The organism is Aquimarina algiphila (genome assembly GCF_947494415.1).
In the GTDB taxonomy this organism is placed as follows: Bacteria; Bacteroidota; Bacteroidia; order Flavobacteriales; family Flavobacteriaceae; genus Aquimarina; species Aquimarina algiphila.
Genome location: NZ_CANLVC010000001.1, coordinates 115343 through 173013 on the forward strand (window position 1 = coordinate 115343; position 57671 = coordinate 173013).

Genomic DNA, 57671 nt, shown 5'->3' on the forward strand with positions numbered 1-57671 from the left:
ACTTGGAATGAGATTGAAAACATAAAATTTGGTCAGGAAAATATTTTTAGAACCAATAGAGACAAAAAAAACCTGGAAGGAGATTATAAAATATCAGAAACCAGTGGAGCCTATTCTGAAATACGTTTTAAAAACGGAAAGATCGATGGTAAATATATCGTCTATGATTTTGAGGGTAGGATAGCATCTTCCTCAACCTATTCTAACGGAAAAATACAAGGGAAAAGCACAACATATTTCCAGAATGGTAACATTGCTTCAGAATATTATTATAAAGATCATCAACCTATTGGCAAATGGTTGGATTATAATAAAAAAGGTGAAATCACTAGCACTCAAAACTATAAAAACGGAAAAAAAGATGGAAAATGGACTCGTATTATTCGCAACCCTGCTGAAAATACAAAATCTACTTTGACAGAGTATTATAAGGATGATCAACCAACAGGACATTGGGAAGAACGCCTTATTGATGGTCCATTAAAATGGGAAAAAGATTACAGTTCTCCTGTAGATTATATGAGAAAAAGTTATTATCCTAATGGAACGTTAGCTGAAGAAAGACAAATCAAAGACAGAAGAAAAAACGGTATCACAAAACAATACACACAAGAAGGTATTCTTCTTAACAAAATTAATTATGATAACGATCATATTGTTGATCAGGAAGTATATTACAAAAATGGTATATTAAGAACTAAAACACATTACAAGTATGGTCGTATTAATGGCCCATACGTAGCCCATACAGAAGAAGGCATTAAAATTATTGAAGGAAATCACAAGGACACTTACAAAGATGGAATTTGGAGAAAATTTGATGAAAAGAAAGGGCGACTTATAAGAGAAACCACCTATAAGAATGATGTAAAAAATGGTCTTTGTAAACATTATAATAAGGCTAAAAATGTAGCTCTTGAAGGAAATTATCTCAACGGCAAAAAAAATGGGATTTGGAAATATTATGACCTTGCCGGAGAACTAGAAAAAGAAATAGAATATGATAAAGGAAAACAATTGTCTGAAAAAAACTATAATTAATTTGATTATCAAAAAATTAATATAAAAATACAAGTAACTTCATTCTAAGATCTTTTACCATTTATAGTGTAACAATGAATACTAATTTTTTACCATATCTCATTATAACAGTAATAATAACTTTAATATGCACCTCTTGTAAAAAAGAGATACAAAAAGAACAACCCATTAAAAAAATAGTTACTGTTGAAACAAACACTACCAAAAAAGATACTCTGTCTGTTATTAAAATTCCAGAAAATGCTGTGCCTATTAGTGTTTCTGAATTTGAAAAAAAGTTTAAAGACCAGTTAAAAGATAGTTTAGGTGTATATATGCCTATTACATCGGGATTAGCATATACAGATAATATATCAAAACATTATATACTATTTACGGAAGATCGAAGTATTATAAAGAATAAGGATACACTAAATAGCAAGATCAAAGCATTTATTATCTCAGAAACTCAGGGCTCATTGATCAATGCCTACGAAATATCAGAAAACACTTATGCTCCTGATATTAATACCGATTTTCGTTTTTTAAAAAAACACTGTTCTTTTACCGATATTGATAAAGATGGAGTAATAGATCCTATTATTATTTCTACTTCTACATATGATGACATCATCACGTCCTCTATTACTATGTGCTACAAAAACAAAGTTGCAAAAATTTTCTGTCGTAAGAATGATAGTGATGAAGAAGATACATCATTCGAAATATCTCCTACTTTTTATTCTTTTCCTAATGAAATACAAAACCATGTGTTACACACAATGGAAGAATTAGAATATGAAGATTTGGCATATTTTGGCAAGTTTAGAGAAATTATTAATCAAAAAGCACATTTTGGTAATAGTGAATCCATTATATCTGTTCATATACCAGAAAACATATATACGACTCAAATACAACAAAAAATCCCTAATACACTACTTATAAAAGAGAACAATACATATACACTTAATACTTTACTCAAAACATACGAATCTGCATTTCCAAAATCGTCAATAGTTTCAATAGATTTTCCTATATATCCTACGTTAGACTTTCATTCTGGAGTTATTTCTAACAACATAACTACAGAAGAGATATACATACCTATACATGAAATAGAATATTTTTACATTTCTGAAAAAAATGAAGTGTTCAGAAAAAAAATAATTTCTGGTGATTGGTTCGACAGTTATCACCTTAAACCCGATGAAGATGTTCCTCTTGATGATAGCAATATTGATTATGACTCATATAATGGAAGATATTTAGTCCAAAGCTGGGATTATCAAAATGGATGGGAAAGCGAGAAAGTATCCTTATTTCCCAAACAAATGAAGGAAGGAAATTATTTAGCATTTTCTAGGCTTAGTTATTTTGATGGTAAAGAAAAGAGAGCAATATATTCCTCCAAAGACTCTATATATTATGCAACTCCAGAGCGTAATCCCTATATGGTCAGTGAAGATATTAAAAGACTTAAAAATAAGTATCAAGAATTATATCCTGCATCGCACGACTTAGATTTAGAAACCGGGATTACATTATTAACCGGATTTGAAAACCCGTCATACGTGGTCACACCTTGGTTCAAAAATAGTTCAGAAGAGAACATTGATCTAAATCATTCTTCATTTACTATATATTATATTAGTAATGATAGTACTATCTATGAAGAGAAAATTGGAGAATATGATGATTTAGGTATCCTTACTCCAGGAGATGAAAATATCCTGGATGATTCTTTTATGATAGAGATTAAAAATGGAGATTGGATTTTTAATCAAGGGGATTTATCCCAAGGTTATTTTCCCGAAGAAATGAAATATGGCGAATATCTCATGTATTCCAAAATAGAAACTGCACAAGGAAAAACATATTATTCAAAGAAAGAGTTTTTACATTACTTATCTCCTTATGGAAACAATAAAAAAGATAATAAAGAAGATAGAAAAGAAACCAAAGAGTTTTATAAAAATTTAACTCTAATCACTCAAAAAGGAGATACTATATCGAATACGCTTAATTGCTATGAAGAAAAAATAAATAATCATACCGTAAACACCTGTGTATATCCAAAATCATACACACTAAAAAACTTGTATAAAGTATATCGAAATTTAAATTTCGAAAGAGAAAACTTATTGCCAGATATACCAGAAAAAGATACTATATATTTCTCAAAGAAATACAACAAAATAAGTTACATACTTCCTAAAACTGAAACAGATTCTATTAAAATTTCTATTGAGACAGAAAAGTATGAACAAGAATATTTTCTATATAAAACTGTAGATTATTCTCAGGTTTCTAAACGTTTTATAGATAAAAACTAAAACTGTACTAAACCTCAACAACCTCTACAATTACATAGAAATAAGGTATTTTATTTCTATTTTTTTCTATATAAATTGTATTGTTTTTATCTTTCTTTTCTGCATTTCCATACATCGTTATTAGAATTGAGAAATTAGGATTTATTGCTTTAATTTTTGAAGGATTAATTTGTCCATATTTTTCAGATTCCCAGCCACAACAATTAAATTTTAGCTTTCCTAATCCATATTTCGAGATCAACACTTGTTCTATTTTTTTAGAATCTTTTCCTGACACTCTATATTTTGAACGCAATATAACTTGTCCCTTTTCTTTACTACATTCTAAAAATTCTAATTCGACCGGTTTTTCTGCATATAAAGATAACAGATCTCCACATAGCAATATAGTACTGTTAGTGCATGAGTAAAACAGAATAATCAATATAAAAGGAAATCTTATCACGGCGAACAGGTTAAAGAAAAGAATGTGATTGCCGTATCATCATAGATATCTCCTTTATACACTTCTATAATTTCAAATTCAATAACCTCATCTACTTCCAGCAAATTATCATAGAGTATTTTTCCCAATGAAAAGGTTTGTACATTAGGAGTATCCTCCAGATATATCTCGGCAATACTCTTGCCATTTCGATACATTTTCAATTTCTTTACTCTATTATTGGCTTTCCAAGTTTTTTCATTTTTTGCATACCCATTAATAAAAGTAACGGCTGCAGATAATCTCCAACGTTCATAATCAGCATATATCTCCACTACTTTAAATCTAATTTTTTCTCCAATTCCAGATCCATCAACTCCTTCTACCCATGCTGTATTTATAGTATTATCAAAATTTGATTGATACATGTTTTTAGCTTCATATGTTATCCCTTTATTCGCCTTTAAAGTACTTGTCGTACTTATTTTACATGTATTAGGGCAAGCGTTTTCAAATTCACCATCATAATCATTGCTCCATGCAGGGTAGTCGGCATATACCTTTGATCTAATCAAGGGTTCTTTTTGAAAAGCATATAACGAGTCAAAAACAAGCATTAAAATAATTATGAAAACTGGAATTGTTTTTGTCATCAGGGTTTACCGATTTTCTTATTCATAAATAATATACTAAACTTATTTAACATGTATAGTAATCTTCTCATTTTCAAGCCATTTTTTGGCCAACAGTGTATTATGAGTAATATTAATCATATAATAAGTTTCACTCATGAATGCAGGAGAATGATCTGTCAATTCTATCATTACTCTATCATCTATATAATTAGAATGAATAAAATAGGTTTTGCCATTATATAAATACAAATATCCTACATGATTATCAAGACCTACAATGTATACACCTTCTTTGAGTCGTTTCAAAGTGTCACTTATGTTGTTGTTTTTGGATACTATTATGTTATTTGCGTTTATAGCTATTGATTTCACTTCTAAACTAGAAGCTTGTTGTGCCATTTTATATCTATTCAAATTAAGTCCCATATGTTTAAGTGTAGTTGACACAAAATAGCCACAAGCAATTGTGCCTTGATTCGGAATATCACTATATCCATTAAAGTCCCACTCTGTGCCGTACCAATGAGGTATAATATCATTGAGTAATGATTTTGTAAAATATAGAGAAACTACATCCAAAAGACTATCTTTTTTACTATTATTAGTCTCTGTTTTATACTCCCGACTTAAACGATTTCTAACGGTTATTATTTGTTCTTTTGTTGCGTTATACCCTGTTTTTGGTTTAAAATTTAATCCGCTTGCTATAGAATCAAAAGTTTTCTGAGGCGTTATTTCTTCTTCTAATCCAAGAACTGTATCGAGTACAACTAATTCTTGGTTTTGTTCACTAAAACTTTTGTTTTCTTGTTGTTTTGAAGAATTAGCACATGAAAAAACAAATGCAAAAAAGAAAGGAATCAGAAAAACGATATTTCTTCCATACTTCTTTTTCATTTTTCAGATACTTTGTTTTTCAAAATTTCATATGTATTATTAGTATACACAAGAAGTTCTTTAAATTTTTTCACTTCTTCTTTTTCTTCGCAATCTTGTTCTCCTAGTTTAAATGTTGTTCTCTCTGTTATGGTATGATCTATTTTAATATCAAAAAACCCATTAGTCGGATGTCTTGACATTATTAATACTTTTTTTGAACTTGTAGATTCCCCTTCACAGATCATGTTCCACTCTCCGCTATATTCATGCGTAATAAAATTGTCCAGTATTTTCTTCAACTTATCCTGAACTGGTAAAAACAAGGAGATTGATTCTTCTGTATATGGATTTGGTTGAGATTGTGTTCGGTGACGCACTCTTACACCAAAAGCAGTTTGATTTTTTGTCACCTGATATAATGGAACATCAATAGATATCTCATCTAAAAACAATGCATCTGACTCCCATCGCTTACTTTCAAAAAATTTATTTTTTATAATCCCTGTGTTGCTATCTACAATAAGAATATAACTATCTAGAGAAAAATAACTTTCATCTTCTTCTAATATATTGATTTTAGGAATAATCAAAATGGTTTGATCTTGATTTGAAGGTATTTTTTGTTCAATTAAAAATTCCGGATAACAGTCTTCATATCGTATTCCTAATTGTTTTAATGCCTCAGCAACTATATCTACTTTGGCTAATACTTCTATTGTCACCACCTCTTTCTTTCTAAAAGAGGAAAAACAACACAAACAAGTCAAAAATATTATAAACTTAATCGTTCTAAAACACTTATAAATCATTATAATATTTTTTATTTTGAATATCAATATACAATTATTGTGTTATTAAAATTCCGTAAGAATCATATTTAGATCCATCATTAAAACTATATACTCTTTCTCTTCCTTTACCATTAATAGAAGCTCCTTTTGATTTTGTATCAATCCAAACTTCTCCCTTTTTATCTATAAATTTATAAGTCCCATCATATTTCACCAATGCTATTCCATTAATAAATTCATGAGCTCTCTCATACTTAAACCCTAATACTTTATTCCCTTTTTTATTTAAATACCCATAATAATCCGGAGTTTCATAATTATTATCTTCATTTCTTACCTGTACGAAACCATCACTAAAGTTTCCAACTTTATCATATATCATTGGGATTACAATTTTTCCTTTTTCATTTATAAAGCCATACTGGTAATTTTCATTTTTAATAGAGATCATCCCTCCTGCCATATCTCCTAATTCCTCTACATCCTTTAACAAAGTACCTTTTCCTTTCTTATCGATATGATAATACTTAAAATTAGACCGTCCAAATAACAGATCTCCTTTTTCTTTTAAGTAAATATATTCCTGTTTAGAAACCTCTTTATTGTCTTTAGAATATAATTTATAATCGCCTTCATCCTTTTTTTGAATACCCACTAATCCATTTTCATAACTTTCTATATCATAGACAAACAAAGTATCCATTCGCTTTTTCTTTATATTCAAATGATAATAATGCTCATCATCTTCATAAAACCTATCATTTATAGGATAATAATCAGATCCTTTTACAGAAAATAGTTCATTGTTTTTCTTATCCATTACCGATATTCCGTTTTCTGTAGGCATATATATCATTTTACCAAATTTTGTATTAGCCGTAGCGGTAAATTGTATTTTTTTCTTTTCGTATTTTTTTGCGAAATATAGTTTTACTTTTTTTACAGTACCATCATAATAAAGTTCTCGATGAAACATCCCATCGTTATCTTTGAAATAATCCAACTTTGAAGCATTCTTTTTAATATAAGATTTTAACTCTTTGGTATCCTTAAACTCTTGATTATCTAGTTTTTCTATTGTTTCCTCTAAGAACTCTATCATTTCAGCAAATACTTCTTTTTCCTCTTTTGGTTCTCTGTCGGTATAACTATATCCTTTTGAGTGCAATACTTTCCCTTCTTCATTTAATCCTTCTATTTTTAGAGGGGCATTAAGAGTATCACTGGCGGTGATATATACATAATTGTCTTTTATTTTTTCTATTAGAATTTCACCTCCGTTATAATTTGCTTTTGGTTGATCAAGGGATACTATTACTTCATCATAAGTTGACAAGTATTTTATAGTATATTCTACATCTATACTATCTATCAATAATGGTTCTCCCCATACAGTATCATATTCAAAACTTACATCATACTTTGAAATACTATCTATATCAATCGTTCCATTATTATAATATATTTTTTGAGGTTTATAATACTCTCTAATAGTTTTTATAGTTGAAACGGGGTTTATAAAATCCTTATCCTTAAATTCAAATTCAATGTGTGATTTATAATCTTTAAATTTTTGCAAAAACTGAGCTTCTTTCACCTGACCTATAACTACTGGAACTATCGTAGTATCATTTTTAAAAACAGGATCAAAACTTTCATCTTCTATAAATTCTATTTCATTTGAGAATGTATTATCAAAAAAGTTTATGAAAGATTTAAGGCCTTTCAAATTCTCTTTCATCCCTTCCTTTACCTCTTCCAAATTTTCACCATCCATTTCTGAAAGATAATCTGATATCACTTCTTGATCTCCATTGCCAGAACTGCTACAACTACATATTAAAAATAGTGCTGCTATCAAAAGTGTATTTTTCATTTCTTATTATTTTAAATCTATTATTTTAATTCAATACCTCTACAAATTCGCTTTTTTTATTAGAGCATCACACATTGTTTTTAAAGTATATAGTAATGCTATTTTGTATCTAAAAATTCTAGGATAGAAAAAACTCTACAACTATAAAAAAAACTATAACACCAATGGGGACACTTATAATCAGTTGCTTTAGCACGCGAGTAATTGTATATGTTTTTAAGTTAAATATTGACAAAATTAATCCCAAACTCAATCCTACTATCGAACCAATTCCTGGTATAAAAAGATATAAAAGGTGCTCCATACTATGTGGATGATCACTACTAAAAACATTGACTAACACGCAGGCTAGTATCAACCCTGCTATGCTATATACAAGAAGTCCAACACCCATCGATTTTATAATGAAATAGAAATTTTTCATTATCTATCAATTTTTTTATGATCCTGATTCATATATAAAACACCTTCTATTTCTCCGTTTTTTATTACGAATATATCTTCACATATTTGTTCAATATCTTCTTCATCAGAAAGGTAAGTCGCATAATGAAAATTCATAAATTTAGACTTAATAGTTTCCTCTGCACCCTGATCACATATCAACATTTTACTACGTCTTGGAATAGAAACCAATATTGAATCAGCATTTAATTCCTTTTGAATATGAATCATAAAATTTTGATCCAGTATTTTTTCACAAGTAAACGTATGTCTCTGAAAACCGATGACTTTATGGTCAAATACTTTTTGTGTGGTGTATTTTAATTCTAACTTCTCAATATTGATCTGCGCGGTATCCATAATCAAGCGAAATTGTTCTTCTGTTTGATCATTAGAATCTAGCATCCAAAGATCATCTTGAGTAGATGTTACATAGCTGATTACCACTTTAGGTTCATCAGAGTTATAATGATCAAGGAATGGAACAATAAAATTATTAGGAATCAACCCTTCATAATCCATTTGGGAAAGAAAAGGATATAATTCGTGATCCACTTCTTTTTGAGTTACGGTTTTTGACTCAGTAGATATAGAATCTCTATTAGATCTTATTTTTTTTTCTTCTTGAGTATTTTTTTTTCCAAAAAGCTTGCTAAAAAAATTCATTAAAGTTGTCTTTCGTTAAATTTAGATCTTAAAAACAATTTAAAATCAATTCCATTGCTCTATTAAATCTCCTTCGAGGTTATAGAAGAAATCGAAAGTTTTACCTATTTCAGATTTGATTTCAATAGTGTATCCCATTTTAGATTTATCACCATCATTAGGAGATGTAACAGATACCGATCCTAAAACCGGAGTCTCAGCCTCTTCTTTTTCTCTTATTTCTCTTATAGAAGTATTTACCAAATTTTCTATCATATCCATGCTTACTTCTTCATTTAAAGTGAACATATAATCTTCTATCCTTCCTTTTTTAAGTTCTAAACTTACCTCTGAGACATTTTTCCAATCATCATCAGTTTTCACCCAGCCTTTCATCTGTAATGATTCAGGTTTATCCGTTACTACGACATTAATAACATGGCCTATGTTTTCATTGTAGACAATTGATAGATCTGTATAATACGAATATAGTCCAAACTTCTCGGTCAAATCTCTCTCTATTTTATTAAAATCTGTAACAGAAATAATGTAATTATCCTGTTTACATGACTGCAATGTAAACATGCATAAGAGAAATATCACGATCATTTTTAATCTCATTTCTTTTCCTATATAAATAAAATCTAATACTCTTGTTGTTATACTACTAATAATAGCATCCAAATACTACTATGCTATTTGGTTTAATATGTCAAAAGTACCAGTTCCTCTTAAGAAACAGAATGATGAATCAATATTCGATAGTGTTTGATTTATATTTGAAAAGTTCTCATTTTAAACTAGAAAAATGGCTGTTATTATCCATTCAATAGCTTTGATACGAATTCATCTTTTTTTCGTGATGAAACAGGTATTTTTTCCCCAGATTTCAAAATGACATATCCATTTTTGTCATATTTATCAACATAATCCAGATTTACCATAAAAGATTGATGTGTTCTGATAAATCTTTCATTTGGTAGTTGACTCTCAAATTCTTTTATAGGTTTAGAAGCCATATAAGATTTACCATCTGATAAGTAAAAAGTAGTATACCCTTTGTCTGATTTACAATAAATAAGTGAATCAAAATTAATAACTTGAAATCCTTCTTGTAACCTAAGAACTAATTTGTTCTTTTGCCTATTGATAAGTTGATTTTTAACAATTTGTAATTGTTCTTTTTGTTGAGATATATCTATATTAATTGCTTTATCTATTGCATTTTCTAACTCTGTAATATCTACAGGTTTTAAGATATAATCTACAGCTCCATTTTTTAATGCTTGCAAAGCATATTGCTCATAGGCAGTAATAAAAATAATTTTAAAAGTCAATGCACTTGTTTGTTCTAAAAAATCAAAAGCATTACCATCTTTTAAATTTATATCCAGGAAGATCAAATCCGGTTTACAAGCCTTTGCAACGGTAACAGCATCTTTGACCGATTCACATTCTCCTAAAATATTAATATCCTTATCCAGGCTTTCAATCATTGATAGTAACCCTTTCCTGATATACAATTCGTCTTCTACAATTAAAGCTTTAGTCATTTTGATCTATTTTATAGGGTAAAGTTAATGTTACTTGTGTTCCTTTTTCATTAAACACACTACGGTTTTGTATAAACACTCCTGAAGGTACTTTAAATTTTTTTGATATAATTTTCAACCTTTCAGATGTTATTTTGGTAGCTAATGATTTTTTATCACTCATTTGTATTTTTTCTCCATTATCTATACCAACACCGTTATCCTTTATTAAACAAACAAGCTTATTTTCTTTAAATGAAATTTCGATAGATATTTCGGGATCTTCAACATTATTTTTAAATCCATGAATGATTGCATTTTCAACAAAAGGTTGAATTAGCATTGGAGGAATTAATAGTCCTATTTCCTGGATATTGTCATCCAATTGAAGCGTATATCTAAAACTATTTTTAGATCCCATATTTTGTAAATCCATATAATTTTGTAGCGCTTCTAATTCTTCTTGTATGTAAACTAATTTCTCTCTAGAACTCTCTAAAATCAAACGCAATAATTTAGAAAATTTTGACAAATAAAGTACTGCTTTTTTCTCCTCATTATTAAGAATCATACCTTGTAAAACAGAAAGTGAATTGAAAATAAAATGAGGAGTCATTTGAGATCTTAAGAGTTTCTGCTCTGTTAATATATTCTCATGGGCTGTTCTAATTCTATTATATGCAAAAATGAATACTATAGAAAGTAAGACAAGAATAATGAATAGTAAAATAACCGCTCCCCATAATTTTTGCTTTTGAGATGTTATTAATTCATCATCAATTACCTTTACTTTTTTCTTCAGAATATGTTCTCTTTTATTAGAGTTTTCTAACGAATATATTTTTTCGTTAATTTTTTCTCTAAATATCTCTTCATTCCAATCGTTAATACGTTCAAGATATTCTAGAGCAGTATCTATTTTTTTCTGTCCTTTATATAATAAAAAGTAATTTTCATTAAGGGTTTTGTGTCCTCTTATTTGACTTTCTAATGTAAAGGAGCGATGAGCAGAATCTAAAAACACCTTAGCTTCTTTCCATTTCTTTTGTTTAATATATGCTAGACCTATATTAGATAATGTTATGTTTATTTCTTTTACATCTTTAGACTCGTACTTATATTTTAATGCGTTTTTAAAATTAACAATGGCTTCATCCCATTTTTTTAATCCCATTAATACTAATCCATAATTGCCTGTAAACACTGGTAATTTTCGATATTCTTTTTTTGTGATTTTATTGTATGTATCATATGCTTTATCATAATCTTTATCATAATAATATAATACTCCGCATTTAAAACATAGCTTTTGAAGTTCTATCGAATCCTGAACTCTAAATACTGTACCTGCCTCATCACATAATCTCACTCCCTCTTTAACCTTACTCATATCAGTAAGGTTCTCTACTCTTAAATTATAAGCAATAACCAAGTTTGCAGTATCCTTTTTTGCTGAAGACTTTTCATACATCTGGATAGCTAATGTATATCCATTAGAGTATTGACCAATTCTAGCATAGGAACGTGCTAATAAATAGTACTCTCTCATCGAAAGCTTACTATCCACTTCTTTTTTTCCTAAAATATTAATTACTTTATCATAATCTCTCTCTTTAAAAAACTGTTCTACATCTTCATAGTTCTTATCTTCAAAAAGATTCTCTACGTTCTTAAGTTCCTGATCTTCTATTGGTTTTTGATTACTATCCTGAGTGTACGTTTTAGAAAAAAAACATATAAAAAGTGTAAATAGTATAACGTTCTTAATATTCTGCATTGAAAATGTATAAGAGAATATAGTTTTAATTATTGTTTCTTAATAAATTCGATAATTCTTTTACAGAAATTGATTTTTTGCCAAATACATTCTCTATTTCTTTATTTGTATATATCAATTCATCCCAAAAGTAATATCCATTCTTATCCTTTGCATATGGCCCTGATCCTTTTGTTGTCCTAAATGTCTTATAATCTACATGGTTTAAAATACCTGCTCTTTCGCCAAATATATAATTTTTGTCCTTGGCATAGTTATCTCCTAATACTTTAAATGAGCTATAATCGGCCTTATTGTAAATATAAAACTTACCACCATATGCCATATCATAATAATGATAAATATGATTCTTGTCTTTATAAAAAGTACTTCCAATATGAGTAAATGTCACGGTATCTATTATTTTATGTAGAGATATTTCTTTCTCTTCAAAAGCAATATGTGTTATATATGACACTGTCACTCCTACCTCAGTCGCATATGGTATTTGAAAACCTATTTCTTTATTCTTATTGGTATATAGGTTATGTTTTAGTTTTCTCCAATCCAATTCTCTGTGAATACTATCTAATCTAGAAACAATAGTCGCAATTTTTTTCTCTCTATTGGTTTCAATATCCTCTTCTAGAACTTCAACTTCTTTTGTTTTACAACTAAAAAAGAAATAAATAAAAGCTGTAAACAATATGATTAGCCTTATAAACAATATACTATCCTTCTTATTTTTTAATTATATATATATTATAAAGTTACGGTATGTTTTTAATTATATAATATCTCAATTTATATTCATACAACCTTAATCTATATTTGAACTTTATCAATTGAAATAAGCGATCTAATATGCTCTTTTTTTTATTCGCCAAGCATATAAAACTATAGTAATCAAAATTATAATTATTTGTATTGGTATAATACTAAACAAACGCTGAGCAAACTTATGTTTCTCTCGATCTTTATCTTCTATTTGTTCTAATATCTGACTCATCCTTTTCTTGATAAAAAGTATATCGTCTGACGCTTTTATTTTTTGTTTTTCTAAATGTAAATATGTGCTATATTTATTATAGGCAACACCAATGTTAGGAGCTGTTATACACCAGGAATATATCTGAGAACAAAATACAACAAGAAGTAAAAAAGGTATTATACTCTCGGTTATTATTACTTTTTTCATCTTACATTTCTTTCGTCTCTGTCATAAGTTGCATTAATTGATCATAATTACCTTCTTTATAATCTTCTGGTTTTAGATGTCCTAAATGTCTCATTTTTTTCGGATAATATGTATTATATGAATATATTCCTTTATCGTCTTTAAAAAAATAATACACATCAATTTCTACAGGATATTGGCCTTCTCCTCCATCGCATCCAGAAATTACATCTACCGTAGACCCAAGAAACAACATACTTTCTCTATCTGCTATATTTTTAATTTCCTTATTCTCAATCAACAATTTATCATCATAAGCATACCCTAACGTAAGATCTTTTATTCTAGAGGTGTGAGAAACTCTTGGAGCTTCCTTTTTAGGAATATTTCCTGAAAGAAAATGAATTGAGGAAATACCAACATATATCCCATTATTTCCTAAAAAATTGTAAGTATTGATAGAAGTGAAATATTTTGAACTACCTTCTAACCAAGGAAGTATCCTAAATTTATTTGCATCATAGTCGTAAACATATTTCTGTATCCCATCAGTATAGATATACTCTGTTTCCATGTGCAGGTTATTGATATCTTTAACTACAGAAATATCTATAGGTTTTTGTTTGTTTATAATATAATACATGTCCTTATATACCTTATTATCATATCGTATTAGTTCTTTAAACTCATTAAGATAAGAAGCTTCTATAGGAACAAAATGTACGTTATGGTTATTAGCAAGATGAACTCCTCCTTTTCTATAAATCCATATCGTACCCTTTTTGGTATCTAATGATATTCCGGATTCTTGTTGTATGATTTCCAGAGTATCAAAAGTGGTTCCTGATTGTTGAGTGTTAAAATCCAATGTCATATTTTCGATTTCATGTACTCCGACACGATAAAAAGTATCTTTATCAAATAAAAAACTATCTCCATGCTGATGTCTATCTGTAATAGGGACGAATTGTGTAGTTTTACCCAAAAGATCTGGAACAACAGAAAATGTGAGTTGTTCTTCATTAAAAAGATATACATATTGACTATTCTTCATGAATAGTCCCTTTCTTGGTAAGTTGGTTATCACTTCCAAATCACCTGGCATCTTGGTAATAACCTTCTCTATAAATTCTGCCGAATAACTTTTAGGCACAATATATTTCCATACATCATTCTTACATATAAAATTAACCCCAATAGTCTCTGAAATAATTTCTAAATCACCAATTTTACTTACACCATATTCTTTAATTTCGTTCTCTTTTTTTTCTGCTATAAAGTACCCTTCAGCAGTGGTAAACAAAAAGAATTCTTCATTTTCTTCTAAAATTTTAAAATTTTCAGCATCTATATTCTTAAGTATTATTTTATCCCTAGACACATAACTTACTCTATTTGGATCCTTTACGGTATGTTGAAATACTAGCTTTCCATTTTCTGAAAATAATTCATAAAAATGAGGGGTATGATAATGATAGCATTCACTTGCCTGGATTACATTTCCTATCAAAAACATATAAATACCAGTGACTATACAGTATATCTTACTTTGTTTCATTATGTTCTAACTCTTAACGATTACTTCATTTTTTCCAAGGTGAAAGTTCTTTATATTCCTTTGATTCTTTTACTTCATTCTCTAGTAATAGTTCTTTTACTTTTTCATTTTTTGAAGCTATTGCATAGTACAGAGCATTTTCTTTATTTGGATTTATATAGTGGATATTAGCTTTACGTTCTATAATGGTCTTAACGCATTCTAAACTATTATCTACGGTCTTATCTTTACTCATAGCCATAGCATCATAGAAAAAATCCTTTACAGAGATTGAGCTTCCTCCTACATTTTGGTTTAAACTATTTATATTATCATAAAGTCTTGCGGCGTGCATTAAAGGGCTTATTTTAGAAGTTAATGATGTTTGATTTATATCAGCACCATTATCCAATAAAAATGTTAGCATTTCTACATCTCCTCGTATTGCAGCATGATGTATTGCTCCATATTCATACTCTTTTGAGATATATTTTACATTAACATGGTAGTCCAAAAACATTTTGGCAATGGTAGTATCCTTAACAAATATAAAAGCCTCATGTAACATTTCCTTAGTCACCCAATCCTGATTGATCCATTTTGATAATAACTCAGAAGTATTTGATTTTCTTGATTCGTTTAAAAATAATTTTCTTTTTTGGTCTAATGAAAATTTATCAAAGAATATTGTAGAAATTTTTGGATGATTTGATCTAATTGCCAAATCCAGAACTGTATTGTCATTAATATCTTTAATCGTATCTGTAGCTTTATTTTTTAGAAGTAACTCTACAATATTATCCTGATTAGACTCTACCGCAAGGTGTAATGGTGTTTTATCATACACCAGACTTTTAGTATTTGGATTCGCTCCTTTTTTTAATAGTTTATCAACAAGTACATAGTCGTTTTTTACAATTGCATAATGCATACTTGCATAACCGTTTAAAGAATCTATAATATCCAAATCTATTTCTTTCTCTAATAAATATTCTATTTCTACTTCATTGTCATTAAGTAATGCTATTAATAAAGGAGTATGGCCGCTAGAATCAACTGCATTAAGCTTATATTCTTCCTCAATCAATTTTTTAGAAATTTTGGATGCCTGATGCTCTAAAGCAATGTGAAGAATATTTCTTCCATTAAAAAATTGCAGCGTATCTCTATCTACATCCATAAGGATTTTTTCAAATTGATTTACATTATCTTTTTTAATAATGTTTTCAATACTTTCTGTTGATGGTTTACCACAAGATATTATCGTTATGATTAGAATAAAAATGCAATTGAAACGTACCATTTTTTAATTTTTAAAGTAAAATATTCAAAAAAAAAAGCCAAAACAATAATGAAAATGACCCAAATGCTTATATTCATATTTCACTAACAACATAATATGAATAAAACTGGTAATTCTTAGGTCATTAATGTTTTGGCTTACTAACTAATACTCCCACAAGTAATACGTTAAAAATATTTCTTTTTTAGAATGGTAGAATACGCTAAGTCATATTTGTAGCGATCGAATTAATATTCGTTTGAAGTTTTATTGGCAGATTGATCATAGGCCAAATGTTATTTAAAACTTAATGATAGCCCCCTGTATATTTTTTGCTTTTTTTGTTAAGGTTAGAACTTTTTCTGTTCGTTCTTCCTTTTCTGTTCCAAAATATTTATACATTTCTATGGATAGGCCTACCGGACCATGAATGGTTTGTTGACGATCTGCAAAAAAGTCAATCATAATTGTATATGTCCCTTTTTCTGCTTTTTTAACTATAATTTCTTCGGGACCATAACCATCTGTAATATCTGTATTATATCTTATATTATCAGACTCATCATTACCATAATAAAAATCTTTTCCTGATGGAGTAATAAGATGTAAATCAATATCGGTATCACTGGATGTCCATGTAAGAACAACTCTTAGATCTCCTGAAATTATATACTTGCTTTTTTTGGTATGTTTTTCTTTCTTTAAAATTGAATGATAATCATTGTACAAAGTGTTCATTACCTCTGTATAATCATAAGGGTCATGATTTCTTTCTATCCAATTACCGTCCAGTGCATTCCTTAATATTTCTGCTGCTTTGTTATATTCTTTTAGTAATCCATAGGTTACTGCCAGATCCCGATGTGCAATAGGTTCATCTGGTCTTACTTCTAATATTTTCTGAAACAAAGGTACTGACTCTTTATATTTTCCTATAGAACGCAATTGATACGCCAAAGTTCTGATGTTTTCATGATTATCTAATTGTATCTCGGCTATATTTGACCAAATCTTAGCCGCCAGATCTGGAGCATCTTGGGCAAAGATACTTCCTGCAGCCATATAAAATCCAGCAGGTTGTTTTTCCTGGGCAGTTAAATTCAGATATTTTATATACCGCTTCTCTGGATCATATTTCTTTATTTTTTGTAACGATTCTGGTATATCTGTCCATACTTTTTTAGAAAGCTCGTGTTTGATATGTTTATTAATGTTTATAGGAATTGTAATTCTTTGGTCTTCTACAAAGTCCTTGGTGTATACAAAAATAATTCCGTCATTTCCTAATGTTCCTGCCAATTGTCTTGATGCTTCTCTTGGTATAATTTCTAGAGAAAATACCTCATCCCAATCTAAATAGTTCAATTCGCCTTTTCCTTCTTCCCATTCTATATTAGCAAAATCATCAACTTCGTAATCCACAAAAACCAATGGATTACTCCCTAAAACAATATGGTTATCTTTTTTCTTGATAAACAATTGTTCTTTATATCCAAAAATTTGGTAATCGTCAATATTGGGTGCGCTAACAAGGAAATCATTACCATCTTTATACGTTGCTTTTTTTTCAGAAAAACCAGCAATAACAACTTCTTCCAACATTGCTTCTGATGAAGGCATTATTATACTATGATCACCTATTACAACTTCTTTCTCTACAGTATCAAAACCAATAAAAGAATAATTTAAGACACTTCCAGGAGGTACTTCTAACGAAAAATTTCCATCAAAATCACTCACTGTTCCTATATTCTGACCTTCAACAAATATATTGACTCCTGGTAAAGGTAGACCATCTTCGACTATTCCTGTAACTAAGTAATTATCTCCTTGTTGTATTACTTTAATAGTAATTGTAGCATCTTCTGCTGTTGATTCTTCAAAATTTTGGTCAATTATGGGATCTAATTGCTTTGGTAAACGTAAGGCATCTATTGAATCTAAATATCTTTCTATTTGATCATATTCATCATCCATACGATCATATTTCTTCTCTAAATCCTTCTCTTTTTTATCAAATGTTTCCTCTAGCGTATCTTCTTGATCAGGATATCTCCAAATAAGTAATTCTGATAATGCATCCATTTGATCTTCAAAAGCTTCTAACTTTTCTAATTGCTTCTTTAATCTTGCTAATTTAAGATTATCAGCATATTGTTTTTGCCACTCTTCGTTAGGAGGTATTATTTCATTAGTAATATAGTCTTCAAAAGTTTCTAATACAATTAAAGAAGTGAATTCTGTTAATAGGTGATACTTTAATCCTAAGGATAGTAATTGTTCCTTGTTTTCTTTAGGATATAGACTTAACTCCTTTACTTTTTCAATAGCTAAGAAACGCTTTAGATCGATTATTTTATGATCAATCTCTAGCGGAGTAACAGAAATATTAAGCTTTTTATATTTATCAAACACAGGAGAAGTTGTGACCAACTCGGTTCCTCTAACCACAGATCTAAAATGTGATCTGTCAATTCGAGTGTTCGATTTTGGATAATATTCTATTAATTGCTTTTCTTTATATCCAGAAAAAACTACTGAATTATTCATCAACACAGACAATGCAGCTGTTATAGATTGAAGTTCTAGATTTAAATATACTCCTCCATTGTCTCTGGCAATCACTTTAAGTTTTGCAGGATTATTCGATGCTTGTGATGTAACTGTATATAGAGGTGATACTGCAGATTTAAACGTAATATCACCAAAATTGGTTAAACCGTCACTACACAAAATATACATGTCTGATTCTGGGATTTCGTCTACACAACCATATTGCGTTGCGGCATCATACACGATATCTTTTAAAAGTCGTTCTAGTTTTCTAGTATTTGCATTCCTTACTTTTATTTCTCTTATAGAAGTCACTTCGGTATTAAACAATACTATGCTTATATCAACAGTAGCAATTCGTTTACAAAGTTCTTTTAAAAATAGTATTTCTTTATCTACCAATCCCTTTCTGGATCGAGAATGATCCCACAATACCGTAATACTTTTTGGTACTATGTTTTCGTTTTCTATACTAGGTACTGGAGTACTGTTATAATAAAAATAATCATTCTCATGTTTTTGATAAAAAGTGAACCTTTTTTGTTTTGGAGTCGCAATAATATGAACCTCTTTTGTAGTTGTAGATGTGATAGAAATAAGCTCTTTATTCTTTTTTGTAGTAAACGACTCTACTCCTGACAACTCTAGATTTTCTGTGAATCCAATGAAATCAATTTGTATATCTTTTTTGGCTATTTTTTCTTTAAAATCTAAAGTTAAATCCACCAATAAATTACCACTATCCCAAGTCAATTTATCTAAAACATCTAATCTGATTGTTCTACTTCCTTTTGCTGGAATTGGGTATATTCTTGTTTTAAAATTATTGCCTTCAGTCTTTTCTACCAAACCTGGATCAATATTACGACTTACAATAGTTTCATAAGCGGCTCGTCCTTTTGCCTTATCCACAGCAACAGCCTCTCTAAGTTCTCCATTAATATCTAAAGCATATCCTACTATAGTTTGATGATCTGATAAAGGAAACTGTAGCTCCCCCGACAATTGCCTTTGTGAATGATTAAAAATTTCTATGGTGTATTGTGTTACTCCAATATCTCCCACAACACTCGTATGTATTTTCATCTCTTTAATAGAAAGGCTATCTGCATCCTTAGAGTCTATCAACGTGGTTTGACCACAGATACAAAAAGGAGTAGTAAATATCAAAAGTATAAGTATTCTCATCTTTCTAAAGTATCGTATTTGTTTCAAAACTAACACCATTAGTCTTAAAAAATGGTTCTTATGTATTCTTTTTAGTTTATTGTTCAATTTTAGGAGGAAACACTATAATATGTGAAGCATAATCTTTGTATTTTCTAAATTTTGTGGAAATAAATAATGGTTTTTCCCATTCTTTTTGATACTCCCAAGAAGGAGCTGCCTCCCAATTACACTCCTTTACTATATCAAATCTAGTAATCCAAGTATGCCAACCTTGCTTACTAAACCCCCAACCAAATTCATTTTGTAATAATAGACTATCAATTTGTTTTTGATCATTTTCTATAACAAACATTTTTTGAATGGGAATATCTGGTTGTTTCCAGACATCATATTTTCGTTTCTTTTTAAAATTATTACTTGCAGAAGAATACTCTTCTGAATCCTTAGATATTACCAAAAAAGCAGTCCAATTAAAATATGTTGTAAGTATGTATGCGATACTCCATCCAGCATGTTCTCTCTCTTTCCATATTTTTTTGTGATACTTTTCTAAAATTTCAAATCTTTCAACTCCTAGTCCAGCCTCTAGTCCTTTGACTGCATATATGGTGCAATGCATACTATCTACTTTTATATCATTCTGTTGAGCTTGCATCTTATATCTTTCAAACTCATTTATAGTATCTCCGACTCTGTATCTATTTTTTGCATTGGTTTGCCAAATCGTACCATAATATTTACTAAATGTCTTTTTCACATTAGTAAAATACTCATTCTCTATTGCAGCAATAGCATTAATTGCTTTTGGAGAGTTAAACCCATTGTATCTATTCGATAGTATACTTGGCTGTGTGTGAAATATCGTATCGTTTTTTTGAGTGGCATCTAATGATATTTCATTTACACTATCTTTTACTTGTATTGTATTATGCTCATTTGTTTGAAACGCCAAGTATATCAAAAAAATGATTATGCTCATTAATATAACAAGAACAACAATTAATAGTCTTTTTTTAAGCATATCATCAGAAAGATTTTAGTTTAAAAAAGAAAGGTGTATACATATTAAACTGTATACACCTTCTCGAAAAACATTTCTCCTATTGTTTGAAAATCAAGTCCTTCTTTTGCTACTACCACCAGGACAAGAAATCATATAGTAATCTAAAATTCAGGTAAAATGTATTAATTCATTTGAGCTAATAACTCATCAATCGTTTTTGCCATAACTACACCTGGCAACTTTACAGGGGAACCAATTTGTGCTAAGAAAGTACCTTTTACTTCTCCTGTTTTATAGGTTGTAAAACCAATTCTATATAGTCCTACTGTTAATGCATTAAGAGGATCACTCACTTTACTTTTGTAACGTAAAAGAGAGTTATAAGATCTTCCGCTAGGTTGTTTAGGCATCTCACCGCTATCATCATTTTTTGCTAATGTGTGCCAGTTTGCATTTGCAGCATTACTAATACCAGCCTTAGTAATGATATCTGATCTTTCTAAAGTAATATATGTATCAAAATAATCTCCTGATCCTGCATTAGCATCATAGGTAGCTCCTTTAATAGGATCTTTAACTTTAACCTTTTTTGCTGGAGACATCATACGTAAACCTAATTCTGGTGCCACTGCAGGAATCCAAACATAGATATAATAAAATTTCTTACCATCTCTTACTTCATCTTCTGTATTTACCGCTGCATGTCCTAAATAAGAAACTACATCTGTATAAGGAACTTTAATAGTTTTTGGTCCTATTTTCTTTTCAATAGAACTCCCGAATTTTTTAATTTTTTGAGCTTCTGCTGTAAAAGTACTACCAATAGCAAATGCTAATAATAAGATTGAAATTTTGATTTTCATTTTTAATGTGTTTATTATTATTTGAAGCTAAAGTAGTAGTAGTTAACGATTATCATAAGTGGTAATCCATAATTGGTTTTTATGAATTCATATTCGATATGATTTAACTTTTATTTGCGAATTTGAACATTGTATTTTCTTTTTATCCATAAACTCAAATTATACATTAGAAAACCTACTATTGCTAAAAATTATTTCAAACATCTTACTCCTCAAATTTTATTAATTCTTTTAACTAAGCAATCTTTCTCTAATTTTCATTAGGCTATCATCGATAATTAATTCTCCGTCAACAAAAACTTTTTGTAAAAGTCCTTTACTTTCTTCCTCTCTAGATACTTCATCTTTATAATTGATTCGTCCATTTTCACTAAATAGCTTAATCAAACCTTTAGCTGATTTCTTTGTGCCGTCATCGGTAATCGGGTCTTTAAAAATTTCTCTCCCTTCACCCTTAACTTCTACATAAGTAGCTTTCATTGCAAATCCAAATGTATCTCTTGTATTATACTGATAAGTAAAACTCCCTATTCCTAAAACCACATTTGTTGATGCAAATCCTTTCTCTTTAAGTCGTTCACAAATTTGTGTTGCTCTTTCAATAGTAATACTGTCTCCATAAATTGCTCCTATTTTAGGATTAAGTACTTTATAACCCTGATCATTTATAGTGCCTCCAAATTCATCCCATAGTAATTCTATAACTCCTTTAGAAACTATTGGACTTTCATCTTCACATCCGCAAATGATGTCTACAGGATCTCCAGAATCTGGTCGGATAACCAGTTTACCCTCTCTCCCTAGAATTTCCTCTTTTAGTTGTGGAAGATATTCTGTAAGTACTTTCCATAAATCCCAGGTGTCTGATACCACTGATAAAATTCCCGTAGGATAGGTTTCTAATAATCTTCGGAAGGTTCCGATTTCATCATCTTTACTACCAGCACACATTACACTATGTTCTGTTGCATTTACACTACCGATGACCAGTTCTTTGGTTACATCTGTATTATAAAAAGTTTCAAAAGCTTTAGCTACCGGAAGAGTGTCACTACCTGAAAAAGCAAGGGCATGTCCCATACCACTCAATATAGAAGATTCTGTACCAGACATTCCTCTCATAGAAAAGTCATGTCCTTGCCAAGTCACAAATTCTAAATTCTCTTGATCTGTTTCTGATGCATATTTATTTAATATTTTTCTATATTGCTTTGCTATGGTTGCTGATGTACAAGGCTGCCAGATAATATTAGATAACAAGGTTTCTAAGTAGTTTGTTAACCAGAAAAACTCTGGTTTTGTGTTTACCAAGGTGAACATAGGTACCCGAATAGGTACTTCTGAACCTTCTGGTAATGCTTTGATTTCTATCGGCAAATATCCTAAATCATGTAAATCCTCTATATGAGATGTATTATAATCTACTCCTAAATAATGATCAACATATTTCTTATACTCTGTTACAACATCCTCTTTGGGTTGATCAAAGAAGTCCTGATTAAATCGTTTAATTAAATACTCCTTAATAAGGTATTGTAGTCCAAAAAACACAACATTATCCACTCCTTCTACTCTGCTTTTTCGAGGCGTCCAGTTAGAATATACTAAAGTAGTACCTTCTGGGTATTGCTCTCTATGACCTAATTTATAACCGTCTGTTAATAGTAATGGATTCATTCTTAATATTATTTTGCGTTAATTATACGCAAATATAACTTTTATCTTAGAATTGAAAAAATTTTTAAAAACATTTCTTCTAAAATATATTTATATTTTATTTGTCCCTTACCTTGCTTAAGTAATTTTTAAACACTTTTTGAAAATTGATAAGGTCTATCTTTTCCTTTTTGACCTTATCTCCTTCTTTATATTCTTCATAATATGAATCAATTTCTTTCTCAAAAAATCGTATACCAGCTACTATATCCCCATGATCTCCAGTTTCTAAATATCCTCTATATTTTTCTGGTTCTTTTGGGTAAGTCTCATCACCTCTCTTAGTTTCTGCTATGATAGCATCTATTAAATCTCTAAAAAAAACATCCATCTCATCAGGCTCAAAAACTTCAGGTTTATCAAAAAAAACATTTGTAATATTTATTAGATCGAAAGAGCTTAAATTATCTTGAAAACCACTAGTACCATAGCCATAAGTGCTATTATTTTTATCATACATAAAAAATATACTGCGTTTTGATAAATGGTTCATTTTTCCTATCACAAAATATTTGGAACCTATATATTCATCATTCATGTGATATTGTATCTCCCAATAGTTATCTTTCTTTAATAAGTTTACCTGAAATTTGTTTCCTTCGACGGCCAATGTAGGAGATCCTATAATTATTGTATCATCATTTAGTATCATAGAAGTGCGCTGATAATAATGCATTGCAAATACATCAATATGCAATTCTGTAATTTTTTTATTTTCGATTTTCTTAGAAAAGATAGTAGAGGACACTTCTTCATACTCATATCCATCTATTATTTTACCATTTTCATAAACCGATTTGATATTCAATCTTGGTTTATATTTATTCTTTAGGTACTCATCATGCTCTTCTTCATTCATCTGATATTCCTCAACCTCTTGCGATTCATCAAATGTATCTGCTCCTAATGCCATTTGGTAAACATCTAAGGAATACTGAAATTTTATAACTCCATTCTCATAATAATCAACTCTGGGAAATTCTATATTCCCCTTTGAGAAATACCCTTGATAAGGCTGACCATCTTTATAATAACTTTTATATACTTTCTGGGGTTTCTCTGTTATTAAAAAGGACCTGTTCTCTACAAAGTCATTCATGTTTTGAGCATTGATCGTATTAGACAAGAAGATGCACCATGCTAAAAGTAAAACTATCCTTACTTCACTTTTAATTCTATATCTCAATGGAAATCTAACAATCGTCATCCTTATTTATTTTAAAGGATAAAAATCGTCACTATTTTTAATAAAAACCACCCTGTTTTCAGTTAAAATAAAAGAGATTTAGTTTCGTCCCCTTTCATCAGGATACAAATATGGTAAGGGTTCACTCTGCCAAAATTCTTTGGTATCAATATCCAAAATGGTTAGTTTCCCCTTAAAAGCAGCTCCTGTATCAATATTCCATACGTTGTGTGCTTTTATTGGTGTGTCTTTATTATAATTTGTTGTAGGTGTGTGGCCTATATATATTTCTTTGTAGTAATTAAACCTTTTTGGCTTAGTTAGTATATCTTCTAAAGTTTTTTCTTCAACTTTATCTGCTAATAATGCTGCTTCCCACAAGGTTCTATCCCAATAATAATTTGACTCATACTCTTCATTACCTGCTCCATGCATTGAAGTAAACCCTGCATGTAAAAACAACCTTTCTTTTTCATCTATATAATAATTATGTAGTGTCTCAAAAAACTTTTTATGCGTATTCTTGGATACATATCCTGATTGGATATAGCTGTTTATGGTTTCTTTACCTCCATGTTCCAACCATATTGGATTAGTTACTCCTTTCTCCAACCATAAACCACACCAGAGGTCATGATTCCCTCTTATAAAAACACAAGTATTAGATATTGACAATTCTATTAGTTTTTCAATAGTTTCTGCCGACTCACTCCATCCATCTACATAATCTCCTAGAAAGATTAAAGTATCATTTGACGTTACTTTAGCGCTTTCTAACACTTGAAGTAATGCCTTATACCCACCATGTATATCGCCTATAACGAGTGTTCTTTTCATGATAATTGATACATTATATCTGTTCTTAAGACATATTTTGTTCCTGATATAATTGGTTTTCCTTCATGCCGTAAAGGATGATGAAATAATAATGCATCACCCTGTTTTGGTTCAATAGTCATCCCTTTTTCAAAATAAGTTTCACCTCCTTCGAAGTTATCATTAAGGTATATCAAAAATGAGAAAAAGCTACATTCTTTTTCATTTCTATTATAACTACCATCTCGATGCATCTTGAACCGCTGTCCAATATCATATTTATAAATTCTAAACATCTCATTGAGACCAATGGCTTTATATTTCCCAAAATCTTCTTCTACAAATGGTTGCACTTGCAACCATATCTTTTGAGCAAGTAATTCATCCTTAAATAGGATACGCTTATTATTACGAATTCCTTTTACCATCACCTGTCTACCATCAATATTTACTTTTGCTTCTTCGAATGAGACTTGTTCTCCTTTTTCAATAAAATGAGAACACATTTCTTTAGAAAGGAAATTTTTGACAAGAAATACTTCTGGATGTAGTTCAATTTTTTTCATCACATTATCATTTAAACTCAATATATTCTGGTGCCACAGTATCTGTTAACCAAACTCCATTATCAGATTGAAAAAACTCAATACCGTTTGTATACATTTCTCCTGATCGAACAGTGAGTATAATGGGCTTTCCTCTCCTTGACCCCACCTTTGTTGCTGTTTCTCGTTCTTCACTTAGATGCACATGATGTCTGCTCATCTTAAGCAGTCCTTTTTCTCGAATGGCATCCATAAATTTTGCTACTGTGCCATGATATAGAAACTCTGGAGGTCGAACGGGTTTGTATTCTAAATCTATTTGAATAGAGTGCCCTTGATTAGCTCGTATCCTCGTTTCACCCTCATTAAAAGCAAACCGTTTCTTATCATTGGTTTCAACGATCTCTTTTAAAAGTTTCATATCCAAACTGGGTTGATGCCTTTTTGCTTTACTTAGCAATTCACTCACGTCTGCCCAACCATTTTCATCCAGGTATAGTTTAATCTTACCTGGATTATGCCTAAGTATAAGACTTAAAAATTTACTTATATGTTTATGATTTGTTTTCATGTTCTTTCATTATTTTTTCCAACTCTTCAAAACCGTTAACTACAGTAAACAAATGATGTTCATATTCTGGAATAACAGTTGACTTCAATACTCCTATAATATCATTCCAAACATCTCCTATAAAAAAGACCTCAGGTCTATGTATAGATTTATCTTTGCGAATAATATCTAGTGTTAGGAATACCTCAGACAAGGTGCCTATTCCTCCTTTTTGTACTATAAATACATTTGTATCCTGTATTAATAATTCTAATCGTTGATATAGTTTTTTGGTAACAATCGTTTCTGATAAGAATTCGTTTCCTTTTTCTGAACCTACTTGTTTACATGTTATACCGATTACTTTTCCTCCTTCTATAGCAACTCCATTAGACACTGCTTCCATCATTCCACCATATCCACCATTCTTTACTACATACCCATTCCTGCTTAGTAAAGAACCTATCAAAATAGTTTCTTTATATTCTTTACTCTCTTTATTTTTTCCTGCTCCACCAAAAAGTGTTGCATATTTTATCTTTTTCATTTTACTAATTGATTAGTGTATAGCTCAAAATTTTCTATGTCAAAACAAACAAAATATACTTCCTTGATTGTCTCCTGAGTGACGAATTGTTGGATAGCATTTATAGCTATCTCAGCGGCAATTTCTTTAGGAAACCTATAAATCCCTGTACTAATATTAGGAAATGCAATAGTTTTAACTCCATTATTCAGTGCTAATTGCATAGCATTGATATAACAATTTGCTAATAATTTTTGTTTTTCTTTTCCTCCTTGATTCCAAACTGGACCTACCGTATGAATTACATAATGAGCAGGTAAGTTTCCTGCTGTTGTTATGACTGCTTCACCTACTTTACATTTTCCTTGTTTGGCAATTACTCTTTTACATTCTTCCAGAATCTGCGGTCCTCCTTTTCTATGAATAGCTCCATCTACTCCACTTCCTCCTAATAAAGAAGTATTGGCAGCGTTTACAATTGCATCAACGTTTATGGTTGTAATATCGGCTTGGATTACTTTTAGTTTCATTGCTATTCAAAATCATACACAAAAACATCTATATTTTTTTGTATTAATGTATCTATAATTATTGGTTCTATTTTATCCCATTTTCCTCCCGCAAGACCGCAACCAATTCTTGGCATGTGAATGCTAGCATTAAGTTTTTGAGCTTCCAAACCCACCTTTTCCAAACACTTTTGAACTGCCTCATAACGAATAGGAACTCCTTTACTTCCCGTCTTCATTCCTTGTTGTGCAATCATATTTGCGACATGTAAATAATCAGAGACTTTTATTATTTGAACTGCTCCTAGTTCAAAATCATTTTTTGCTCTATTTCTATGCCATTCTCTATAGGATTTTTCTGGTTCTGACCATCTTTTAGAGATCGCTAGAACAAAACCTTTTCCCCAACCACCAAGGTTATTACACACATGTACAATAATCTTAATTCCTTTTGCCTGAGGTACAGTAGCATCTCCTTTTATATATTTTATCGTTTTCATTTTAACATTAAATACCCATTCAATTCATCATCTTCAAAAGTCAATGGTTTTTCTTTTGGAGTCATTAAATCTTCTAGATTTTGTGATGTTACCAATTTGTATTGTTCTACCACAAATTCAGAAATATCTTCAATTTCCAAAATATCATCTTTGGCATATGATTTCACAAATTCTTTTCGTAAACCAATTTGAATTGCTCTACGTTCTTGTTTTACTCCATAAGGGTCATGATCAGGATCCCATTGTAATCTTACATTTGAATTCTGTACATTTTTCTGCCATACCTCATATGACGAATACAACGTTGGTTTGAACGAGGAATACACTGCATTTTTTAAATAATTCTCAAAAGCTTGTCTCTTAAGATGTATTGCTAGTACCACTTCTTGCCCTTCTTTTGTTCCCCAGCCATTTCTATACATCATCCATAAAAAATTAGGTTTGATCCAGGTCATTCTTTCAAAACTAAATGCTCCTCCAAAAAATTGATTTTGCACAGCAAAATTTCCTATTTCTGGTCGATATGATTGATATACGACAATTTTTTCATCATCATATTGTGCCATAATATGATATCCTTGTTGAGGCCATTCTTTTTTCTGTTCTTTATATTTTTCTAATTGTAATTTCATTTTATTAATTTTTAAAAAGCTTAGACCCTTAATTCATCTCTCACTTCCATTAAGGCAAAACCTAATAAATTTTGTCCTCTCCATAGGTTAGGATTTTGTGCTTTTTCATTGCTTTGTCCCATTCCTATACCCCATATTCGATCTCTCGGACTTGCTTCTACAAGCACTCTTTTCTTTGTATTTAAAAGGAACTCTAACTGATCCTTATGTTGTGAAAACTTATGAAGGTTTCCTTTCTTTACGATTTCGTATTTATGCTTATTCCAAACTACAGGATCAAAGTTTTTTACTTTTCTTCCTAATTGTTTTGCTTCCATAGGATTTGAAGATTTAATAATCTCTTCTAAAATTATTGAATCATCAAATAATCTTGCTTTTTCAGCCATCATCCAGTGCTCTGCTGTTTTATACCGTATAGTATCGACTGTAAATGCTGAAGACCACCATTGACTAAAACAACTTTTACCAATGCTTCCATCTTTATTAGGTGTATGCCCCCAAAAGAATAAATACTTTATACTTTTCCCTTTATTAAATTGTTCTTGTATATTTTGTAATGTATATCTCATTTTAAACTTTTCTTTTCTTTACTTCATTAATCAATTCTTCTAAACTATTTATTATTGGATTACTTTTATCTTAAAACGGGAATTTGCACCACTCCTTCTTCTTCAATATCCCTAAAAGAATTAGTAGTGAATATAGTTTCAAAACATTGACTCAATTCTTCTATACCTTTACTAAAAATTCCATGGCTAATAATTAGACTTAATGTACCTGCATTTTTTTCTTGTAAAGCTTTTGCTAACCCCAAGAACGTACCTCCACCATCACAAATATCATCTACAATAACACAATGCTTTCCTTTTAAATCTTCCTCATAGACTCTAAATCCCGATAGTTGACCTGTTTTTACATCTCGTTTCTTAGAACATTCTATCACTTCAATTCCACCTAAAAACTCCGAGACCTTATAAATCTTTTTTAAAGCACCCCCGTCTGGAGAAACTAATATTACTTCTTCTTTTATATGCTTTAAACATTGTTTCACAAATTCATAATTCTCAATAACTTTCACATTATCTAATAGTGCAGGAGTCACCTCAGAATGTGGATCAAAAACGGTTACCTGATCATATTGTTGAGCATTAATGATATCGGCATACACTTTTACACTTAATGATTCACCAGAGACCATAACCCTATCTTGTCGTGCAGCTGGAAAATATGGAATACATACATTAATCACTTTTATACCCATTCTACGTAAAGCATCTGTTGCAATCATTAATAATCCCAGATCATTAAAAGAATTTATACGATGTGTTATCGTAACGCTATCTTCAATATTCTGTTCCAAAATCTTTATATGCGGTTCACCCCCATTAAAGACAAAAGCTTCAAATTCTATTGATTTACCATATGGTGTAAATGATGGATCTAAATGCAAATATCTCATAATTGTGTTATTTTTACGCAAATTTAAAATAGAAAAATTAATCCACCAAGTATTTTGCGTAAAAATTACAATAAAAAATAAATTATATATTCAGAAGAGGTTTCGAATATGCGAGAATAACATCTAAAAGTTATTTAATATCAAAGAAGAAGCCTTCATCTTTTAATTTAAAATACTGCTTTTTGTTGAATTTAAAAAGGTTAGCCGGTCTACCTCGCCCTTCAGAAACCTTTTCCTCAAGTTCTTCCAGAATACCAAAGCCCAGTATTTTTTTTCTAAAATTCCTGCGATCAATCTGTTTTTCTAAGATTGTCATGTACAGTTTTTCTAAATCAGAAAACAAAAACTTGTTTTCTAATAGATCAAAACCAATAGGCTCATAAGTTAATTTGTTTTGAAGTCTTTCTTTGGCCTTATCAAATATAATTTGATGATCAAAAGCTAACTCTGGAAGTTCTTGTACATTAAACCAAGCAACATCTTTTGCGTCTGTGTCTGCTTTTATCTTATGATGTTCTGGTTTTACCAAAGCAAAATAGGTAATGCTTACCACTCTATTTCTTGGATCACGACCCAGGTTGCCAAATGAATACAATTGCTCCAAATAGTCTATAGTCACATTAGTCTCTTCTTTCAACTCTCGTTCTACAGCTTGTTCCAGGTTTTCATCTTCTAAGACCAGACCTCCTGGTAACGCCCAAGAATTTTTATAAGGTTCTATATTCCTTTTTATCAACAGGACATTAAGTTTTCTATCTTTATATCCAAAGACTACAGCATCAACAGCGACTTTAATATTTTGGCGTATCATAAACGCTAAATTATGAATTTAACTCAAGTTTTAAGGTAATTTTAAATTCAATTTTCTTTATAAAACCCAAATATAAATGCTACAGTCTTGGCATATATAAAACTTTCTATAGTTGGATCATATACAATTGGTGCATCCAATGTTTTCATCATCTCTATAACTCTATATAATTTGGCTTTTGAAATCCCTAATTGACATGCAAAACCTTCTGGTGAACCTGTAGTTTGCAACCGAACAGATTGATCAATCTGTTTTATCAATTCTATATGTTTAATAATAATATTCATAATGATTTTTCACCAATTAGTGTTATAACCAATATAAATTGTTACCCATAAAAAGACAGAGAGCTGTTTTTATTTTTTAAAATCGGTTTTTTAGGCTTTAACCTGAGTAGAAGTATCGATGAATAAAAAATGCGCCAGCTTATTAAAAGACTGACGCATTTTCTTCACACCTACCTATTCACAGAGAATATATCTTTCAATTGTTTTACCATACCGCCATCTCCAGAAACACTAATTTCACCAATTTTGTCTGCAATTTTCTCTACATACTCCATTTCTTTAAGCTTATAAAGCATCTCATTCTCTTCCATAAGTTTTGCTGTATTCAACAAACTACGGGTTGAAGCGGTTTCTTCACGACGTGTAATAATATTGGCCTGAGCTCGTTTTTGAGCCACCAATACCTGATTCATGATATCCTTCATCTCTCCTGTCAAAATCACATCACGAATACCACAGTTCAGGATTTTTACCCCTAGTTTTGTAGCTTCGGTTTTAGTATCTTCAAATACTGCTTGTGCAATACTTTCTTTACGTTCCAAAAGCTCATCCAAAGTATATGTACCTACATAAGCACGTAACACCAATTGCATAGCGATATACAATTGTTTTTCATAGTCCTTATTATCCAACAAAGCCTTTTCAATATGGATAACCTTATATTGCGTATAGAAGTTGATACGAACTGCTGCTTTATCTTTGGTTAACAATTCCTGACCTGCAATCTCTAGTTGTAATTGACGTAAATCTGCTTTAGCTATCTTGATAGAGATATCATTTCTCCAGAAACGGTATGTACCACTTTCTAAAGTTTTGGTATATACGTCATCTACAATCAATACTGCTTTTTCATAAGCAGCTACTTCAAATGCTCTGATATATTTAGTCAATGCATAATGACTAAACAATGATTTATCAATCTTTTCGGTGATATAGATCTTACTTAAATCTGCCTTAGCAAATTCATAATCGATCAATCCCTTCCAGTAGACATAACGACCGGCAGATAAAGTATTTTTGAAATTACCATTCTCATACATGAGCACGATCTCATTATCTTTTACTTCGATTAGATATAGCATGGCCTCCAACTCTTCATCTTGTAGTAAGAGTTCCAGTGCTACTGGTGCTGCAAAAGGTTTGGTTAAATCATATTGTATTACCTTTTCATTAAATCCTAACCAGTGAATTCCTTTGGTTAGTACACGATGATAATCTCCTTTTTTGAAAACTAAACCTACTTTGCCCGCATTAATTCTTACTCTTTTCATTTTTTTACTTTTTAAAACCTGTCTTTCCGACAGGCAGGTTAAACATTCAATAAACGGCAATTCCTGTAACGTAGACCTTGCCTACTTTAATCAAGAACCACGGGTATAGTTCTTTCTCAATGTATATTTTCTAGGCATGCCCTCTTTTGCTTTAGCAATAAGAGGTCGGGCTATTTGCTATATCTTTTTTTACTTCTTACCCTTTTACAATACTTCGATAAGCTCAGTATAACTGCTCAGGGTACGTAATTAAAAAAAGGATGCCGCTTCTATCCCTCATGCGATTCTTTCTTAAAAAAACAGTGAAGGCAAATCGTCTTTCCTGTGCGGAAATATTAGTTTATCATATTTTCCATAACCAGTTTTGAGCAAAGAGAAAAAAGAGTATATGATCTTAAAAAAAATCATATAGTTCTAAAATCTGAATTCAAAAAAGTAGCTATTTCGAATATTAACAATACCAATATTTCAAAGTACATTAGAGATTGTTGATATAGCAAGAGTGCTACAACAACTGATCTGCCATCACGGTTCTTGTCATATCTTGTCCCGATGAAGATCGGGATCTCAGCCTGACAGGCTGGTGATCAGTTTTTAAAAGATGATCAGCTTATCAAGAATGGATTTTTAGTCCATATCCTACATTATGAGTGTAGTGCTCTAACCAAACTGAGCTACAAAGCCTAAAAAAGTGGCCTTGACAGGAATCGAACCTGTGCAAAAATCTGTTGTTCTATCCGCTAAACTATCTGCTTACACAGAGTGGGATTCGAACCCACGACTACAGAGATGTTTATTTTTGGTAATAAACTAACCTTCAAGTCAAGTTGTATATGAAGTGATGATACAAACAATGCAATACCTCATACAATGGTGCTATACAGAAACACTCAACAAGACTCGCTTGATATCTTCAAGAAGCTCAATAAATTTGTTTTTTAGAACACAATGATTTAAAATTGAACTACTTATTAATTTTGATGAACTTTTATTAATGAATTCTATTGATTCATTTATATCATTTAAGATGTTTTGATAATTATACTGTCTTATTATTCTTTCTATATTTTCTTTCGAAAAATCAAAAGCATCTATACCACAACACTCAGCAACACAAAACGTTTGCAGATGCTGCCAGAATTCTTTGTTATTTTCTAAAAACTCATCTATACCACTTATACTTTTTGATTTTCTTAAACTCATATTATTTTCTTTTATGAAAGCCCTGCTACTTTCCCCATATTGCAGCAGGGCGCTACTTCAAACCCTCAATTATACCCCATTAAACATGAGGGTTTGTTTTTAATTACACCACAAAGATGAAATTATACTACGCAGTCTTTTTGCGTAGATCAAAAATCATTTATAAAAAGTGCGATGTCTGTCATTTTTGCTTTTTATCCCCTTGGTTTCCTGAGGATATAAAGCTTTACTCATCGCATTGATGTAATTCGAAGCCCACTTTGATAACACTCTAGTGATCAAAAGCTTCATAGTGTTCATTTTTCTTTTGGTAATAGTAAAGTGAGTTTCCATAATAATTAAATGAATTGGTTATACATTGCTTTAAAAAATTAGTAAGAATAGCAAGACTCGAACTCGCATCTTTGGGTTCGTAACCCAATGTTCTATCCAATTGAACTATATTCCTTTTTAGATGTGCTCCAGGACTCGAACCTTGTTCCTCCCTTTTACACTGGAGTGCTTTACCTGATAAGCTAGAGACACCATTTTGTACTCTGTAGGGGATCGAACCCATATTTCCTCATAGAAAGTGAGACGTACTAACCAATTATACGAACAGAGCCATTTGTCTAGAGAGCAGGACTAGAATACTGAAACAAGTTCAGTACAAGCTCTACAACCTCCCGCGTCCAAGTCGAGTAAACTACCATTGTTATATCTCTAGTTTTGCAGTACCGACAGGATTCCCTTCGACTGGGCTCAGGGTAAACTTCTCACCCCTGGTTCTCCTTTGCTGTACCGACGGGATTCCCTTCGACTGGGCTCAGGATAAACTTCTCACCCCTGGTTCTGCTTTGCAGTACCGACGGGATTCGAACCCGCGACCTTCCGAGAGACAGTCGGGTGCACTAGCCATTGTGCTACGGTACTAAATAGTGGAAGTAGTAGGACTCGAACCTACAAGCTCTGAAGAGACCAGATTTACAGTCTGGAGAGCCAACCAATTGCTCAATACTTCCATAGTTTTTGAGACAAGGATGAGATTGCTACGCTTTCTCATCAAGTCACAAAGTGGATTTTCACAGCATTCAAATAAGTTTGATGCTATTCCAATCATTGAGACAAGGATGAGATTCGAACTCATAAAAAACAGATTTGCAGTCTGCAGCCTTAACCATTCAGCCACCTTGTCGTTGCGATACTGGCAGGATTCGAATACCGGATCAAGTCCGGCACAGGCCCTACTATTTTATGAATAACAGCTCATCAGCGCTAACCATTAAGCTATAGTATCTTTATTGCGGAGAGTAAAGGATTACTCATCGGTTGCTACTTTATATTTTGGTATTCGTGAATGCGAAGCATTTCTAACCTTCATCACGTTCTAGACGTGAACTCGCTTAGCAGGCGAGCGTAACAAAGCCAGTATTTACTCTACGCTCTATAGCGGAAGGAGTGGGAATCGAACCCACACGAGTCGTTATCTCCTAACAGTTTTCAAGACTGCGGCCACCACCTATTGGCTTGTCCTTCCGTAAAATTGACGTACATTTTTTAAGTCCCAAATCAAGTTTGGGACAGCTACACGTCAATGTGTTTAGTTTTCAATATGTCAATGAACTAATCCTTAGTTCCTTTTTCAAAATTCAGTTGTTTAGAAACATTAGATTCTTTTAGAAATAAGTTTCCGATATTCATCGGAATGAATTCAACTATTTTCTTTTCCGATTCAAAAAAATTAATCTTCAAAAAAAGTTTCATCCAAAAAAAAGACGCCTTGTTCGGGCGTCTTCTTATATATTTTGGTATATGTATATGTTATATTCTTATACACATCCTTTCTATAAAATAGACACCTTTTATGTTCACATCAGAACAATATTCTCTTTGTTTGGTAAAGAGGCGGTTTATCGTATGTTGTGAATTACTCGGAATCATTTTTATATATTTTATATTGTTTTTTTACTTGTCATTCCAGCAAATGCTAAAATCTGTATAATAGATTCTGGTCTACACCAGAGTGACAAATTCTATTATTTCTTGTTTTGATTGCGATGCAAAGATTAAACCTTTATTTTAAATCTGCAAACATTTTTTTATTTATTTATTTGATAATCAGATAGTTATACTAAAAATTAGATATAAGAATCCCTGTCCGTTTTTCAACAGATTTTGGATAGTTGCAGTAACCGTCTGTCTCCCTGATGCTTACTTCCAAATACTAATCTTTATTTGCTAATTAACTTTTATTCATTATTCTTAAAAAAAATTCATAAAAAAAGCGTCCAATTTCTTGGACGCTTGCTATTCTATAGTAGTTTTCTAATTTATATCATTTCAAAAAATGATTAAAATAGTCACATAGCGCCCTGTTGCGAATGGATAATTCATTAATCCATCGATAATCACACTGATTAAACAGTGATTTTGGTGTGGTATGTATTCTATTTTGTTTCATTTTGTTATGCAAATATTTATAATTTATAGCCTAACTTCCAAATTTATTTCCAAAATTGAAACCATTTTTTGCTTTTACTTATCTTTTCAGAAAAATCAGATTGATTTTGATTAGCAGTCTTAATACTATTTTCTGTAAGATTCAAATTCAATAATACTTGGTGATCGGTATTTAAATTATATATATCTAAATATAATTTTGTATAAGATTTTATTTCTAATATTACTGCTTCTTTAGAACGCCAACCATAACCACATGATATATAATCCAGTTCATCTACAAAACGATAAAATTGTAGTAAAGTTCCATATTCATAATCATATCTATTATTTAATCTTTCTATTTCATTTACAGCACTAAGTATCTTTTTTAAATCTTCGCTTTCAATAATTTTCAAACAATAATTTCTAATTAAATAAGTTAAGTACTTTGTATCGTCCCATAAATTACAAATCAATTTTTCTAATTCATTCTTCCAACTTTCATCTCTATAATTAATTGTAATTACTTTAGCAATGAAATCATTAGACTCCATTTTTTCAACATAATACTCCTGATAAATTATACTTTCAAATTCATCAACAGTTATTTGATCTATAAGTACTTTGGATATGTTTAGTTCTAACTTTTTCATTTCTCTATTATCTTTCTCTTTCTTCTCTTCCAAGGGGCATTTTTTTGCCAGTCACCTGCCATGATACACCCATAAGGTAATACTTCATCGATAACTGTACCCAATCCATATTCATCCATCTGGTTTCTTACAGTTTCAGCATTTTTATAAGCACTTGGTAGTTCTGTAACATCAATCTCATTAGAAAAGAAACGAATATCCAAACCTTGTGTTTCTTCCTGAAACACTTCTTCATTAGTTCTTCCTTCTTTACTTCTTCTATGTTGAGTTCTACTCACATTACGTCCTGCTCCATGTGGTGCAAAACCAAGATTTGTCTTGGTAGTTTCACCATTCACAATCAACACAGGCTCTGACATATTTAAAGGAATTAATCTTGGTCCTGTAATATCAGGCATAAATTTAACATCCAGAGGAGTAGCTCCTTTGGCATGATAAAACAATTCTTCATCTCTAAATACGAAGTTATGTTCATTCCAATAACGATCTTGAGCTTTAGCTTGTAAAGCTTTTAATGTGGCATTATGGATTACTTCATGGTTTGTTTTTGTCCATTTTCTAATAATTTGTAGTGCTTCCCAATATATTTGCCCTTCTTCAGTATTAAAAGGTATCCAGGCATTTTGTTTTAAGGTTTCTGGAGATAATTCTTTTCTAAACCGTTCTGCTATTTTCATCCCTTGTGTATACAAATTAGCTCCAGGACCTCTGGATCCATGATGTGTAATCATCATTGTATTTCCTGTCTTTCTTGATTTTCCAATAAACAAGAAATGATTTCCATCTCCTTGCGTACCTAAATGAGACCTTGCGGCCTGAATCATCTTTTCGTTATTTAGCATATAGTTTCCTTCAAAATCTTTTAATAATTCATCCGGAAATCTATACTGAGCGTTTCGATCTCTTCCTCCAGGTCCAAAATGAGTGTTTTGGTGCGCTGCATCTAATACCTTTTTAGGATCAGTTGTACCAAAATCTGTCAACATCACAGAGCAACAAATATCTGCACTATGCATCCCAGGGTGAATAGCATTCTTGGCAACTGCCACCCCTCCTACTGGAATCGTTCCATTAGGTCCTGTAGGACAAGCATCTGGCATTAATGCTCCATTAACCATGGTTGGAGTTTTCATTAGTGTATGCATCGATGCTACAACCGAGTTTACATTGGTTTCTTCTAACTCGTTTTCTGCTTTTATATTGACAGCAAATGGAGCTGGTTGAGCAAGTAAATCTACAATTGGCGGAGATTTAAACTGCTCCAAATAGCTATGCATTGCTTCTCTATCTAATTGATTTGTATTGATATAATCGATGGCTTCTGGAAACCACTTTCCTGATCTAAACCCTAATTCGATTAATGTTTTTCCTGTTATATTTACTTTGTTTTCCATAATTCTTTTATTTGTGAACTCCGCCGACTCCTCGTTCGACGGAGCATTACTAAACCAATGTTTAATAGCTTGTTTAAAATTCTGATACAAATGTTTCACTTAAGTACGCAATAATTTTGCGTAGTAATATTTATTTACCTAAAAAGTTTCAAAAAACTATCTTTTTCTAATGTCTCCAAAGAAAAATCATAGTCAACTTTTGTCTTATCTAAAGTAATTTCTGCTCCTAATAATTTAATAATCTTATCAAAAGATAATGGTTTATTCCATTGCTGATATAATGCTTTAGTAGCTATATTTGATATCTCAGAATTACCAGACACTCTAGTTTGTCCTGCACCAAAATTTAGCAATACAAAGCATTGTCTATCCTTTTTAGGAATCAACATACCTATCACTGTTTGTTTTTGTACAGAATTACATTTTATATCTACAAAAAGGTTATTTGGATTCATCATATAATCATTAGAAATTTTGTCTCCCTGACCTATTATTATTTTATAACCACAATCTGCACTACCAGAATACACATTATTCTGAACTAATGTAGGTACATTTAAACCTTGATTTGCATACAAATACTCAACAGCTCCATTAGGTGCTGAGGTAATATCACCAGAATACATTAAATCGCCAGCTTGTTGATTAAATAAGCCATTCCAACCTATTTTACCTCCAATATTTAAACCTGATAAATCTAAATCATGAGCTCCCCAGGCATTTTCCCAATATACACCAACGGCTAATTTTTTACCATAAAAACGAGTACCTGTTGGAATGTTACCTACATACATTTTTTCTGAAGTTGGCAATGCATACTTTATATTCTCTGGAAGGAATATCTTTTTACCAGACAAATCAAATCGTTTCTGTAGATACTTTAGTATAAACTTATAATTTTCTTTATTTACATCATTTACTTCACTAGGTTTTACCCAAGATTTACCATTTCTTATTCTATATAAGAATGCATCTTGCCCATTTTTTCTATTGTAACAAGCAGATAATGATTTAAATAATGCAAAAGGTGTCGCATTATCCAACCAATGCATATCTTTATTTGTAAGCAACACATTTGTTACGTCATTTAAAGGGTTTGACACTAATGGTTTATGATACTTTTTAGATAATTTACTTATTTTATTTATAGTTTTAGGTGCTTTGCTCTTATACGCTAAAAACAAGGGTTTAAATCGGTTAAATATTTCTGCAAGTTTTTCTAATCCAAAAATATTAAATGCTTGCGCTGGGTTATACGAGCTGTCTTTAATTAGCTCTATAAGCTCATTATTCTTTATTAATAGAGTAGTATTGGTGGATCTATAGATAATGTATCTAAAAAATTCTACTACATTCTCAGGGTAAATATTATAACTTTCTGCTATTTTAATGATTGCCTCTTTATTTTTTAAATTTTCTTTGCCTGTAAACGTATAACCAAGTTCATCTACCAATATTGATATAAGTGTATCTATTGTTTCTTCTTTTAGAGCAATCCCAGATTTCAATAAAGACAAACATTTATCTTGTATTTCCTCTATCGAATACGCTTTTATCACTTTAAAAGATAGCTTAATATCTGGAATATCTAAAATTTCGATAGGGATATAAATTTCTTCTTGAAAGTCACTTCCGTAGGTTGAAATATAATGTCTTATTTGTTCTATAAGTAGTTCGCATCTAGAACTGTCTTTGATTTTAGACCAAGATTTATGAAATGTCTTATTTAAGTCATTTCCATTTAATGTTTCTTTCTCATAATAGGCAATAATTCTATCTTTTGCCCATCTTGCTTTTGGTTCAATTATATAACCTTCTTCGCTAATAAATGGTTTGTTTGAAGTTTTATTAAATATTTTTTTTGCTGGTTCTTTTGCTATTACGGCATTAAATAATTCAAGTGTTTTCATTTTTTTAATAAATTAAATAAGTGAGGAGTATTTGACTTACGGTGTTATATAGGAACTCCTTTTACCTATTTTATAAAAGACGGAGAGTATAATAAACCACATACTCTTGCGAGCACTGGAATCGAACCAGTATATAGGAACTCTTTTTGTCTTTTCTAAAACTGACGGAAAGTAATTTTCATAAAGATCTGATGATATAGGAACTTTCTTTGTCAATTATAATTCTGATACAAATGTTTCAACTAAGTACGCAATGATTTTGCGTAGAAAAAAATAATCATTATTTTTCCATAAATATTTGATTATGGCACAGAACAAGAATGCACTCATACGTTATAAAACCATAGATAAATGCCTGCAAAACAACAATCGGCAATGGACACTTGATGATCTTATAGAAGCATGCTCAGATGTTTTATACGAATATGAAGGTAGGGATGTCAATGTAAGCAAACGTACTGTACAGTTAGATATTCAGATGATGCGTAGTGATAAACTAGGTTATAACGCACCTATAGAAGTTTATGACAAAAAATATTATCGATATGCAGATGAAGAATATTCTATTACAGATATTCCATTAACTGAAAATGATATGAATGTTCTCTCAGAAACTGTTGAGATGTTAAAACAATTCAAAGATTTTTCATTATTTTCTGAACTTGGAGGTATCATCCAACGATTAGAAGACAAGGTTTATACCGAGAAAACACATCAATCCGCTATTATACATCTCGATAAGAATGAAAAACTAAAGGGGTTAGAACATCTTGACACTTTATATCAGGCTATTTTAAAAAAAATTGTATTAAGAATTACGTATCAATCCTTTACTGCAAGAAAGGCTTCTGAATTTGTGTTTCACCCTTTTATTTTAAAAGAATTTAATAATCGTTGGTTTCTAGTAGGTAAACCCAACGCAAAAATGAAACAACCTATTGTTACTTTGGCTCTTGACAGAATGATCAGTATAGATTTTGACACTTACATACCATACACTACAGAAAAATTTGATGGAGATAATTATTATAAAAACACCATTGGTGTTACGGTGCTTAATGATGAGCAGTTACAAGAAGTAATTCTAAAAATAGACCGTAGTAATGCTCCATATGTAATTACAAAGCCATTTCATCATTCTCAGGAAGTCATAGAAAAATTAGACGATGGTAGTATAGTTATAAAGTTGAATGTTCATTTAAACTTTGAATTTGAACGTTTGATTTTAGGGTTTGGTGATACTATAGAAGTAATACAACCCAGGTTACTCAGAAAAAGAATTCGTCAGAAATTAGAGAGGGCACATCGATTGTATGTTGAAGAATAAAACAAATCCCCTTGTTAAAAAACAAAGGGATTACAAACAACACAATATCAAAACTTAGCTTTATTTATTACCAAACAAAGCTCCCAACCCTACTTTGATTTCTTGTTCTTCTACTTGTAAGTTATTCTTTACAGTTGCCTGAATTTCATCATAAAAACCATCACCATCTCCGTAAATAAGTCTTATGATGAGTGATCCAATAAATCCAAAATTATTATTTAAAAGGTTTAGCCACCATTCTAAAGTATCTTCACCAAAATTGATATATGTTTTACCATCAATATCTTGTAATGAAATTACGGTTCTGTGATAGGCATTTTTTATGACAGTAAATGCATCATTTGACTTCCCAGATACAACTTTGCTAATCGCATTATTTGAGGCATTAGAAGACTTATACGTATACTTGTCTCCAAATTCATTTTCAAAAAGTTGATTAAGACTTTTGATGTCTATTTTCTCTTCTGTATAATATACTTTATGTATTCCCATTTTTTAGTTTTATAAGATTAACCCTGATGTACTTTTCACTGTTCCATCTCCATCAAGTTCGAATTCAAATTCGAATTCCTGGGTCCCTATGATTCTTTCTCCGTAAATCGTATTTCCTTTTTCTTTTTTGGTGGCTACTATGGTAAAACTAGATACTATTTTATTATCTGACTCTACAGAAAATCCCCAATCTACCAGTCTATAATTAGTAAACTCCTGAGTTTTTTCTTCAACTAATTTTTGACTGTCTTTAAAGGCTGTTTCAATACGATCAAAACCTATATCTTTTAATGCAACAGTTCCTGATGTTATATCTGAGTCAATTTCTGTGGGTTCTTGTACCTTTCCTAGGAAAACGATATATACTTGCGAAAACACTTTTTCGTTTTCGGGATACATGATTTGAGCCATTTCAAAAGTCCCTGATTTATCGTTTTTAGTCAAAAGGTTTAAACTATGAACTTGTTTATCTTCTCCAAAATTGCTAAAAATAACTTCCTTCAAATCTTCAATCCCATCTGGAGTCATAATCAGGATATCTTTTCCCTGACCAGGAGCACATGAAGAACCTAGAAATATCAGTACTAATATTGTTATACTATATATTACTTTCTTCATATTATTGATCTATCGATAAAACTCCATTCTCATCTACTTCAAAACGAAAATCATAATAATTAGTCACTATATTTCTACCTTCTCTTGTTGTAGCTTCACCCTTCTTAGTGGCTTCTACATAAAAATAAGAAGTTACTTTTTGGTCTTTATTTACTTCAAATTTCCAACTGTAAAGAGTAAAATCTTCATACTCGTCTGATGCGTCTTCTATAAACTTAACTGCCTCTTCAAATTTTACTGAGATTTGATCCAAGTTAAATTCTGAAGCCTTTATCTTTCCGTATTTTCCTTTCTTTTCAATTCTAGCTTTTTTAGGATCGTCTAAGGTTTTTCTAGAATTAGAATAATATTGTTGAAAATCAATATCATCTTGATTAAAATCTACACTAAAACTTTCAAAATCACTAGTGAGATGGTCAACCGCTGTAATGTCTAATGTATATAATTCTGTATCTTCTCCATAAGTTTCTGTTAAAAGCGTTTTTAACTCTGTTAAATCTTCTGGGTTATTGATAGACAACGACTTTAATGGATTACTACAAGCCACTACTAAAAAGCCAAAAATAGCTATTGCACAATATGTAATTTGTTTCATAATTTATTATTTATTTGATTTTGCTTATTAAAATTTATTTTCTCTTACTCTTTTGTTTTGTTATATCATCATTTATAAACTAGAAATAGTTTTTTGCATCTACATTCTGTTTTTGGGTTTCAGAAGCATATTCCCATTCCCTCTTTTTCATTCCTATAGCAGTTGCAATTATATTAGCAGGAAAACTACCTATGGCATTATTATAATTGGTAATAGTACTGCTTACATATCTTCTCCCGGCAGATATCTGTTCTTCGACCTCATTCCAACTCGCCTGCAAATGTGTAAATTGTGTACTTGCTTTTAATTCTGGATAGGCTTCTAATTGCAGCATTAGGCCTTTTACAACTTCAGTTCCCTGTTTATCTTCTGTAGCTGTGGAGGTTGAATTTACATTCCTTAAAGCGGTTACTTTCTCTAAAGTTGTAGACTCGTAATCAATATATTGTTTCACCAAAGTAATTAGATTAGGTAGTAAATCCGATCGTTTGATAAAAAGAGCATCTAGAGAGGAAATAGCATTTTCTATCTGATTTCTTACTCTAATCAACTTATTAAAAATCATGATTAGCATTACAATCAATGCTATTACTACTCCAAGAATTATTAAATTCGTATTCATCATTATGCTACTTTCCATATGTTAGTACTTAATTTCAATTCTTCGATAAAAGAAAGTTGATCATACAACTCTTTATAAAAACCTTCTATAGCATCATTTTTTGTAATGGATTTAAACAATTTTGTTTCAAATTGATTGATTCTGTTATTATTTGCTATCGTTATTCTATCATCTTTAAAAGAAATAAAGTATTGACCTTCTCTATCCTGTGATAATTGTTTTATTCTTAGCATTAACGAAGTACTTAAAATGTAACGCGCTTCAATTTGATCCTTTGCATAAACATCGTAAAGTTTCATAAACTCTGGATCTTCTAGCATTACTTTTTCCCCCAGGTCAAAGTTTAAATGATCTTTTATATCATTTCCTCCTAAGGATTTCCATGATTTTTTAGGAATAAGAAATACGGATTGATTAAAGCTTTTATTAAACTCTGCCATAAAGACCTGTCCTTTAAACACCTGATCCGGAGAACTGTTTTCTTTAGAAAAACTCAAAGTTCGTTCTACCGTTAGGTCACAAAACTGAAATGGAACGCCTTGATGATTTCCAAGAATTTGATCATTCCCTTTTAGGTCATACTGCTTCTCTTGAAACAGGCCTATATCCAAAAATTCTTTTAAGGTAATATGTCCATGTAGAATATATCGAAAGTCTGGATTCATAAACTGAATCATGGGTTCAAAGATCTTTCTTTTAAACTGGTAGTTAGTATCTGCCTCTATTGATTTTCCCTTTCCTCTTATTTTGGTGAAATATATAACCAAATAGTATATGGCAAACACACCTATAAAAGCACCTATAAATACTTCTGTGCTTATTTTTATCGTTTGGGTTGCTTGTAAATATTGAAAACCATACCACCCGGCCATAAATACACCAATGATAACAAAATATAAGATGTAGTTCTTTTTCCCTTTTACTCTTTCTCCTTCTATTTTTTCTATATCTGGCATCAAGGTACTCTTCATAAACTGTTTAAATAATTCAACAGATTTTAAAGGTTCTTTTGATGTTTTTGTTTCAGTTAATTCGTACCAATCTTTACTATCCTTTGCTTTATCACCACTGCTTATTATCTCTTTCAATGCCGGTATAACGTGATAAGGAACTGCAAAATTATATCCCAAAGTATTGGTTTTTATACCTTCTTTATTTACTAAACCAATATTTACAAATTCTACCGGACATAGGTTTAATTTTATTTTTATTAGTGGTATTACTATTTTATACACTGTATTTTGATGTATTCTTTCTGCCATACATCCTTCTTCTAAATGTGCTATAAACTCAGCTATAAGTGCGGGTCTTTTATTAAGTATATATAATTTCCGAATGGGAAATACTAGATATCCAATAAAAACTAATGGAAGTATATATTGATAATAATTACTGTATGAAGTTGTCAAATTAGATATGAAACCTTCTACGGTTTTCACAAAAATTTCTGCAGCAAAAAAATAAATTAAAGATGCAATAATAATAATGGTAAAAAGAATTAAAACATACCCTAATACAGTAAGCTTTTTATCTCTTTGATGTTCTTCTAACAGGTGTTTTCTAAGTTCTAAAACATTCATTATCTATCAATAAAATTATAATTACTTTATTTTTATTTACTATCTATAATGCACATATCGAATGCTAAACTAATCCATAGGTTATGTTTAGAAAACAGCAAATTTATATTCGTTACAAATTTTTTAAAATTCGCTACACGTAAATATTTTTTCGATTTTAGAAGTAATAGTTACTTTATGAAGAAATGTAAAATGAGTAGTAATAAGAGTATTTGAATCAAAACACAGAACACTAGCAATAAGGAGCTACGTTAAGTAATATCGTTTTCTTACAGCAATTTTATATTCTAAAAAGAATAGTTATGATGACAATAACATTCTCAAATAAATTAGTTAGAATATTTTAGAAATAATCTCTTCTCTTTTCCTTGTAGATACAGGAATTTTAGTTTCATTTGCCAAAATTAAATACCCTTTTTTATCATATCTATCAATATAATCACGATTTACTAGATATGATTGATGTGATCTAATAAAAACGTTTTGAGGTAATTGTTTTTCGAATTCTACGATAGAACCAGAGGCCAGAAACTTTCTGCCGTCGCTTAAATAAAATGTAGTGTATCCTTTATCTGATTTGCAATATAACAATTGATCTAAAATCACAAACTGAAGACTTTCTTGAGTGCGTAAAACAATTTTCTTTCCTTCTCCCTTAAGATGATTCTGAACAATATCCATTTGTTTTAGAATGTCTTTAGTATTGATATTACTTACTTTTTCAATAGCTTCTTTAAGTTCATCTATTTCTATAGGTTTTAACAGATAATCTACTGCCCCTATTTTTAATGCCTGAAGTGCATATTCTTCATAAGCAGTAATAAATATTATTTTAAATTCTAGATTTTTAGTTTGTTCCAAAAAATCAAAAGCAGTGCCATCTGCAAGATTAATATCTAAAAAAATCAAATCTGGTTTACAGGCATTTGCCAAAATAACGGCTTCGTTTACAGATTCACATTCTCCTAATACATTTATCTCAGTATCTAATAATTCTAACAAATTAAGCAAGCCTTTTCTAATATATACTTCATCTTCAATGAGTAATGATTTAATCATATACTATTAATTTTATAAGGGACTACCAAAGTAATTAATATTACTGGTTTGTTATATATTTTTTTAAATTTCAGCCATTTGTTGTATTGCACAAATATCTACTAGTTCATTTTTACCTTTTAATTTAAGAGCTCCGATTTCTTTCACAGAAAACTCTTCTTCTATTTGTATATCACTCAGCAATTCAGAAGAAATCAAAAAGAATTCATTGTACGTGTTGCATTGTGACTGAATTCTGGCAGAAATATTAATTACATCTCCGTGATATGCTAATTCTTTTTTAACCGTCCCTACCTCAGAAACCATTATTTGTCCACCATGCAATCCTGCCTTGAACTCTGGAGAAACTCCGTATTTATTTAGATAATATTCCTTTTTTTCATCTAGATTGTTTTTAAAACTAAAAAATATACCGATACATTTTTGTTGGGATATTCCTTTTCTATAAGGCCAACATAATACCGCTTCATCACCAACATATTGATAAATCTCGGCATCATATTTTGGAACTACATCATTAAGGTCATAAAAACAATCCTGTATAAATTGGCTATAGGCATAATGTCCTAAATTTTCTGCTATTGTTGTAGAGTCTTTTAAATCTAAAAACATAAATATACGTTTCTCCTCCTGCGGATTTTTGTATTTTCCTAAGAGCATTTTTAGAAAAACTCCTTTGCCAAATTTTTCAACTGCGATTGTAATAAACGAAAAAACAAAAGAAACCAGAACCAGATATATAATAATGGCCCAAAATGACTTATCATCCCTCCACCATCCTTGTTCTGTATTAAAGTCAACGTTAAAGATTTTAGATGAAATCTTTAACATCATGGTAAAAATAGTAATGGTGATAGTAAAATCAATAAAGCTCTTAACAATAATTCTCAACCCCAAAGTTATTTGTTTTGAAAAGAATTTATCAAAAATAAAATCTACTGTAGCATATATTAATCCCAGAAACATTCCTAATATAACAAAAGCAAATAAAGCTTCTTTAAATCTAAAATCTGGATTCGTCTGTATCCCTACTTCTTCATCTATCCCAAAAAATCTAAATATTACATAACATCCCAGGGCAATCCCCCAAAAAAAGATAGATTGCCATAAAAGTGTACTATATTGTTTAAGGTTTCGATTCATCTTCTATAATTTGGCACTAAAATACTCCAACAATTTTTTAGTTTATATTTTCTGTCAATTTACCATTTTTGGTTCTAACCATAGATATCCAATACAGATTAAAAAAATCAAAAAGAATCCTAAAGGGTTTACTAATCTAAAAGCTTTATTTTCTTCTTTACTCTCCTTTGAGGAAACAGCAGAATACTTGTTATTTTCTACTATTTTTTCATAATGAGTCTGCGATCTCCAATGAGAAGTATGAGTAACAAAGTATGGAAAGACTTCTGTTGTATCTTGTTGTATCAACAGAGTGTCCCATCCTAAGGTTTTTGGATATGTAGTAGCACTCCATAGGTTAGATATATCAATATCTTCACGCATTGAAATTTTATATCCATTTATCGTATTAACCATAGGTTTGGCTATAGATGTTCTTAACTTGAATTTAAAAGGTTGATTAATATATGCTATATTTCCTCTTGACCTCCATTCTGCTGAAGGAATTTCCTTATTACTTATACTACTAATCAATTTTGACCATAATTCCTGATAAACCTTAGTCCGGCCATTCAATACTAATTCATACGTGTTTTCTAATACTGTAGTTCCTATTCTTCCTTTCCCCATTGGTTTATATGCAGATAGTACTTGATTGTTGGTATTTTTATGAATTGGATGTAATAAAAATTCATCTTTAAAAAAGAAAGGGGATTTAGAAATTTTTATTTTTGATTGATCTTTAAGATTAGTCTCTACGTTTTTTTGGGTAACAAAATCAAATGAGCCAAAGTTTCTCGAAAATCTAAAAAAGTCCTGATCAGACTGTATAAAAAGGCCTAAACCATTTTCTCTGATCGAATTTCTTAAAACTGTTCTGGATGTTTTTCCTAATTTCTTAAATGAATTTGCATCGATAATAACCAAATCAAAAGGCTGTAGATTTTTTTCTGAGAAAGTACCTATAGGTAGTCTTTCCATATTAAAATATTCATATTTGTATCTTCCTTTGGTAATTTGACTTCTAACTAATACCTGATGCCCCATTTCTGCCAAATAATTTTTTAAGTATTTGGTTTCAAAAGTTGGAAATCCATTCACTATTAATATTTTTAAGGGAATCGGATCTTCTACAAGAAGGGGAATTGGATTTTTAGAATGAATTTTACCTGTAGTATCCTTTTCTATCAGAGAGAAAACAAATTTCCCTGGTAGATTGAGTTTTGTAGATAATCTAAATATTTGTTGCTCATCATCCCCTAATGAAACTGAATCTAAATATACTCCTCCCGGACCTTCTAATACTAGTTGATTTTCCTTTTTAGGCTTATGATAAAGCCCATTAAATATCATTTGTTTTCCCACGGTATTTTTGTGATCATAGGTAAATCTAATCACTCCTGAGGGTATCGAATCGTTAAGGTATTTTACTTTACAATTATCGAATTGCCAAAAGTCGAAGGGTTCTACACCATAGCCCAGTATAAAAACAGAATCCGGAATATTTATATCTTTAAAAATTGACTGATTGATGTTATACTTGTATACTTTAATTCTTTTATGAACTTTCTTTATACTGTCTAACCTTACCTGATCATAACCTTCTGTCAGTATCACCATTTTTGTAACATCCCCGGGCACACTTATTACTGGCTTTAATACCAAGATAACAAGAGCACCAATAGCTAAAAATGATATCGTTACTTTGATCCAAAATCTAGGCTTCTTTTTTGAATACCATTCTTTCCAAATAAAAACACACCATAACAGGATTGCTCCTATACTTAATGGCCACATCAATTCTGCATTCAAAAAAGTAAGGTTATCAATCATGAACTTCAAGTTCTTTTAATAATAATTCATTAATCTCGCCAGTTAGTACTTTTCTTTTTACTGCATTATACTTTAGTTCTGGAAGTGCATCAAATAAACCTCCTTGTATTTCAACCAATGTGGACAATGGTATTTTTTTATTTTCGGTAGTTCTTTTTAATTTTTGTAATGTTCTTAGATATTTTCCTGGATTTTCAAGTGCCTTGATAGCCAATTCATTTCCTGCTTTCTCAAAAAGTGTTCTATCACCATCATTAATCTTTTCTTTTCCTACTATCAATTCTTCTAATCTTAAGATTGTTTGTCGTATCGATGGATATATCTCTGGTTCTTGTAATTCTTCTTTTTTCCTAAAATTAGATACTTCTTCTATTTTACCCGTAAGTCTTTTATCCTCCTTAATAGGCGGTGGATCAAAGCCGATTCTATGTACATAGACACGAGCACTGTTTTTAATCTCCTGTATAAGTTTTAATGCTCTATATTGATATGGCAATGATTTCTCTGGAGTATATAATCTTAAATATAGTTCTGCATCCCACATCTCATTTAAGGCCTGTCTTAGTTTACTTTTTAGAGATTGTGTAAATAGCGTTGATTCTTCGGGATCTTCATGGTTATGTAAGTATTCATGTAAAGGATCGTTCTTTTCTTCACTATCTTCTTCTTTATGATCGACCAGATTGTGCTCATTATCGCTATCATGTTTGTGTGTATATTGCTCCAAAGGATCTTCTTCATCATGATCTTCATCTCCATGTTCGTCTTCATTAGAAATTTCAGGATTTTCTTGATTAACAAGTTCTGATTCTGATTCGTCCCCCATGAATTCTGCATATTTAAGGCGTAGTACTTTTTGGTCAAAGCCTAACTCATTACTTTTAAAATTAAATTCTTTTTTAGTCAATTTTGATTTCTCCCGAATTAACTTTTCTGTATCTATAATCAATTGTCGTTGACTTCTAAAATAATCGGGCATTAAATCTACTCCCATAGTACCTTCAACTGCAAATTGATCAGAGAGTGTATCTTTTATAACGGCAAAAAAGGTTTCACTTCTGGATGTATTAGACATCGGTTGCTTGCGATCCAAAGCTTCAATATAAAAATAAAGTTCATCTCCAGGCTCCATTTTCATCTTATCTAAATCTATACTTTTTAATAACTTCAAATTTTTACTCCCTCTAACAACCTTATTATCAAAGCTTAATTTTTCTTCTCTAAACTTTACTGATTCCCCAGAGCCTTTGCTTACTGTAGCAATAATATAAACATCTGCAATTCCAAAATCATCAGTAACAGAGGTTTTAAAAGAAAGCTTTTTATTTTCATTAAACTCGAAGGAAGTAAACTGTTTTAGTCCAATAATCTCTACTCCAGGCCCCCTATCCTTTATCATTTCCATAGCATACAAATCAGAAGTATATGATGTATTTTGTACATCAGTATATCTAAAATTATAAAACCCCGAAGCATTCAATGTAGAAGTTTGAGTATATATTTCATTACCATAATTCATGGATTGACTACTTCCCATACTTTCTATAGTTACATCTTTTATATGTGTATTAAACTTGATTCGCCAAGTTAATTTTGAACCTTCTACTGCTTTTACATCCATTTTTGTAGTTCTAAAAGAAGGTATTTGTGTATAACTTGGATAATCTATAATTAATTCCTGGTGTTCTAATTTAGGTTGCTTACCTCTTTTTGAAATTGAATCTGTAGCTGTGAAAACTATTGTATTTGCAGGTATTTTTGGTTCCTTTGCCTCTTGTAAATAATTGATTATCTTAAATTGATACATTAGAAATCCTACTATTGCAAATAAGCCCATAATGACACTTCCTCGTAACAAATTGCTTGGTGGACTAATAGTACCCAATTTCTCCACAAGTTCTTTCGCTACTTTATACTGTTGAAGCTTTGCCAGTCCTGATAATTGTTCTTCTGGTAATAATAAAAGACCAGTACTATACTCTGCTGTATCCAGATGTTGATCTATGTAACCACTTACTTTTTTTAAATTGGGCCTCCATGGTTTTATAAAAATAAGCATAAATCCAACTAACACTATCGATACAAGTATTGACCAAAGTAATTTGAAGAATAAAAAATACACCAAAATAGCTGGTCCAAGAGAATACAGTAAAATCTCAACCCACAACATGAATTGCCAACGTCTCCTAAACCGATTTAATATCATATTTCCTGTCATCTTCATTGTCTTCTGTATTTTGCTATTATACGTTCTATAATTAATAAGAAGACTAATACTATCCATAGCCATTGTGAGATATCAAAAATTGAAGCATTTTTTTTATCAATTTTGAGATTAGATACTAAAGGAGATAATTCTTTTATATCCATAACCCGTTTGTCATACAAATCAATTTTTTCCTTTGCCTCTTTATGTATATCGATTAGATATAAAAGTTCTTCAGAAAGATGTTTATTAATACTATTTTCTGTATTAAGGGGAGAGGTTAAGTAAAAGATTCTGGAAGAAGGTCCTTCTTCAATAATATTATGAGCCAACTCATCTGGTCTATATGCCAATACTTTTGCAGAAGTCTTTGGAATTGGATTCTTAGACAACCATACCATCAAATCAAAAGTATCAAAATCAATCGTATCCTTTTTCTTTTCAATTTGCAATTCTACAGGTCTATTAATATACTTTGATATTGCTCTAAATGCTGCGTTGCAATACTTCATCTCGTTAGATAAACTATCTTCATAAAACAATAGTATAGTAATGGTTTTTTCATTGATTAAAGGGATACTATTTTTTTTCTTTTCTAACGAAAAAATCAAACTATCTTTTGATGTGTTTAATGTTATGCTATCGCTATTAGAAGAAAGAAGCTGCTTATTAAAAGATAAACCATCATGATCACTCGATACTGACAAAAGTTGTATTTTACTTTCTTTTTTAACCGCTTCTATAGGTTGGTCAAATGGTTTTTCCAGATCGAGAATTACCCAGTTAACATCTTTATTTACCTTAGGGCGTATACCTTTTATCCCTGATCTAAATCCATTAGTAAAAACCACAATACTATCGGTTTCAAGAGTTTCCATTTCTGTAGCTAATTGCCAATAGTTTGGTACTTTGATATCAACACTATCTAATTGATCTTTTTGAAGTTCTGGAAAATCGGTTTGTAACATTCTTAAGGATTCTCCCTCTTCTATTGTATCGAGAATAGTATATATTTCTTCATATTGCAATAAAGAGGATTCAAAAATATATGTAATCGGTATTGTGCTTACTTTCTTTTTTATTTGAGGTCCGGCGATAATAACAATAAGCACACTAAGCAACACTAGTCTTAGTACTAATAACCACAACTCATTGATTTGAATACTACTGGTTTGTTTTGAATCTGATTCGTCCAGTAATTTGATACTACCGATTTTGATTGTTTTTCCCTCTTTTTTACTCCACAGATGTATTGCTATGGGAACTAGGAGTCCCAATAAAGCCCATAGATATGTAGGGTTAAGAAAGAACATATTACATTAATCTATTTCGTTTCTTCAAAAATACCTGTAGCGCTTCTCCTATATGCTCATCCAATCTAAAAAGATGATAACTAATTCCATTTGCCAATAAAATGTCTTTTGTCTTTTTCATCATTTCTTCTAAGGATGACAAGTATTTCTTTTTTGCAGTTTTAGTATCTATTTTAAGTTTCATTCCCGTTTCAAGATCTTCAAAAGTAACCGTCCCCTTATAATCAAATTCTAATTCATTCTTTCCCATAAGGTGTAATACTACAACTTCATTTCTTGGGGTTTTTATTTTTTTAATAAAAGAAGTAAGTTCTTTATGATGTTCATATAAATCAGTAATAAAGAAAATCAACTCTTTCTGACCGCGATCATGAAAATTATTTGATTCCTTGGAGTACTCTGGCCATTTTCCTTCATTCTGAATATTAATCAACTCTAATAATAAACGATTATAATGTTGTTTCTGAACTTTTGGATACAAATTATATAAATGCTGATCATTAAGTGCAAAAAGACCAACAGCATCTCCTTGATGATGTGATAAATATGCTAAAGAAGCTATTAAGATTCTTACGTAATCCATCTTAGATAATCCTTCCTCCTGATGGAGCATCGACATACTTGCATCTAAAATAAATTTTACTGCAATATTGGTTTCTACTTCAGATTGTTTTATGTAATACCTTCCTGATCGTGCTAACATTTTCCAATCCAACAATCGTAAATCATCACCTGGTTCATAACTCCTGAATTGACTAAACTCCATTCCCGGACCAACACTAATACTATGATTAAGTCCCGATAAATAACCATCTACTATTACACGCGAAATCAATGCTAATCCAGAGACGCTTTTTATGAGTTCAGGTTTTAATAATTGATGATAATCCTGCTTCACTTATTTAATTTTTGGGTACAGTAATCTCCTTTAGTAGTTGACGAGTAACATCGTCAGCTGTTATATTTTCTGATTCTGCTCTAAAATTTACAATAGTCCTATGACGTAATACGGGAATAGCCACATGTTTTATATCTTCTAGAGTAACAGATAAACGTCCTTTAATCAATGCACGAGCTTTGGCTGTTAATATCATTGCCTGACCAGCTCTTGGCCCTGCTCCCCAACTTACCCAATCCTTTACGTATGCATTCTTTGTAGTTTCTGGTCTTGTTGCGCGAATTAATCTGCTTACATAAGTGATCAATTCATCACTAATAGGAACTTCTCGAACAAGATATTGTAATCTTATGATATCTTCACCTGTAATTACTTTATTGAGTGTTTCCTTTTTAACACCTGTAGTATTTTTTAAAATCGTAGTTTCCTCTAATTCATTGGGATATCCAATTTTTATATATAGCAAGAACCTATCCTGCTGAGCTTCTGGAAGCATAAATGTCCCCGATTGTTCAATAGGGTTTTGAGTAGCTAGAATAAAAAATGGTTTATCCAACTCATATGTTTTCCCAGAATAGGTTACTTCAAACTCTTGCATCGCTTCTAATAAAGCTGCCTGTGTCTTAGGTGGTGTACGGTTAATCTCATCTGCAAGTATAATATTAGCAAAAATTGGTCCCTTATTAAATTTAAAAAACTTCTTTCCAGTACTATAATCTTCTTCCAATATTTCGGTACCAATAATATCTGAAGGCATAAGGTCTGGAGTAAATTGTATCCTCTTAAATTTTAAATCAATTGCCTCTGCCAATGTTCTTATCATCAACGTTTTTGCTAATCCAGGAACACCTTCTAACAAGGCATGCCCACCGGCTAAAAAAGTAATCAATAATTGTTCTATGGTTTCTTCCTGACCTGTAATTATTTTACCTATTTCTTTTCTTAAATCACTAAGCTTTCCGGTTAATATATTTACCTCTTGCTCAATACTTGCTAAATTTTTATCCATCAATATATTTTTTATGATGTAAGTGCATATAATACTATATTCACTCCAAAACGAGTATTATCTATCTTATACCACCTTTTATTTCTAAAATCATAATCCCACTCGCAACCATAATCTTTATTACTAAATAAAACTCCTATTCTACCATTGATTATAATTGCTTTTAAATAATCGTGTACTATATCATCCCCCCATCCATTAAGCTCTTGAGAAGTAGTAGGTGGGCCATCTTCAAATTTGAAAAACACATTGTATATCTCATGATTATTGGGAATTTTCTTTAATTGTCCAGGTCCAAAAATATCTTCCATTTGGCGTTCAAATGATTTTGAAAACAAACCATCTATATCATGATTACAATCATCAGCAAATACAAACCCTCCATTATTGACATACTTCTCAAAATTCTCCCGCTCTTTTTTAGTAAATTGAACCAACTTATGACCTGATATATAACAAAATGGGCTTTTGAATATCTCCTCGCTACTTAATGCTATTATTTTTTCCTGAGTATCTACCTCTAAAGTTGTATACTCAACAAGAGAGTTTAAAAGATTGGAAGGCATCCTTTGATCAACATCCCAATCCCCAGACTCATACTGTAATCGTGTGAAGAAAAATTTGTTACCCAATGCAGTTTGTTGTTTTAATCTTTACTATTACCCCTATTGTTTCTACTATACATTCCTGATGAAGTAATCTAAAAGAAAAAACTGGTCATAATGAACTCATCAAAATGACCAGTGTATAGTTATGCTATAGAATTAAACTGCATCTGATAAACTGGTAAATGTAAAATCTCTTACTTTCATATAAGGGACTAAATTACCATTCATCCTAACTTGTTTACCAAGTGTTTCTAGATTATTTAGCATAATAATCGGGCTTTCATTAAATCTAAAATTTTTCACAGGATGCTTTATTTTCCCATTCTCTATGTAAAACGTTCCGTCACGGGTAAGACCTGTATATAATAGTGTTTGAGGGTCTACGGTTCTAATATACCATAATCGAGTTACCAAAATTCCTTTTTTAGTACTTTTTATAAGATCTTCTAGAGATGCATCACCACCTTGCATAATAAAACCATTAGGAAAAGGAACAGGATCAACTCCTTTTTCTTTTGCCCAATATCGGCTATAAGCTAAGTTTTTTACCACTCCATTCTCTACCCAGCTTGTTTTTTTCAAGGGTTGTCCAGAACCATTCCATGTACTGGTTGGCACTTCAGGATGTAAAGGATCAGACCATATATTTATGCGTTCATCTACTATTTTTTCTCCTAATTTAGTTCCTCCGCCTTCTTTAGACATAAAGCTTCTTCCTTCATCTGCTGTACGGGCATTAAACGCTCTTGCCATATTACCCAACAATCCTATCGATGCTGCTGGCTCCAGTATTACGGTATATTTACCAGGCTCAATAGCTTTAGCTTCTTTTGACATCAATGCTTTGTTTATTGCCACATTAGAAGCTTCTACAGCATCAAACTTACTTATATCATTATAATCTCTGGATACCCAACCTGATCCAGTACCATCATTAGTTCTCATAGTTACTGTAAAATCAGAATTGGTCTCTTGATTATAAGCAAAAAGTCCACTAGAATTTAACATTGCACTAAAACTGGATGAGTCATTAAAAAATCCAGCTGCTGTAATATCTTTTGCAGCTGCAGGTTCAATACTGCTGCTTGCCACAGTAGCACGATATTCTGGAGTAATCTTGGCTGTAGCCTCACTAAACGTGATTGACTTATCATAGGTCTGAGGACCTAATGGAGCCATAAACTCCGGGTTTTCTGGTGAAAGTTTTGCTAATTCTTCTGCTCTTTTCACAACTTTCTTTAAAGATTCATCATCAAATTCATCAATCGTTGCTGTACCAGATTTTTTACCAAAGTTTGATTGTACTACCAAGGTTTGATTTGATCTGTGTCCTGCTGTAGACACCGTATTACGTGCATAACGAATGTTACCACTTTCACTTCCACTTATATTAATTTCACAAGCATCTGCGGTAGAAAAGCTTAAAGCTTTCTCCATGATTTTTCTTGCTTCTTCTTTTGTATATATTGCCATGATATTGTTAGTATTTGTAGTAAATCAATAGTTTAAATCGCTCTACCTGTATTGATTACATTTACGTTATTAAACCTGGTAGTAGCACTACCGTGAGACACTGCACTTATCTGAGAGGGCTGGCCTTTACCATCGAAAAATGAACCGAACATACGATAATCACTCTGATCACATATTTTAGCACATGAGTTCCAGAATTCTTGAGTATTTGATTGGTATGCAACATCATCTAACATACCTACTATTTCTCCATTTTTAATCTCATAAAACACGGTACCTCCAAACTGGAAGTTATATCGTTGTTGGTCAATAGAATACGAACCTCTACCGGCAATATAAATTCCTTTTTCTACATCCTTAATCATTTCTGCAACAGAGTATTTCTCTTTACCTGCTTCCAGAGATACATTTGGCATTCTTTGAAACTGCACATCATTCCAACTTTGTGAGTAACAACAACCGTGAGATTCATTTTGACCAATCATATGTACTTGATCACGAATTGCTTGATAATTAGTGAGTACTCCATTACGTACAAGATCCCATTGTTTGGTTTTAACGCCTTCATCGTCATAACCTACAGCACCTAAAGATCCTACTTGTG

53 protein-coding genes and 5 tRNA genes (2 of these 58 running past the window's edge) are annotated in these 57671 nt (G+C 30.9%); 3 read left to right on the forward strand and 55 right to left on the reverse strand.

Going from position 1 to position 57671, the window contains the following annotated elements:
* Both PQF96_RS00440 and PQF96_RS00445 read left to right on the forward strand, forming a co-directional pair.
* Positions 1-1041: the 3' portion of a toxin-antitoxin system YwqK family antitoxin gene (locus tag PQF96_RS00440; RefSeq protein ID WP_271764714.1), read on the forward strand. 78 nt of this gene lie to the left of the window's left edge; the window shows 1041 of its 1119 coding nt (coding positions 79-1119); its start codon lies beyond the left edge, outside the window; its stop codon occupies positions 1039-1041.
* 74 nt (positions 1042-1115) lie between these two features.
* Positions 1116-3356, forward strand: a complete 2241-nt coding sequence (locus tag PQF96_RS00445; RefSeq protein WP_271764715.1) for a hypothetical protein — start codon at positions 1116-1118, stop codon at positions 3354-3356.
* A 7-nt stretch (positions 3357-3363) separates the two neighbouring features.
* Here PQF96_RS00445 and PQF96_RS00450 read toward each other — a convergent pair whose 3' ends face one another.
* The 40 genes from PQF96_RS00450 to PQF96_RS00645 form a co-directional block, all read right to left on the reverse strand.
* Positions 3364-3801, reverse strand: coding sequence for a DUF4952 domain-containing protein (locus tag PQF96_RS00450; protein ID WP_160114199.1), 438 nt, complete (start codon positions 3799-3801; stop codon positions 3364-3366).
* Positions 3798-4433, reverse strand: a complete 636-nt coding sequence (locus tag PQF96_RS00455; RefSeq protein ID WP_271764716.1) for an NADase-type glycan-binding domain-containing protein — start codon at positions 4431-4433, stop codon at positions 3798-3800. The genes PQF96_RS00450 and PQF96_RS00455 overlap by 4 nt, the downstream gene beginning before the upstream one ends.
* Positions 4434-4475: 42 nt before the next feature.
* Positions 4476-5312: a hypothetical protein gene (locus tag PQF96_RS00460; RefSeq protein WP_109436677.1), complete on the reverse strand. Its 837-nt coding sequence runs from the start codon at positions 5310-5312 to the stop codon at positions 4476-4478.
* Complete coding sequence (locus PQF96_RS00465) at positions 5309-6016, reverse strand: PA3715 family protein (protein ID WP_271764717.1); 708 nt, start codon at positions 6014-6016, stop codon at positions 5309-5311. Before PQF96_RS00465 ends, PQF96_RS00460 begins: the two co-directional genes overlap by 4 nt.
* 121 nt (positions 6017-6137) lie before the next feature.
* Positions 6138-7961 carry a WG repeat-containing protein gene (locus PQF96_RS00470; RefSeq protein ID WP_271764718.1) on the reverse strand — a complete coding sequence of 608 codons (1824 nt, stop codon included), beginning with the start codon at positions 7959-7961 and terminating at the stop codon, positions 6138-6140.
* Between the two features lie 118 nt (positions 7962-8079).
* Positions 8080-8385, reverse strand: coding sequence for a hypothetical protein (locus PQF96_RS00475; RefSeq protein WP_271764719.1), 306 nt, complete (start codon positions 8383-8385; stop codon positions 8080-8082).
* A complete protein-coding gene (locus PQF96_RS00480) occupies positions 8385-9071 on the reverse strand; it encodes a hypothetical protein (RefSeq protein ID WP_271764720.1) in 687 nt (228 codons plus the stop codon). Before PQF96_RS00480 ends, PQF96_RS00475 begins: the two co-directional genes overlap by 1 nt.
* A gap of 45 nt (positions 9072-9116) precedes the next feature.
* On the reverse strand, positions 9117-9659 hold the full coding sequence (locus tag PQF96_RS00485; protein WP_271764721.1) for a hypothetical protein: 543 nt from the start codon (positions 9657-9659) through the stop codon (positions 9117-9119).
* Between the two features lie 209 nt (positions 9660-9868).
* A complete protein-coding gene (locus PQF96_RS00490; RefSeq protein ID WP_109436671.1) occupies positions 9869-10603 on the reverse strand; it encodes a LytR/AlgR family response regulator transcription factor in 735 nt (244 codons plus the stop codon).
* A complete protein-coding gene (locus tag PQF96_RS00495; RefSeq protein WP_271764722.1) occupies positions 10596-12359 on the reverse strand; it encodes a tetratricopeptide repeat-containing sensor histidine kinase in 1764 nt (587 codons plus the stop codon). Before PQF96_RS00495 ends, PQF96_RS00490 begins: the two co-directional genes overlap by 8 nt.
* Positions 12360-12384: 25 nt before the next feature.
* Positions 12385-13044, reverse strand: coding sequence for a DKNYY domain-containing protein (locus PQF96_RS00500; RefSeq protein ID WP_271764723.1), 660 nt, complete (start codon positions 13042-13044; stop codon positions 12385-12387).
* A gap of 153 nt (positions 13045-13197) precedes the next feature.
* On the reverse strand, positions 13198-13536 hold the full coding sequence (locus PQF96_RS00505) for a hypothetical protein (protein WP_271764724.1): 339 nt from the start codon (positions 13534-13536) through the stop codon (positions 13198-13200).
* A 1-nt stretch (position 13537) separates the two neighbouring features.
* The gene (locus PQF96_RS00510) at positions 13538-15073 is read right to left on the reverse strand and encodes a hypothetical protein (protein WP_271764725.1); all 1536 of its coding nucleotides are present in this window, start codon (positions 15071-15073) and stop codon (positions 13538-13540) included.
* A gap of 25 nt (positions 15074-15098) precedes the next feature.
* On the reverse strand, positions 15099-16355 hold the full coding sequence (locus PQF96_RS00515) for an ankyrin repeat domain-containing protein (RefSeq protein ID WP_271764726.1): 1257 nt from the start codon (positions 16353-16355) through the stop codon (positions 15099-15101).
* Positions 16356-16634: 279 nt separating this feature from the next.
* Complete coding sequence (locus tag PQF96_RS00520) at positions 16635-20075, reverse strand: VIT domain-containing protein (protein ID WP_271764727.1); 3441 nt, start codon at positions 20073-20075, stop codon at positions 16635-16637.
* A gap of 76 nt (positions 20076-20151) precedes the next feature.
* Positions 20152-21036, reverse strand: a complete 885-nt coding sequence (locus PQF96_RS00525; protein ID WP_271764728.1) for a hypothetical protein — start codon at positions 21034-21036, stop codon at positions 20152-20154.
* 206 nt (positions 21037-21242) lie between these two features.
* The gene (locus tag PQF96_RS00530) at positions 21243-21923 is read right to left on the reverse strand and encodes a LipL32 family surface lipoprotein (protein WP_109436663.1); all 681 of its coding nucleotides are present in this window, start codon (positions 21921-21923) and stop codon (positions 21243-21245) included.
* Between the two features lie 231 nt (positions 21924-22154).
* Positions 22155-23600 (reverse strand): nicotinate phosphoribosyltransferase, encoded by a 1446-nt coding sequence (locus PQF96_RS00535; RefSeq protein WP_271764729.1) that lies wholly within the window; start codon positions 23598-23600, stop codon positions 22155-22157.
* Between the two features lie 97 nt (positions 23601-23697).
* Positions 23698-24846 (reverse strand): hypothetical protein, encoded by a 1149-nt coding sequence (locus tag PQF96_RS00540; RefSeq protein WP_271764730.1) that lies wholly within the window; start codon positions 24844-24846, stop codon positions 23698-23700.
* 78 nt (positions 24847-24924) lie between these two features.
* A complete protein-coding gene (locus PQF96_RS00545) occupies positions 24925-25662 on the reverse strand; it encodes a metallophosphoesterase family protein (protein ID WP_271764731.1) in 738 nt (245 codons plus the stop codon).
* Positions 25659-26207 (reverse strand): prolyl hydroxylase family protein, encoded by a 549-nt coding sequence (locus PQF96_RS00550; RefSeq protein ID WP_109436706.1) that lies wholly within the window; start codon positions 26205-26207, stop codon positions 25659-25661. Before PQF96_RS00550 ends, PQF96_RS00545 begins: the two co-directional genes overlap by 4 nt.
* Positions 26208-26214: 7 nt before the next feature.
* Positions 26215-26757, reverse strand: a complete 543-nt coding sequence (locus PQF96_RS00555) for an RNA 2'-phosphotransferase (protein WP_271764732.1) — start codon at positions 26755-26757, stop codon at positions 26215-26217.
* Positions 26741-27283 (reverse strand): LOG family protein, encoded by a 543-nt coding sequence (locus PQF96_RS00560; protein WP_271764733.1) that lies wholly within the window; start codon positions 27281-27283, stop codon positions 26741-26743. The genes PQF96_RS00555 and PQF96_RS00560 overlap by 17 nt, the downstream gene beginning before the upstream one ends.
* Positions 27280-27792 carry an O-acetyl-ADP-ribose deacetylase gene (locus PQF96_RS00565; protein ID WP_271764734.1) on the reverse strand — a complete coding sequence of 171 codons (513 nt, stop codon included), beginning with the start codon at positions 27790-27792 and terminating at the stop codon, positions 27280-27282. Before PQF96_RS00565 ends, PQF96_RS00560 begins: the two co-directional genes overlap by 4 nt.
* Before the next feature lie 2 nt (positions 27793-27794).
* The gene (locus PQF96_RS00570; protein ID WP_271764735.1) at positions 27795-28271 is read right to left on the reverse strand and encodes a macro domain-containing protein; all 477 of its coding nucleotides are present in this window, start codon (positions 28269-28271) and stop codon (positions 27795-27797) included.
* Entirely contained in the window at positions 28268-28903 is a 636-nt protein-coding gene (locus PQF96_RS00575; RefSeq protein WP_271764736.1) for a DUF4291 domain-containing protein, read from the reverse strand. Before PQF96_RS00575 ends, PQF96_RS00570 begins: the two co-directional genes overlap by 4 nt.
* Before the next feature lie 20 nt (positions 28904-28923).
* Positions 28924-29472, reverse strand: a complete 549-nt coding sequence (locus tag PQF96_RS00580) for an NADAR family protein (protein WP_271764737.1) — start codon at positions 29470-29472, stop codon at positions 28924-28926.
* A 65-nt stretch (positions 29473-29537) separates the two neighbouring features.
* The gene (gene prs, locus PQF96_RS00585; RefSeq protein WP_271764738.1) at positions 29538-30362 is read right to left on the reverse strand and encodes a ribose-phosphate diphosphokinase; all 825 of its coding nucleotides are present in this window, start codon (positions 30360-30362) and stop codon (positions 29538-29540) included.
* 130 nt (positions 30363-30492) lie between these two features.
* Positions 30493-31173 carry an NUDIX hydrolase gene (locus tag PQF96_RS00590; RefSeq protein ID WP_109436652.1) on the reverse strand — a complete coding sequence of 227 codons (681 nt, stop codon included), beginning with the start codon at positions 31171-31173 and terminating at the stop codon, positions 30493-30495.
* A 47-nt stretch (positions 31174-31220) separates the two neighbouring features.
* The gene (locus PQF96_RS00595) at positions 31221-31460 is read right to left on the reverse strand and encodes a hypothetical protein (protein ID WP_143918603.1); all 240 of its coding nucleotides are present in this window, start codon (positions 31458-31460) and stop codon (positions 31221-31223) included.
* A gap of 170 nt (positions 31461-31630) precedes the next feature.
* Positions 31631-32731 carry a slipin family protein gene (locus PQF96_RS00600; protein WP_143917228.1) on the reverse strand — a complete coding sequence of 367 codons (1101 nt, stop codon included), beginning with the start codon at positions 32729-32731 and terminating at the stop codon, positions 31631-31633.
* An 876-nt stretch (positions 32732-33607) separates the two neighbouring features.
* On the reverse strand, positions 33608-33934 hold the full coding sequence (locus tag PQF96_RS00605) for a DUF6331 family protein (protein ID WP_143917227.1): 327 nt from the start codon (positions 33932-33934) through the stop codon (positions 33608-33610).
* A 375-nt stretch (positions 33935-34309) separates the two neighbouring features.
* Positions 34310-34382, reverse strand: a tRNA-Arg gene (locus PQF96_RS00610).
* A gap of 391 nt (positions 34383-34773) precedes the next feature.
* Positions 34774-34846: transfer RNA gene (locus PQF96_RS00615), tRNA-Asp, on the reverse strand.
* A gap of 6 nt (positions 34847-34852) precedes the next feature.
* Positions 34853-34935, reverse strand: a tRNA-Tyr gene (locus PQF96_RS00620).
* Between the two features lie 100 nt (positions 34936-35035).
* Positions 35036-35108 (reverse strand) — tRNA-Cys (locus PQF96_RS00625).
* A gap of 255 nt (positions 35109-35363) precedes the next feature.
* Positions 35364-35450: transfer RNA gene (locus PQF96_RS00630), tRNA-Ser, on the reverse strand.
* Between the two features lie 967 nt (positions 35451-36417).
* On the reverse strand, positions 36418-37008 hold the full coding sequence (locus PQF96_RS00635; RefSeq protein WP_271764739.1) for a hypothetical protein: 591 nt from the start codon (positions 37006-37008) through the stop codon (positions 36418-36420).
* Entirely contained in the window at positions 37005-38402 is a 1398-nt protein-coding gene (locus PQF96_RS00640) for an RtcB family protein (RefSeq protein WP_271764740.1), read from the reverse strand. Before PQF96_RS00640 ends, PQF96_RS00635 begins: the two co-directional genes overlap by 4 nt.
* A 134-nt stretch (positions 38403-38536) precedes the next feature.
* Positions 38537-40312 (reverse strand): inorganic diphosphatase, encoded by a 1776-nt coding sequence (locus tag PQF96_RS00645; protein ID WP_109436648.1) that lies wholly within the window; start codon positions 40310-40312, stop codon positions 38537-38539.
* Positions 40313-40616: 304 nt separating this feature from the next.
* Here PQF96_RS00645 and PQF96_RS00650 point away from each other — a divergent pair, with 304 nt between their 5' ends.
* Entirely contained in the window at positions 40617-41639 is a 1023-nt protein-coding gene (locus PQF96_RS00650; protein ID WP_271764741.1) for a helix-turn-helix transcriptional regulator, read from the forward strand.
* Positions 41640-41699: 60 nt separating this feature from the next.
* On the opposite strand, the gene PQF96_RS00655 is transcribed toward PQF96_RS00650, so the two are convergent.
* The 15 genes from PQF96_RS00655 to PQF96_RS00725 all read right to left on the reverse strand — a co-directional run.
* Positions 41700-42131, reverse strand: coding sequence for a hypothetical protein (locus PQF96_RS00655; RefSeq protein ID WP_143917222.1), 432 nt, complete (start codon positions 42129-42131; stop codon positions 41700-41702).
* Positions 42132-42140: 9 nt separating this feature from the next.
* Entirely contained in the window at positions 42141-42749 is a 609-nt protein-coding gene (locus PQF96_RS00660) for a hypothetical protein (RefSeq protein ID WP_143917221.1), read from the reverse strand.
* 1 nt (position 42750) lies between these two features.
* Positions 42751-43344, reverse strand: a complete 594-nt coding sequence (locus PQF96_RS00665) for a hypothetical protein (protein ID WP_109436644.1) — start codon at positions 43342-43344, stop codon at positions 42751-42753.
* A gap of 79 nt (positions 43345-43423) precedes the next feature.
* Positions 43424-43984 carry a LemA family protein gene (locus PQF96_RS00670; protein WP_244299636.1) on the reverse strand — a complete coding sequence of 187 codons (561 nt, stop codon included), beginning with the start codon at positions 43982-43984 and terminating at the stop codon, positions 43424-43426.
* Positions 43969-45546, reverse strand: coding sequence for a DUF3137 domain-containing protein (locus PQF96_RS00675; protein WP_271764742.1), 1578 nt, complete (start codon positions 45544-45546; stop codon positions 43969-43971). Before PQF96_RS00675 ends, PQF96_RS00670 begins: the two co-directional genes overlap by 16 nt.
* 333 nt (positions 45547-45879) lie before the next feature.
* Entirely contained in the window at positions 45880-46605 is a 726-nt protein-coding gene (locus tag PQF96_RS00680) for a LytR/AlgR family response regulator transcription factor (protein ID WP_109436642.1), read from the reverse strand.
* A 63-nt stretch (positions 46606-46668) separates the two neighbouring features.
* Positions 46669-47748 carry an adenylate/guanylate cyclase domain-containing protein gene (locus PQF96_RS00685; protein ID WP_109436641.1) on the reverse strand — a complete coding sequence of 360 codons (1080 nt, stop codon included), beginning with the start codon at positions 47746-47748 and terminating at the stop codon, positions 46669-46671.
* Positions 47749-47802: 54 nt separating this feature from the next.
* A complete protein-coding gene (locus PQF96_RS00690) occupies positions 47803-49560 on the reverse strand; it encodes a hypothetical protein (RefSeq protein WP_271764743.1) in 1758 nt (585 codons plus the stop codon).
* Positions 49553-51784 carry a tryptophan-rich sensory protein gene (locus PQF96_RS00695; protein WP_271764744.1) on the reverse strand — a complete coding sequence of 744 codons (2232 nt, stop codon included), beginning with the start codon at positions 51782-51784 and terminating at the stop codon, positions 49553-49555. The genes PQF96_RS00690 and PQF96_RS00695 overlap by 8 nt, the downstream gene beginning before the upstream one ends.
* Entirely contained in the window at positions 51781-53079 is a 1299-nt protein-coding gene (locus PQF96_RS00700) for a BatA domain-containing protein (RefSeq protein ID WP_271764745.1), read from the reverse strand. Before PQF96_RS00700 ends, PQF96_RS00695 begins: the two co-directional genes overlap by 4 nt.
* Before the next feature lies 1 nt (position 53080).
* On the reverse strand, positions 53081-53977 hold the full coding sequence (locus PQF96_RS00705; protein ID WP_143917215.1) for a DUF58 domain-containing protein: 897 nt from the start codon (positions 53975-53977) through the stop codon (positions 53081-53083).
* Positions 53978-53981: 4 nt separating this feature from the next.
* Positions 53982-54986 (reverse strand): AAA family ATPase, encoded by a 1005-nt coding sequence (locus PQF96_RS00710; protein ID WP_109436637.1) that lies wholly within the window; start codon positions 54984-54986, stop codon positions 53982-53984.
* A gap of 11 nt (positions 54987-54997) precedes the next feature.
* Positions 54998-55618, reverse strand: a complete 621-nt coding sequence (locus tag PQF96_RS00715) for a DUF4159 domain-containing protein (RefSeq protein WP_109436636.1) — start codon at positions 55616-55618, stop codon at positions 54998-55000.
* Positions 55619-55750: 132 nt separating this feature from the next.
* Positions 55751-57067 carry a TldD/PmbA family protein gene (locus PQF96_RS00720; RefSeq protein WP_271764746.1) on the reverse strand — a complete coding sequence of 439 codons (1317 nt, stop codon included), beginning with the start codon at positions 57065-57067 and terminating at the stop codon, positions 55751-55753.
* 32 nt (positions 57068-57099) lie between these two features.
* On the reverse strand, positions 57100-57671 hold the end of the coding sequence (locus PQF96_RS00725) for a TldD/PmbA family protein (protein ID WP_109436634.1). It continues 1069 nt past the right edge of the window; 572 of the gene's 1641 nt are visible here — the last part of the coding sequence; its start codon lies off the right edge, out of view; it ends in the stop codon at positions 57100-57102.

What these genes read in the sequence shown, in the direction of transcription:
- PQF96_RS00445 (WP_271764715.1), top strand. Translation starts at nt 1,116, where the DNA reads ATGAATACTAATTTTTTACCATATCTCATTATAACAGTAATAATAACT.
- PQF96_RS00455 (WP_271764716.1), bottom strand. Translation starts at nt 4,433, where the DNA reads ATGACAAAAACAATTCCAGTTTTCATAATTATTTTAATGCTTGTTTTT.
- PQF96_RS00460 (WP_109436677.1), bottom strand. Translation starts at nt 5,312, where the DNA reads ATGAAAAAGAAGTATGGAAGAAATATCGTTTTTCTGATTCCTTTCTTT.
- PQF96_RS00470 (WP_271764718.1), bottom strand. Translation starts at nt 7,961, where the DNA reads ATGAAAAATACACTTTTGATAGCAGCACTATTTTTAATATGTAGTTGT.
- PQF96_RS00475 (WP_271764719.1), bottom strand. Translation starts at nt 8,385, where the DNA reads ATGAAAAATTTCTATTTCATTATAAAATCGATGGGTGTTGGACTTCTT.
- PQF96_RS00480 (WP_271764720.1), bottom strand. Translation starts at nt 9,071, where the DNA reads ATGAATTTTTTTAGCAAGCTTTTTGGAAAAAAAAATACTCAAGAAGAA.
- PQF96_RS00485 (WP_271764721.1), bottom strand. Translation starts at nt 9,659, where the DNA reads ATGATCGTGATATTTCTCTTATGCATGTTTACATTGCAGTCATGTAAA.
- PQF96_RS00490 (WP_109436671.1), bottom strand. Translation starts at nt 10,603, where the DNA reads ATGACTAAAGCTTTAATTGTAGAAGACGAATTGTATATCAGGAAAGGG.
- PQF96_RS00495 (WP_271764722.1), bottom strand. Translation starts at nt 12,359, where the DNA reads ATGCAGAATATTAAGAACGTTATACTATTTACACTTTTTATATGTTTT.
- PQF96_RS00505 (WP_271764724.1), bottom strand. Translation starts at nt 13,536, where the DNA reads ATGAAAAAAGTAATAATAACCGAGAGTATAATACCTTTTTTACTTCTT.
- PQF96_RS00510 (WP_271764725.1), bottom strand. Translation starts at nt 15,073, where the DNA reads ATGAAACAAAGTAAGATATACTGTATAGTCACTGGTATTTATATGTTT.
- PQF96_RS00515 (WP_271764726.1), bottom strand. Translation starts at nt 16,355, where the DNA reads ATGGTACGTTTCAATTGCATTTTTATTCTAATCATAACGATAATATCT.
- PQF96_RS00520 (WP_271764727.1), bottom strand. Translation starts at nt 20,075, where the DNA reads ATGAGAATACTTATACTTTTGATATTTACTACTCCTTTTTGTATCTGT.
- PQF96_RS00525 (WP_271764728.1), bottom strand. Translation starts at nt 21,036, where the DNA reads ATGAGCATAATCATTTTTTTGATATACTTGGCGTTTCAAACAAATGAG.
- PQF96_RS00530 (WP_109436663.1), bottom strand. Translation starts at nt 21,923, where the DNA reads ATGAAAATCAAAATTTCAATCTTATTATTAGCATTTGCTATTGGTAGT.
- PQF96_RS00535 (WP_271764729.1), bottom strand. Translation starts at nt 23,600, where the DNA reads ATGAATCCATTACTATTAACAGACGGTTATAAATTAGGTCATAGAGAG.
- PQF96_RS00540 (WP_271764730.1), bottom strand. Translation starts at nt 24,846, where the DNA reads ATGACGATTGTTAGATTTCCATTGAGATATAGAATTAAAAGTGAAGTA.
- PQF96_RS00545 (WP_271764731.1), bottom strand. Translation starts at nt 25,662, where the DNA reads ATGAAAAGAACACTCGTTATAGGCGATATACATGGTGGGTATAAGGCA.
- PQF96_RS00550 (WP_109436706.1), bottom strand. Translation starts at nt 26,207, where the DNA reads ATGAAAAAAATTGAACTACATCCAGAAGTATTTCTTGTCAAAAATTTC.
- PQF96_RS00555 (WP_271764732.1), bottom strand. Translation starts at nt 26,757, where the DNA reads ATGAAAACAAATCATAAACATATAAGTAAATTTTTAAGTCTTATACTT.
- PQF96_RS00560 (WP_271764733.1), bottom strand. Translation starts at nt 27,283, where the DNA reads ATGAAAAAGATAAAATATGCAACACTTTTTGGTGGAGCAGGAAAAAAT.
- PQF96_RS00565 (WP_271764734.1), bottom strand. Translation starts at nt 27,792, where the DNA reads ATGAAACTAAAAGTAATCCAAGCCGATATTACAACCATAAACGTTGAT.
- PQF96_RS00570 (WP_271764735.1), bottom strand. Translation starts at nt 28,271, where the DNA reads ATGAAAACGATAAAATATATAAAAGGAGATGCTACTGTACCTCAGGCA.
- PQF96_RS00575 (WP_271764736.1), bottom strand. Translation starts at nt 28,903, where the DNA reads ATGAAATTACAATTAGAAAAATATAAAGAACAGAAAAAAGAATGGCCT.
- PQF96_RS00580 (WP_271764737.1), bottom strand. Translation starts at nt 29,472, where the DNA reads ATGAGATATACATTACAAAATATACAAGAACAATTTAATAAAGGGAAA.
- prs (WP_271764738.1), bottom strand. Translation starts at nt 30,362, where the DNA reads ATGAGATATTTGCATTTAGATCCATCATTTACACCATATGGTAAATCA.
- PQF96_RS00590 (WP_109436652.1), bottom strand. Translation starts at nt 31,173, where the DNA reads ATGATACGCCAAAATATTAAAGTCGCTGTTGATGCTGTAGTCTTTGGA.
- PQF96_RS00595 (WP_143918603.1), bottom strand. Translation starts at nt 31,460, where the DNA reads ATGAATATTATTATTAAACATATAGAATTGATAAAACAGATTGATCAA.
- PQF96_RS00600 (WP_143917228.1), bottom strand. Translation starts at nt 32,731, where the DNA reads ATGAAAAGAGTAAGAATTAATGCGGGCAAAGTAGGTTTAGTTTTCAAA.
- PQF96_RS00605 (WP_143917227.1), bottom strand. Translation starts at nt 33,934, where the DNA reads ATGAGTTTAAGAAAATCAAAAAGTATAAGTGGTATAGATGAGTTTTTA.
- PQF96_RS00635 (WP_271764739.1), bottom strand. Translation starts at nt 37,008, where the DNA reads ATGAAAAAGTTAGAACTAAACATATCCAAAGTACTTATAGATCAAATA.
- PQF96_RS00640 (WP_271764740.1), bottom strand. Translation starts at nt 38,402, where the DNA reads ATGGAAAACAAAGTAAATATAACAGGAAAAACATTAATCGAATTAGGG.
- PQF96_RS00645 (WP_109436648.1), bottom strand. Translation starts at nt 40,312, where the DNA reads ATGAAAACACTTGAATTATTTAATGCCGTAATAGCAAAAGAACCAGCA.
- PQF96_RS00650 (WP_271764741.1), top strand. Translation starts at nt 40,617, where the DNA reads ATGGCACAGAACAAGAATGCACTCATACGTTATAAAACCATAGATAAA.
- PQF96_RS00655 (WP_143917222.1), bottom strand. Translation starts at nt 42,131, where the DNA reads ATGGGAATACATAAAGTATATTATACAGAAGAGAAAATAGACATCAAA.
- PQF96_RS00660 (WP_143917221.1), bottom strand. Translation starts at nt 42,749, where the DNA reads ATGAAGAAAGTAATATATAGTATAACAATATTAGTACTGATATTTCTA.
- PQF96_RS00665 (WP_109436644.1), bottom strand. Translation starts at nt 43,344, where the DNA reads ATGAAACAAATTACATATTGTGCAATAGCTATTTTTGGCTTTTTAGTA.
- PQF96_RS00670 (WP_244299636.1), bottom strand. Translation starts at nt 43,984, where the DNA reads ATGGAAAGTAGCATAATGATGAATACGAATTTAATAATTCTTGGAGTA.
- PQF96_RS00675 (WP_271764742.1), bottom strand. Translation starts at nt 45,546, where the DNA reads ATGAATGTTTTAGAACTTAGAAAACACCTGTTAGAAGAACATCAAAGA.
- PQF96_RS00680 (WP_109436642.1), bottom strand. Translation starts at nt 46,605, where the DNA reads ATGATTAAATCATTACTCATTGAAGATGAAGTATATATTAGAAAAGGC.
- PQF96_RS00685 (WP_109436641.1), bottom strand. Translation starts at nt 47,748, where the DNA reads ATGAATCGAAACCTTAAACAATATAGTACACTTTTATGGCAATCTATC.
- PQF96_RS00690 (WP_271764743.1), bottom strand. Translation starts at nt 49,560, where the DNA reads ATGATTGATAACCTTACTTTTTTGAATGCAGAATTGATGTGGCCATTA.
- PQF96_RS00695 (WP_271764744.1), bottom strand. Translation starts at nt 51,784, where the DNA reads ATGAAGATGACAGGAAATATGATATTAAATCGGTTTAGGAGACGTTGG.
- PQF96_RS00700 (WP_271764745.1), bottom strand. Translation starts at nt 53,079, where the DNA reads ATGTTCTTTCTTAACCCTACATATCTATGGGCTTTATTGGGACTCCTA.
- PQF96_RS00710 (WP_109436637.1), bottom strand. Translation starts at nt 54,986, where the DNA reads ATGGATAAAAATTTAGCAAGTATTGAGCAAGAGGTAAATATATTAACC.
- PQF96_RS00720 (WP_271764746.1), bottom strand. Translation starts at nt 57,067, where the DNA reads ATGGCAATATATACAAAAGAAGAAGCAAGAAAAATCATGGAGAAAGCT.